Raw genomic sequence first — 54650 nt, forward strand, 5'->3', positions numbered from 1 at the left:
TTACCATCGGCCGGTACCTCGCCTTTCTGAATCGCGACTCCCGGCTGCGTCAGCGTAACGATACCCGTACTCGCATCCGTTACAGCCGTTAATCCGAAGAGCTGCTGGAGCGGCGCGAATGGCAGATAAAGCGTTCCGTCTTCCGTTTTTTTGGCGCCGAAACTCATATTAAAAGGCTTTGCGTTAAGCGTCGCGCTCAGCTTGCCGGTCTTAAAATGAAGTACGCTCGTATCCGAGGTTAATATGACCGACTCGGTCTCCGACTCGTATCGCACGCCGTCTCCGATCAATTCTTTGGCGAGCGGAAGCGGTATCCACAATCCTTCGCCATCGCCCAGTGCATAATCGCCGGTCCAATCTCCTTTGTTCATAATCGGATGCGACTGAGCCATATAATCGGGCTTCTCGTGATTCCGGTTGGGTTGGGATGACCACCATGCGAACGCCGCCGCGGCGGCAGAAAGGCAAAACAATAGCAAGAGGCCTAGGATCGGCGCCATTTTTCTGCGCCGCTTGCCGCGCCCGCCTATCATCGTCGTCTGCAATCTCTCACTCTCCTATTTCTATTCTATAAAAGGACGAAAGAAAGGCGTCGGAGGTTTCGACCAATATTTGCCCGCTATATAACAAACGCGCCGGATGCCCGGCGCGATCTATGCACGTATTCTTCATAAATTATAGAGAAAAATCAGGACACAAGCCCACGGCAAGAGGGACATAGGCCATAAATCTCCATACGGTGTCCTTGCACAAGAAACCCCGTACGCTCTGCCGCCGCGCGTTCGACCTCGACGACCGGGTCGTGATCGAAATCCACCATTGCGCCGCATCCGGTACAAATGGCATGATAATGATCGGACAAGTCCGCGTCGAACCGACTGGAATCGTCGCCGTAGGTCAGCTCACGGATCAGCCCCGCATCGACGAAAAGCTTCAGATTATTATAAACGGTGGCCACGCTCAAGCTGGGATATGCCGGCGACAACGACTTAAAAATATCGTCGGCCGTCGGATGCGAGGTGGACTCCATCAAGTACTTCAAAATAGCGTATCGCTGCGGCGTCATCCGGACGCCTCCGGATTTGAGCTGGTCCACGGCATGATAGATCCGGGTTTCCATGCTCCTCACAGCCTTTCCTTCGGGTTAAACTATATTTTAAGCGGTTTAAAAAGGTGCTGTCAATGGCAAAGGCCGCCACAATCGTGACGGCCCTGCTTAATCTTTAAGATTTGCGGCTCTGTTGACCGCGATTTTCCCATAACCAGAGCGCAGCGCCGGCACCAATCAGTACGATCGCGCCAATCATCGCACCCGCAGAATGGAACAGCCAGCGAATGTTGGAGGAGCCGAGCAGTATTGCGGCGCCTGCAGCCAACAGCACGAGGCTGAGCGCGGGGAAGGCGCGCGACTCGCCTTCGGCCCGGGAAGCGGGACGCCCGTCCCAACCGAACGGCGGCTGGCGGTAGAAGTAACCTCCCGCAGCGATCCGTTCGTTCACGGCTTCGGCGCTCTGAAGCGTATCGAACAAATTGTACAAATAAATGATCGGCAGAAGCAGGCTCACGAGCACAACGGTCAGCACATTGCCCTCCATTTCCTGGACGACGAAGACGACGCCGCAAATGTTGAGGGCGAGAAGAAGCATCATCATAACGCCTTTTCCCATGAGTCCGAGGTACATGTAGCCAGTTCCCGGGAAAATAAAAGCGAATAATCCCGCCAGGAACTTACTCTTCTTTTTGTGCGCGGAAGACGCTGTGCTTTGCTCGTAGCCAGGCGGATACGGCAGCGTGCCCGGGTCGGTCCAGACAGTCTCCCCGGAGGGACCTTGCGAGGCATTGGACGGCTGTCCCTGCTGCTGCTGCCATTCGTTGTTCTCGTTATTCATCATTCATCCCCCGACATCAATTTTGGCGCTACTCCGCGGACACGGTCCGAATGCCCTCCAGCCTGCGCAGCTGCTCTGCCAGCGACACCGCCTGCAGCGGATCTCCGAGCCGGATCGTCAACCTGATCCGTATACCGCCCTCGCCCCTCGTCTCGAGCGCACTCTCGTCGAATTGAACCTTGATCAGCTTGGCTTCTTTCGTTTCAAGCAAGATGCGAATCGGATCCGTAAGCTCCCGATCGGCCTGCGCCGCAATGGTGAATACGAACTCTCTGGGATGCGCGACATATCGCTTTTCGACGACGTTCAGCCCCCACAGCACGGCGAGCGCCAAAAAAACCGTAAACGACGCGCCCAGGTAGAAGCCGGCTCCCACTGCAAGCCCGATCGCCATGACGACCCATAGCGATGCAGCCGTCGTTAAGCCCTTGATCGACTTGCCTGTGAATAAAATCGTGCCCGCTCCAAGGAAGCCGATGCCCGTAATCGCTTGCGCGGCGAGTCTCGCCGGATCCCGATTCACGCCGTACTGCCCGATAAATTCGGAGAAGCCGTAGATCGAGAGCAGCATGATCAAACAGGAACCCAAGCTGACGAGCGTATGCGTCCGTAGACCGGCAGCATGGTTTTTGCGCTCGCGCTCGTAGCCGATCAGAGCCCCGAGCAACACAGAGAGCAGAAGGCGAAGCATCAGGTGCCAATCATCGATAACCCATGGATTGTCCAAGTCAGTATCACGCCTTATAAGTCACATTTTAATTGCGGGTCGCCTATTGCGGCAACGGCTTCCCGTCGGGGAGAGATGCCCGACTTAGGTCTTGGCTCGCCGCTTCATCGTAATCATTGTAATATCTTCGCGGGGATGGAAGGTGTCTACGGCAGCGAACCCGTGACGCTCGTACAGCGCGATTGCGGGGAGGTTGCGCGCCTCGGCCGTGACCTCCCACGCTGCGACTTTATTCCATGCCTGCATCATATGCGAGATCAGCGCGCCTGCGATTCCTTGGCGCAAATGGTCCGGATGGACCATCATACGGCTGATGACGCCGGAACCGTCCTTGGCAAGCTCCGCCGCGATCGCCCCGATCAGTTCGCCATCCTCGTCTCTGCATCCCCAGAACATTTCCTCCGAGGCTTGGAGAGAAGCGGTCGTATCATGCAGGGGAGGCAGATCGGGAACGCCGATCAGCTCGGCTTCGATCCGGTAAGCGGCGTGCTGAAGCCGCCAGAGATCGCCGGCATTATCCTGGCTGGTCAAGTCCAGCCGCTCTATTGTTGGCATCGCTCCCGCTCCTCGCAAAGGCTTTAAAAAGAGGCGGCCTCCCTGCTGTCGGGTATGCCGCCTCCTCTAGCCATTCTTATGAATTCTTCAAACGATCCATGAGCAGTTTGTTGACAAGGCCCGGATTGGCCTTGCCCTTCGTTTCCTTCATGATCTGGCCGACGAGGAACCCGATCGCCTTGTCTTTGCCGCCGCGGAAGTCTTCGACAGACTGCGGGTTGGCCTCGACGATCCGGTCGACGATCGCCAGAATGGCGCCTTCGTCGCTGATCTGCACGAGTCCTTGCTCCTCGACGATCTGCTGCGGCAGCTCGCCGGACTCCAGCATGGCCTTGAACACGGTCTTGGCGATCTTGGAGCTGATCGTGCCCTTGGCGATAAGCTGAATCATCTCGCCAAGCCCCTGGCCCGTAATCGGCACCTGCTGGATCTCCAGATTGTTGGCGTTCAAGTACCCGAGGAGGTCGCCCATGATCCAGTTCGCAGACGCCTTGGCGTCGTCGGTATACTTGAGCGACTCTTCGAAGAAGTCGGCCAGCTTCATCGACGACGTGATAACGCCGGCGTCGTAGGTTGGCAAACCGTACTCCTGCGTATAACGAGACTGGCGCGCGTCCGGCAGCTCGGGAATCGAGGCCCGTACGCGATCCTTCCAGTCCGCGTCGATCTGCACCCGTACGAGGTCGGGATCAGGGAAATAGCGATAGTCGTGCGCTTCTTCCTTGGAGCGCATGCTGAACGTCTTGCCCTGCGATTCGTCCCATCGGCGCGTCTCCTGCACGACCTTGCCGCCGCCGTCCAGCACGTCGGATTGGCGCATGACTTCGTACTCGAGGCCGCGCTGCACGCCCCGGAACGAATTCATGTTCTTCAGCTCTGTACGCGTGCCGAACTTCTCTTGCCCCCAAGGGCGGATGCTAACATTGGCGTCGCAGCGCAGGCTGCCTTCCTCCATCTTGACGTCGGAAACGTCGCAGTATTGCATAATCGCCTTCAGCTTTTCCAGGTATGCCTTCGCCTCTTCGGGCGATCGGATGTCCGGTTCGGAAACAATCTCGACGAGCGGCGTGCCGACGCGGTTGAGGTCGACGAGCGAGCCGAGGCCGCCGTCCATATGCATCAGCTTGCCCGCATCCTCTTCCAAGTGCAAGCGGGTAATGCCGATCCGCTTCGTCTGCCCGCCTACCTCGATGTCGATCCAGCCGTTCGAGCCGATCGGCTCGTCGTATTGGGAAATCTGATAAGCCTTGGGCGAATCGGGATAAAAATAGTTTTTGCGGTCGAACTTGCACCAGTCGGCGATCTCGCAGTTGATGGCCATGGCGGCCTTCATCGCGTATTCGACCGCTTGGCGGTTCAGGACGGGCAGCACGCCCGGATGGCCAAGACACACGGGGCATGTATGGCTGTTCGGCGACGCCCCGAACGAGGTCTCGCAGCCGCAGAAGATCTTCGTCTTCGTGTGCAGCTCGACGTGCACCTCGAGGCCGACGACCGTCTCGTATGGGGATACGGTGGACATGTGTGGTTGTTCCTCCTATTTAGAGCGCCGGGCGCAGCTTGTGAAATTCGGTCATGCCTTCGAAGGCGTGGGCCGCGCGAAGCACGGTCGATTCGTCGAACGGCTTGCCGATGATCTGAAGACCGACGGGCAGACCGTCCGCCAGACCGCAGGGCACGCTGATCGCCGGCACGCCTGCAAGGCTCACCGGGATGGTGCAGATGTCGTTGAGGTACATCGTGAGCGGATCGCCGACCTGCTCGCCGATGCGGAAAGCCGTCGTAGGCGCCGTCGGCCCGACGATGAGGTCGAAGCGCTCGAAGGCCTGGTCGAAGTCGCGCTTGATGAGCGTGCGGACCTGCTGAGCCTTTTTATAGTAAGCATCGTAATAGCCGGAGCTAAGCGCGTAAGTGCCCAGCATGATCCGCCGCTTGACCTCGGGTCCGAAGCCCTCGCTTCGAGACTTCTTGTAAAGGTCCAGCAGGTTGGCGGGATCTTCCGCCCTGACGCCGTAGCGGACGCCGTCGAACCGCGCAAGGTTCGAGGATGCTTCGGACGAAGCCAGCAAATAATAAGTGGCGATCGCGTAATCGGTGTGCGGCAAGGACACTTCTTCCCAAACGGCGCCGAGGGATTCGAACGTCTTGAGCGCCTCCATTACTCGCTCTTTAACTTGCGGATCGATGCCCTCGCCGAGGTATTCCTTGGCGACGCCGATGCGAAGGCCCTTGATGTCGCCGGTCAGCGCGGCCGTGTAGTCGGGAATCTCGACGTTCGCCGAAGTTGTATCGCGCTTGTCGTGACCTGCGATCGCCTGCAGAACATATGCGGAATCCTCTACGTTTTTGGTCAGCGGCCCGATCTGGTCGAGCGACGACGCGAAGGCGACAAGGCCATAGCGGGAGACAAGCCCGTAAGTCGGCTTTAGGCCTACGATGCCACAATAAGCGGCAGGTTGGCGAATCGAGCCGCCGGTATCGGAGCCGAGCGAGAAATAAACCTGGCCGGCAGCTACGGATGCCGCGGAGCCGCCGCTGGAGCCGCCTGGCACGCGATCGGTATCCCAAGGGTTGCGGGTCAGTTGGAACGAGGAATTCTCGTTGGAGCCGCCCATGGCGAATTCGTCCATGTTCAGCTTGCCGATCGTGACGGACTGGGCGGCCTTGAGCTTCTCAACGACCGTCGCGTCGTAAATCGGATCATAGTTGGACAAAAATTGGCTCGCGCAAGTCGTTCGGAGTCCTTCAGTGACGATGTTATCCTTGACGCCGGCGGGCAGGCCGTACAGCAGCCCCCGCTCGGCTGCGCCCGATGCGTCCATATCCTTGGCCTGGGCGAGCGCGCCCTCTTCGTTCAGGGTCAGAAATGCGCCGATCTTCGTGTCCGTCTCGGAAATCCGGGCCACTGAAGCCTCGACGAGCTCCTGAACGGATAAGTCTCTATGATGAAGCCTGTCGTGCACTTCGGACAATCTCAGGTTAAACAGCGACAATGCAGCTTCCTCCTCGGAGTTGTTCTATTCCAGTACGGCCGGAACCTTGAATTGATCGTCTTCGGCTTCCGGGGCGTTTCGCAGCACCTTTTCGATCGGCAAGGAAGCCTTCGGCGCGTCTTCGCGCATTACGTTCGACAGCGGCAGTACGTGGCTCGTCGGTTCGACGCCGGCCGTGTCGAGTTCGTTCAGCTTTTCGGCATATTTAAGGATGGCGTTCAATTGACCGGTGAATTGCTCTTTTTCATCATCGGTAAGCGTCAAGCGCGCCAGGTTGGCGACATGCTCGACGTCCTTCGCTGCGATGCTCATGGGCCGTTTCTCTCCTTTGCTTCAATACCCTTTCAATTCTCATTATTATATCGGACATGCCTTGGGAACTCAATGCGCGTGGGCATGCCGATTTGTTTCATAACCGCGATAAACGGGGAAATACTTAGATCGAATAGTCGGGGTAGTCGGGAGCATATGCCATTTATAAATCAGGGAGGTTGTCTTGATGTTGACTCGTCAAGCCTTCGAACGGCAAGCGCCGCTGCGCGACAGCGGCTACGTCGAATTTAGAGCGGACAGCGACGCAGGTGCTGCCCGGACGTTGACGGAATTACTCGGTCCTCCGGGAGATGCGGGATATTGGAGCGTGCGATACGATCATTACCAGCAGCTCCTTCAAATGCTCAACGCCGCGGACCGCAAGTTGACGGACGCGCAGAAGCAAACGGTTGAATGCAGAATTTTTTACGAAGAACCTTTAGAGACATCGGCGCAGGATGAGAGCGACGGGTGGGTGCAGGCGGCGCGGCTGCTGACCGGATTCGGCTCCCACCGCGTCGTCGATTACATTGCGAACCGGCGCTTTTCGAGCTACATGCAGCCGATCGTTCAGTTAAGCGGCAAACCCATCGGCTATGAAATGCTGCTGCGTCCGCTGCCCGAACAACCGCCTTTCCGGCCGTCGGAGCTGTTCGAGGCGGCGCGCGAAGCCGGCCTGCATTCGTTCCTCGACCGCGAGGCCAGGAACAGCGCCATCCGGGTCGCTTCGCGGCAGCTGCCGGCAGGCGTCAAGAAGTTCATCAACTTTTTGCCGTCCTCGATCTACCGTCCGGACCAATGCCTGCAGCAGACGTTTGAACGCATCATTATGAGCGGCATGGATCCCGCCGACTTCGTGTTCGAGGTCGTGGAGACGGAACGCCTTGACGACGTTAGGCATCTGAACAAAGTATTTGCGGCATACCGCAATATGGGAATCCGCCTCGCGATGGACGATCTGGGCGACGAATTCGCCACTGTCGAAGCGATGGAACAGCTTCAGCCGGACTATATCAAGCTTGACCGCAAGTGGGTTGCGGGCTGCGACGGCGATTCGGACAAGCAGCGCCGGATCGAGGATGTGCTGGAGCGGGCTTCCCGTTTCCATGGCGTCGTATTGGCCGAAGGCGTCGAGCGCGAGGAAGAGTGGCAGTATCTGCGTGAGGCGGGCGTGCCGCTCATGCAGGGCTACTTGTTCGGCCGGCCGTCGCCCGTGCCGATGCCGGTCAGGTTCGAGCGTGCCGCTTCGACCGTGTCTGTCTGAACCAATATGAACCAATCTGAACCTATCTGAACCAATCTGAACCAATCAATCATCGATCATCAAAGGAGCGATTTGAACATGAACAAGATTTACACGGCGCAAGTGACCTCGAGAGGCGGCCGCGAAGGTTTCGTCAAATCGTCCGACGGCAAGCTTAATTTGAAGCTCTCCCAGCCGTCCGCTTCCGCCGACAGCGCGACGAATCCCGAGCAATTGTTCGCGGCGGGCTATGCAGCCTGCTTTCACAGCGCGCTGAAGATGATTGCCAAAAACAAAGGGATCGAAACGGAAGGCTCCGAGGTAGCGGCGGAGGTATCCCTGTTCAAAGGGGAGGGCGCGGACTTTAGACTGTCCGTCACGCTTAACGTGTCCATCCCCGGTATCGATGCCGCCCAGACGCAACAGCTGGCCGACGAAGCGCATCAAGTATGTCCGTATTCCAGGGCGACCCGCGGCGACATCGACGTCGAGATCAAGACGGCCGCGCCGCAGCGATGAATCGCAGACCGTACAGATATAGCAAAAAAGAAGCTTCCGAATTCGCCTGATCGGCGGTTCGGAAGCTTCTTTTTGCGACGATGGATTAAATCCACGCCTTCAGGTTGACGAGCCGAATGAACTCCTCGCGGCTCTGGACCTCGCGTGGCGCCTCTTCCTCGGTCTCTTCCAGCTCGCCGTTCATGATGCGCTTGAACAGTTCAGCATTGTGCGTAGCCAGCGCATAGTCGATGAGCGCCTCGCGGCCGATCCGCTCCGCTTCGAGCTCGAGCAATACCTCCTCCAACTCAACATCGGATGCCGGTACATAATATTGACGGTTCGCGTTCGGAACCCGGATGATATAGTCGAAGGCGCTGTCGTTATTGCGGTCATAGGCGATTACATAGCCGTATTCGCCGACGGGCATATTCTGCTCGAAACGGTCGTTTACGATGATGATCTTCTCTCCCAGCTTCAGCATGCCGTTTCTCCCTCCCCTGATCAAGCGGACATAAATCGTAGCTGCTTATCCTACTATCCTACTAGATAACGCGCCGATTGTCCAAGCTCAATAGAGTTGTCAGGGGTGGAACGGAAGACGGTACAGCCGTTCAGGCGACGTCGTGAGCGTCCGATAGCCGTCGGCGGTAATCGCGTATGTGTTCTCGATGCCCACGACGCCGCGTCCGGGAAACGTAAACTTGGGTTCGATCGCAAGTACGACGCCGGCTTCAAGCGGTTCGGAAAATCCGCGGGCGAGAACGGGCCATTCGTCGATCTCGAGCCCGATCCCGTGACCGAGAAAGCGGACCTGATCCGCGCCGAATCCCATAAAATGCGCGGCCAATCCGGCTTCGTCCGCCAGCCGGAGCGCTTCCGCATAGAGCGATTCGGGGGAAGCGCCGGGGCGAAGCAGGGACTCGACGCGCCTGAGGATGCGCTCGGAGACGTCATAAGCGCGGGAGAGCTCGTCGTCCAGCTCGCCGATGACCGCCGTCCGCGTCTGATCGATCGTGTAGCCGTCGATGCAGCAGCCGATATCCAGCAATATCGGCTCGCCCGCTCCGATCGGCCTTCGGCTCGCGCTTTGCGGCGCCGCCGGGGTCAACCCTCTGCCGCCGGCGGGCCCGTCAAAGTAAGAAGGCTCTGCGGCCGCTTCTCCCGCCGCGACCATTCCCGTCATAATTTCCTGATTGTAGCCGCGCATCCGCATGAGTCCGATATGCCCGTACCGACGCATCTCGCCCTCTAGAATCGTCATCACTTCGAGCTCCGTCATGCCTTCGCGAATGCGTCCGAGCGCCAGATCGAGCGCAGCCGCAGCCGCCTTGGCTGCCGTCTCGATCAGCGCAATCTCGCTAGCCGACTTCACCGAACGGACCTGTCTCATCACGGCAGATCCGTCGCGCAGCTCCACATTCGGAGCCGCTTCTTGCAGCCTCAGATACGTTTGTGCCGGCAGCACGTCCAGGTCTGCGCCAACCCGCGGACGGCGGCCATCCGCGAACAGTTCCGGGTAATCGCGGGCCAGCGTGTCGCCAAATGCGCGGAACGAACCGAGCGGCACGGTCTTTACGCCCGACTCCCCGATCGCCCGGTTTAAACTGCGTCTAACATAGTAGGTCGACTCGCCCTCTGCGGGAATCAACAAATATCCGCTCTGCATCGAGCCGGACCAATAATACAGGCCGACATTCTGTGTAATCAAACAAGCGTGCAGGCCGCTTGCCGTCATCGTCCGTTGAAGACGGCGGCACCTCTCCGTCAGTTCTTCGGCCGTGCAATGTGTTGTCTTGTTCAAGTCGGATTTCCCCAATCGTATGCGCTTTTCTCTAGTTTATCACATACGGTAGCAATAGACGCTCAACCGAAGACAAGCTCGGACGCCCCCTTTAAATCCCATTCGATCGGATCGATAACGCCGAAGATGCGCGGACAAGAGAGGTGAACGATGATAACGACGCCGGGCCGGCGAAGCGTAACCTCGTAATCGTATGCCGCGTTGCGATATGTATAAGGAAAGGCATACTGCTCATTGATTACCGCAAATTCGACAATCTCGGGCGCCGACGTAAACCATCCCCCGCTCTGGGGAGACAAGTCGGGCGCGAGCCGCAGATTGGCAGCAAGATAAGCGCGGGCAGCTGCTTCGGCGCGCACCGAATCGATAGATAACGTGCCGGCCTCCAGCTTTAGCTCGTCCACTTGCTGCGCTGCCGCGTGCGCGGCTCTGTCGATGGCCCTTTTGCCTTCGTGCAAGGTACCGAGCGCCGTTTCCTCTTCAAGCTGCATGGCATGCAGCAACCACCAGACGACGATCATGAGGAAGCTGAAAAATAGCTTATGCACGGGCGAAGCTCTCCCTTCGCTTTAGGGGACGTATTCGCTCATCTTCATGCCCGCAGCAGCCATACGGGCCGTTCCGGAAGGCGGATCCACACCGATTAACCTGTCGATGTCCATCAATCCGTCATACGGGTAATGGATGACCAGCCGCAGACCGTCGCCCCGTTCGAGCGGCGACGCGGGATCCGTGCCCGGTATGCCGCTTGTTGTCGTCACCTCGTACTCGAGGATCTCAGGCTTGAATCCGTATCCGGACAATCGCGAACGGGAGTCGCCGATCATGGCAGCATCGATATACCCGTATCGCCCGCTCGCTCCGATCTCGAGCATATAATCGACTTCCTGCTGCAGCAGCGACTGACGAAGCAAGACCACATGCTTGTATACCGGAGAGAACATTAGCCAGCAAAACAATGTCGCAAACAGTACAAAGACGAGCAACTGCTTCATGGACTGATCCGGGCGATCGCGTCCGCCATACCCGTGCCCGAATCCCGAAGCGTGGCCTTGGTGCCCTCCTGCCCTCCCGCCACGTTAATATAGATGAGCGCGACGGTCAGAATAAGCATCACGGTCATCAGCAGCTGTCTCATGACGACCCCCTCCTTTCCCTGGAGCAGGGCTCCTTAAGGCTCCATCGATCCAAGCGTCGTATTGGCCGTCGTGCCGTGCGTCTCGATACGCGCTCTGGTTCCCGTCGTATCGTTGGCTACGATTCCGTTGAACATCAATGCCACAACGATGAGCATCATTACAGTTATCAGAATATTCCGCATTATAAAGCACCTCCTTTCCCTTCTTCGCCGGAGCGCGTCCTTGACGCGTTATGGCTTCAACACTTCAAACAGCTTCTGAGATTCCTGGACCCATGGATACAAGAAGATTTGAAAGGTATACAGAATCGGCAAGCCTGCCAGCACGAACAGCACGTACGAGGCCGTTTCTTTTCTCCCCGCCTTGGCGAGTTCAATGCCGGCTTTGTATTCGGCGAGCACATCGCGAAGCATCCGATACACCTCGTCGCTCTCATGCAGCCGCATCGACCGCATCGTCTCGGCGAAGCTGTAGCCCTCGGAGGTACCCAGCCTCTCCTTGAAGCGGAGGAGCGCCTTATCCGCATCATAGTACCATTCGTTGAGCATCAGCTGAAAATCTCCTCGTATGATCCGGGTGTAAGGCATGCATCGCATGAGCTTGCCGTGAAGATGCAATCGGGAGCCCATGTAATAGATCAGCTGGTTCATGACGGCGATCAATTCCCGGCGAATCCGGTCGCTCCGATAGCGTTTGAACGAATCCAGCATCGATTTGTCGAATGTCACTACGACTGCCAGCATCGCAATAATGGGCAATGCCTTCCAGAGCGCGGTGCCCGATACCATGCCCATTGTCCCGCAGACAGCCGTTCCTCCAGCCATCAGGGCACAAACGAAAATCAGGCTTCTTCTCGCGGCCAAATAAACGGCCGGCTCAATTCGAATGCCACAGCCAGCTAGCAGCAACCGTCTCGATTGCAGAGCGGCGCTCTCGGCTCGACATCCAGCGGCCCGGAGCCACCAATGCGGAGGGCCGCGCTTGCGCCAGTTGGCGAAAGAGACCCGCCATCGCGGCTTGCGGTAAGTGAATGCGCTCAATACGTATGCGACGCCGACGACGCCGACTATAAATTGGACGAGCCATAACACGGCTTCGTAAATGATCTGACTCATTCCAACCAACCTTGAACACCTCCTATCCCCCTGCGGCATACAGCGCCTTCCCATTCAAAAGTTCGGCGATATGTTCTCACATCTTCCGCCTGGACAAATACAACCCCATGAGAAACGAGCCGAAAATGAGCACCAAGGCATTGAGCAGCATGCTTCGGCCGCCAGGGTCGGACAAGTAATATAGCGTGCTGGCCTCGGCGTTCAGCCGAAAATTGATCGCCAAGAACAATCCAAGGAAAAATACGGGCGTGAAATTGGCCAAGCGAATCTCGAGCAGCCGATGGCGCTCCGCATGATCGTCCATACGCGCTTTTCGCATATCGTCGATGAGCTCCCGTAAATTGTCGGCGATGTTGTTCCCTTCGCTCAACGCGACGCCGAGCAGGCTGGCGAAGTAATCCGCCCAGATATGGCCGATGGACATTGAAAATCGCCTCAAAGTGCGTTCGTCATCGTGATGGATGTTCAACTGACGATAAAGCTCCTCGAAGATTGCCTGCGTATCGCCCGGTAGCTGGCGCTCTTCGACCATCCGCTGCAGCGCGGTGCGAACGTGCCGGGAGCCGTTCACAAGATAGCATTGATAAAAAAGCTCGGCTGCCGGCAAAAAATTAAGCCTGGCGGATAGCTGCCGGTTGATGAGCGACATCCGCAAAAAACTGTACGGCAGCGCAGCGAGCATCGCGCCAAGCAGCGCAGCGGAGCGCAATGATTGAAAAACGATTGCGCCTACAGCGAGACCCGCAAGCGCAAGCCCAAAAGCCAGTTTCCAAAAAGCGCCTGGCTTGATCCGCCATCCGGAAGCCGAAAGTACGTCCGCCAAATGCGTGAACAATGGCCGCAGCCAGACGATGCCGTAATCTACCGCAGTGTCTTCGGCTTCGTCTCTGCCCAGCCGTCTTGTACGGCTATGACGGTCCTCCGCCAAGGCAAGTATTGCCCTCAGCGCGACAAACAGACATAAGAACAGCAAGCAGCCAGCCGTTCCAAGACCCGCTGTCAGCATGAGTCTGCCCCTCGTCCGCCACGAAGCCATGCGCAGCTCTCGGGATCGAGTCTGCCGATTCGTTCCCATGCCCGCTCGGACAGCTCCGCCTTCAGCAGCCAAGCACCCCGCGCTTCGTCGTAACGCGCCCAATCGCGAACCTCGATCGCATCGCCGCGGAAGACGTATTCCCCGATTCTGACCAGCTTCCGGCTGCCGCCCACCATCCGCATTTCGAATCCGATCTGCGTGACATGCTCTGCGATCCTTCGGGTTAGCCGTGCTGCGTTCATTGCTCTGCCATCCAGCATGCACATATCTGTGATGGCATCCGGCACATCCTCCAGGCTGTTCGCATGGACGGAGGTGATGCTGCCTTCATGTCCGCGCGTACAGGCGCGAACATAAATATTGGCGTCCGCGTCCCGTATCTCGGCGTGACAGATACGCTGCGGCGACTGCCGCAGAGCCAACTTGAACGCCTGCTGCGGACCGTGCTGCGGATCGTCCTCGTCCGCCTCGTATTCAATGACGTTTTTGTCGGGAAAATCCCGCTGCAGCCGCAGCTCGAACCTCCCCTCGATCGTCACGATCCGCTCCTCGTCAGGCATTGCGGCGATCAATGCCTTGATCAGATGGGTTTTCCCCGTATTGGTCGGGCCGATCACGACCATGTTAAAACGGGACTTCACGATGCAGCGGAGCAGCCTGTACACGGATTCGTCGATCGAGCGATACTCCGGCCTCAGCAGCGTCTGCAGATCGAAGCGCCTGACCGTATAAAAACGGATCGTGAGCGTGGGCTGCGCTGTAAAGCCGAAACCGGTCATTGTCACACGCGAACCGTCCTGGAGCAGTACCTCCGCCCACCGCTTGCGCGGGCTGATCGAATCGTCATTGAACAGAACGAGATTCTGCTGTATCCGCTCCACCTGCGCAATCGTATTGAAACTGAAGGCGGAACGGGACGCCACGCCGTCCCTCACCTCGAAAATGCGCGTGCCGACGACTTGCACCTCTTCAAGCCCTTCGCGGTCCTTGAGGACGAGCTCCAGCACGTTCAGGCCGATAACCTCCGCGAACAGCGCTTCTGCAAGCGAACCGTATGGCAGTTGCCCGAAGCTGGCATGCTGAAGTCTTTTTTTAATGATCCAGTCGGATAAAATGGCAAGCAACTCCTGACGCTCCTGCGGAAATCCGATGACGGCCCGATTGAGCTTCTCCGCATAACGTCTCCGATCGTCGTCGCTGAAGCCCCGCGGCGATGCCAGCATATGCCGCGCTTCCTCTGTCAATGCGCCTAAGTCCTGACCGCCGGGCCCCGATACGCCCTCCTCCGAGATGCCGTAAGGCGGAGGACCTTGCTTGCCCTCTTGTAGTTGCGCTGCGTAAGCCGCCGCAGAGAAGCGGGATAATGGATCCGGCCTCTCCCCGTCTTGCCCATCGTCCGCCTTGCCATAAACAGCGGTCATCGGCCTCGGCTCCTGTGCTGCAGCAGCCTCCGCAGCCAGGGCCGCTCGGTTCGCTTTAGCCGCTCTTCCCAATTCAACTGCCTTAGCAGCGTGCCCGCGACCGGATCGAAAGCAGAGGCGTGGCGCTCGTCGGCCGCCAGCCATTCGTCCAGACGCCCGCTGTCGAGCTGCAAATGCACACTCTCGGCGAGCTGCAGCTCGGACAGCGAAATAGCTCCCGTTTCCTTGCGAATTTCCTTCATTCCAAATCCCCCCGCATGCCTGTATTTGCTCTGCATCAGCACTAGATGATAATTCGCAAGCGACAGCCCGAACTGCGAGCCGACCTGCCCCGTCCATCGGTTCACATCTTCCTGGAAGTGCGTAAGGCTGCCGGTCGTCACCAGACACCGGTGATCTGCGGCCCGCATGGCGCATACCGTCGCAGCATTATCCCAATAGGCGCTCACGTCCGCCACCGTCACATCGAACGCGTCTCGCGCAGCCGCAATCAGCGTATCCATCTGCTCGGGCTCGTAATACTCGGCCTGATCCCGCGCCAGATTGCCGAACAGCACGTGCAGGCCGTCAAGCCGTGAAGGCGCAAAGGCATACTGTCTGAGCTTCGATCCCGTCAACGTGCCCGACTTCAGCTCCGGCCGCATGCCGCCGAGCGTAATCTCGGGTCTGTCGATGCCGAGATACAGATGCGTCTTGGCGCTCTTCAAGTTCAAGCATAGGTAACCGACTCTCTTGCCCGTTACCGAGGCAATCCGGTAAGCGGTCCCGAATGCCGCAAGCGAGGTGCCGATATTCGGCGTCGAGCCCGCAAAAGCAATCAGCGATCCCTGCTGGCCGCTCATGAGCCCGACGCCTCCCCCGACTCGAACGACGACGCGTCGAAGGCGACGATCAGCTTGGACTTCCCTTCCTTGCACGCGTTGTCCAGTTCGAGCCATTGCGCTTCGGTCAAATTGAGATTGACCGCGTCGATACTGCCATTGGCGTCCCGCCTGGAGGCATACATCCGCTCTTTGTCGCCTTCGGCCATGGACAGCAGATTCGAGCTCTTCGGATTGTCGATCTCCTGATTCGAAGCGGTCTTGACCGCTGCCACGACGACAGGCTCCGCGAACAGCCTACGCGAGGCGCCACCCTCTGCAGACAAATATACGATCGCCCGGTCGCCCGCCCGGATGCCGCTGGAGACGGACTTCACGTAATCCCGCGGCACCTGAAAGGTCGCTTCGCCGAGCCGCGGCAGCAGTCTGAATTTATCCAGCTTCCACCTGAGCAGCGGCTCCCCGCCGCCCAGCGGCACGGAAGACTCCAGCCCGTCCGCATCGTCCATATCGACGATCATCTCATCGGTAACTGCGCCGCTAGGCAAGCGAAGCTTCGTCAGCATCTCCCGGCCGAGCGACGTGCCGGCGGGCACGAACTGCTTCGGCACGACAACCTCTATCGTCTCCGTCAGCCTGATCTGCCTCATCTGCAGCAAATAAACGCCGTAAACAAGCAAACCTGATAATACGGCCGCGGAAACGCTGATCCGTATCTGTCTTCCTCTGTTCAACGACAACCCTCCCTTGACGACGGCAAACAAAAAAACGCAGGCACAAGAGAGACTGAGCTCTCTGTCGCCTGCGTTCTTCGCAGTCGTTGCTTTTACATATAACTTCGTACCGCCAATATAGCAGAGGAAAGCCGGGCTTGTAAACCCCTTTTTTTCCATTGTTCGACAATTTCCCGGGAAATTCAGGAAACCATCTCGCTTAAGACTACGCGGAAACGTACGGATTTTCCTGTTTTTCTTCTCCGATGGTCGTCTCGGGGCCGTGTCCGGGCAATACGAGCGTATCGTCCGGGAGCGTGTACAGCTTGCCGCGAATGGACTTCGCGAGCGTATCCTGATGGCCGCCGGGCAAATCGGTGCGTCCGACGGAGCGGCGAAACAGCGCGTCGCCGGCGAACACCAGATCCCCGCACACAAAGCTGACGCTGCCCGGCGAATGTCCTGGCGTATGGCGCACCTCGAACGTTTCGCCGATCAACTGCAGCTTCTGCCCGTCCGCAAGCGTATGATCGGGAGGACCGCTCTTGACCGGCGCCGTCACGTCGCTCCAGCGGGCGGAGCCGTTCTTGGCCGGATCGGTCAGCCAATCCTTCTCCAGCGGATGAAGATAAACGGGGCAGCCCCACTTCGTACGAAGCTCGTCCACGCCGCCGATATGGTCGAAGTGCGCATGCGTGAGCAAAATCGCTTCGACTTGAAGGCCCGCGACCTTGCGCAGGAGCGCCGGATCGGCGGTACCCGGGTCGATCACGATCGCCCGCGTCCGCGTCGCGTCGACGACAACGTAAGCGTTGGTCTGAAGCGGACCGAGCGGAAAGGCTTGAAAAGTCAGCATCTGCAAAACTCCCTTAGACGCGTTCGAGCACGTCCTGCAGTTCCCAAAGGATGACAGGCGTATACTCGGAGGCATCGCCGTATTGCTTGACGATCTCTTTGCGCGCGACGGACAGATTGTCCTGATAAGTAGGTGCCTGATTGTCCGGATTCGCTTCCTTGAAAGCGATCATGACGTCCTGGACGTGCTGCGGGCGAGGTCCCCACTTGCCGAGAAGCGCGCCGCCGGTGTCCGTGACGAGGACGATCGGAATCGAGCGTCCGCCCAATGTCAGATGTTGGTCGATCAGGTCGAAGTGCTGTTCGATGATCATGACCTCGGTTGGGATGCCTGCGGTCTCGAACGCGCGGAAAACGACGGGTACGCTGCGCAGCGCGTCGCCGCACCAATCCGCGGTGATGATCATGGCGCGAAGGTCGTCGCGGTTGTTAAGCGATTCGAAGAACTCCTGGCTCTTCGCGTCCGGCCATGTGAAGCTGTCGTAATTAGCGTTAAAGTCTTCTTTGTTCTTCTCCATCCCGTCCATAAAAGCGCGCGGCGAGATGCCCTGGTTAAACTTGTGTGCGAGCTGTTGGCTCATGCGATATCCCTCGTTTCGACAACGTAAATGAACTTGATCCTATTGTAGCAATCCCTGCGCCAAAAGGAAAACCATGCGAACGAAAAAAAGCAAATCCGTTAAATGGATTTGCCCCGCTTGCGCAAATAGATATAAACGAAATAAACGATAAGTGCCGCGAGCGCGATCAGGATAATCGGACGAACGTAAGGCGCGGCCTTCTCGTCGATCTGTTCCCAGTTGTCTCCGAGGGACTTGCCGAGCCAGACGAACAAAATCGACCATGGAATGGACGCGAGCAGCGTCAAGCCGCTGAACAACGCCAGATTCATCCTGGCCATGCCGGCCGGGATAGAGATGACCTGTCGCATAACGGGCACGAACCGCGCGGTAAAAACGATAATCGGCCCGTACTTTTGGAACCACTGCTCCGATTTGTCGACATGCTTGGGCTTCAAATGCAGAAATTTGCCGTAACGGTCCACGATCGGTCTGCCGCCGTAACGGCCGATTGCATACAGAATCCACTGCTGGATCAGCGCCCCGATAACGCCGCATGCGACCGCGCCCCAGAAATTGACGTCTCCCTTCCAGACCAGGTAGCCGCCGTAGCCGAGCACGATCTCGCTGGGGATGACCTCGATGGCGAGGCCGATAACAATCCCGAAATAACCGAGACTTTCAATCCAATGCAGCAACTGGTTAAGCCATTCGTGAATCGTATCCATCCTATGTACCTGCTCTCTTCATCGTATTTGCGTCGTGGAACAAACGCGATATAAGTAGGGGCCGGAACCTTTTCCATTCTAGCATATCCGCCTATCCCGATTCTACTTGGCCCGGGTCCAGGTAGAAACGATGTCATGCGGGGACGGGCCTGCGCATACAAATTTAATAGGACAAAGCCGAAGAGGAGCGAACGGATATGAGCAAAGTCATGTTTATCAGCAAAAAAAGGATTCAGTGGTACATCGCAGCCTTGGCCATCGTCGTGCTTGGCGCGGCCTACGCAGGTTGGCATCGGACGCAGGCGGCTTCCGCCCCTCCGCCCACGGACGTGCAGGTCCGTTACATCGTAACGACCGAATTCAATTCGACGACAGACAGCGGGCAGGAAATCGAGGCGTATCGCTGGGATCCGGGCACGATCCCGGTCAAAAAAGGACAGCCAGTCGAACTGCGCATCACCGGCGTCAACGGCCAGTCGCATCCCTTTACGATCGAAGGACTCGGCGTCAAGGCTACCGTAACGAAAGGAAAAACGACAGTTGTCCGCTTTACGCCCAAGGAAGCCGGCACCTATGCCATCGTCTGCGAGACGCATAGCGATCCGAAGGACGGCGTCCCGATGGTCGGCTATCTCGTCGTTCAATAATCGTCGCCGTTGACGCCCGCAAGACCGGCAGTCCTCGTAACCCCGCGCTCCTCCACCGCATAGATTAACGCGGAGAGGAGCGCTTCCGCATGAAAAACGACTTGGGCAAGCACGCCGGCTCACTGCCTACCGCCAGGGTCATCAGGCGCGCGTGCGGCAACGAATTGTACCGGACCGTCAAGCGGCTCAAGGCATACGTGCCCGACGCCAAAGTGAAGGAAGCGGAGGAACTGTACGTCCGCCGCGTCATGTTGAATCTGCTGTGGATTCACGAACACCGCAGCGACCGCAAAAAGCTGGCGGATTGGTGGGAAGCCGAAGTATCCTCCGATATCGCTAGCCTGTGGGAGATCGACCAAGACCGTCTCGTCCGGGCGTTCCGGGACGCGTTCGGCGGTTAAGCCCCGGCCATTCCCGCAGATAAAAGCCCGGCAGCGCCGCTTCGAAAACGATGCGTATGCTGCCGGGCTTGTTTTATTTGTCTTTGTCATCAAGCAACAGCAAGGCCTGCGCCTCTCTCTGCCAGTCCGCGTCCCCGTCCCGCAGCGCCTCCCGAAGCCATGGCTCCGCTTCTGCGCGGCGGCCGGCCGATATCGCGCATCTCGCAGCGTTGACCTTCGCGGAGACGAACAGCTCGGTGCCGGACCACGGGTTGGACTTGCCGGCATATTGCCGCGCGTACAACGCTTCGTACCGTTCAAAAAAGCCGATGCCAGCGAGCCCCGCAAGCCTGGCGCCTTCGTCGTCCCCTTCATCCATGAGCTGCTGCGCCAGATTCGCGAATCTGGCGATGACCGCATTTTGCGAATCGCGGTCGAAGCGCGCAAGGCGAAGCGCCTCCTTTAAATGCGTCTCCGCTTCCCCAATTGCGCCCGCGTCCGCGTATGCCATTCCAAGCGCGTAATGCACGGTCGGCGAATTCGGTTCGTACCGCAGCCCTTCCAGCAGCCATGCGGCCCGCTCGGCCGCCGGCAGCAGCTGCGAAGCTTCGAGACGCGGACGGTTCCACGGCGGATTGTGCCGCTGAGCATCGAGCAGCAGCGCAAGCTTCGCCGCATCGCCTCGGGCGGTTTGCGCCGCTGCGTACGCGCCGGCCGCCGACTTGTAGCGGATGGCCGGCGCCGTGGCGGCGATCGCAACCGCGAGCAGCAGAAGGATCGGACCGGCGAGGCGGAAGATGCGCAATGTCTCCGCGGCAACGGCGCCCGTAGACGCAAGCGGCCGCACGGGCGAGGGCTGTCGCGCCGGAAGCGACAAATGCAGCGCCAGCCAGAAGAGCAGCAGCAGCCAGATATAAGCATAGGACCAATCGAAATCGATGCCTGCGTGCAGCAGCAGCACTGCAGCCGGTCCCCAAACGCGCCCGGCTCCTTCACGCCGCCAAAGGATAACCGCAAAGACGGCCAGCATGGCAAGCAGCGCGGCAAAACCGATCGCCCCCGTGTCGATGAGCACTTCCAGGTAGCCGCTATGAACCTCGTTTCCAATATACGGACCGCTCTGGTACAAGCCCACCTGCATGCGCCAGGCTTCTCCTCCTGCGCCCAGCAGCGGGCGGTCGGCGAACATGCGCAGCGCGTCCGCATAATATAGCGTGCGTGCGCCCGCCGTCTCCAGGTTGCCTTCCGCCCGTCCGCCGGAGCCACCTCCGGAGGCAAGCAGCAGGTAAGCGATCGCTGCGCAAATCGCAAATACAGCCGCGCCGCCCCATACGCCGGTCAGCAGCCGACGCAGCCGCGCCAGAGCCTTCAACGCCCTTGTAGCCTCGGGCGGCCGCAGCAGCCGTGCCGTCAAAGCGAATAGCGCCGTCGTAGCGATCAGCGCCCAGATGCCGTCTCCCGGCGTCCCGTTCTCCATTGCGCCGAACGCGAATCTGGCGGCGATTGCGGCGCAAAGCGAGGCGATGCCTGCGACCGCCAGGCCGTAGCCCCGACGTTCCCGGCGAAAAGCCGCGAGCAGCGACACGAAGCCTGCCGCGGCAAGTGCAAGCATGGCGCCGCGAGACTCGGTCAGCAGCAGCGCGGTCAACGCAGGCACGAGCGACACGGCCGCAAAACCGCTTGCTGCGCGACCCGGCCGGTTGAGCAGCTGCCACAGCGCGAGCGTGTAGAACGCCGCTACGGCGCCGCAGGCGTTGGGATATTGAAGAAAGCCGGCCAACCTCGCGCCGGTCATCGACAATGCGGCATCCGACGACCGGTAGACGATATCCGGATAACGAATCCAGCCAAACCAGCCTGCCAGCCCGCCCCATACGAAGTACAAGCCTGCGGCATGCAAGGCTGCGTGCCCTGCCGCTTTGCCGCCGCGCATTGAGGCAAACATCGCCGCCAGCGTCAGCCACGCGCCGTATGCGCACCATCGCAGCAGGCTGTCCGCCGTCCCCTTAACGGACGCCGGACCTGCGAGCCATGCGCAGCCGTAGGCGGCCGCAAGTCCCAGCGGCGCCAGCGCCCACCAGGGAAGCGCACGTCGGGCTGCAATCGCAGAAGCTGCGACCGCTCCGGCAGCCAAGACGATCAGCGCGGCCTCTGCGCCATACAGATCCGCGTCGTAGAAGAGTCCTTGCCTGTATGCGGCCCAGCCTAAAAAGCAAGCGAAGAGCAAGCCGCCGCCAAGCACGGTCGACAGCCGCAATATACCTTTATGCATCATGGAAAACCCCTGCTCCGCTAAGCGTCATATCTCTAGCGTAGCGGCTTTGCCATCCGGCCGCAAGCATAGTCTCCTCGGACCTTCGCCCATGCGAAATAACCCTCCTCCGGGCAACGGACAATCGCCGTCTTTGGATAGGGCTTGAGCTTTACGGCCGCAATGAACGATAAGCGGGCTTTGCGCTTTAAGCTGTGGCTTTGAGCCGTTGCTGTGGCTTTGAGCCGTTGCTGTGGCTTTGAGCCGTTGCTGTGGCTTTGAGCCGTTGCTATGGCACTGTCCCGGTGTTACGCTTCGAGCCTGTGCGGCTCCGACTGAAGCTTGGCGAGATGTTTGCTGTCATACAGACGCCGGTCCGCCGCAGCCGACAGCTCCGCCAGCGTCGTTCCGTCTTCCGGATAGAAGGCGTACCCACAGGATGCGGACAAGCGGAGCCCGCTGTGCAAAGACAAGCCCTCCATGCGTTCGTCGATCGCGCGCTTCAGGCACTCCGCCTCCTGCCGGTCGGCATAAGGACATAACAGCAAAAACTCGTCGCCGCCCCAACGGCAAACGATCTCGCCGCGGACGGCCGATTCTTCCAGTGCGCCCGCTGCCATCGAAATGGCCCTGTCTCCCTCGGCATGCCCGAGCCCGTCATTAATAAGCTTGAAATCGTTCAGATCGATCAGCATGACTGCCAGGCGCTTGCGGCGCGCCTCCGCTTGCTTCAAGAGGCCCACGATGCAGCGATGCGCAAAGCCACGGTTCCATAGACCGGTCAAGCTGTCGCGGTCCGCACGCTGCTTCAACCTGTCGTATCGTCTGCCGAGCAAGCCGAAGGCGGGAAACAAAACAAGCGCGAAGCCCGCAGCTTCCCACAATGCATAATGCCCTGTCGAAGCCATATACCGGTGTGCCAATCCCGCCGCGCCGACGGCCGCGCTTACCAGCGCGGCGGCGGCCAGCCCGGTCAGGAGTCCGCGATTATCCATTTACCGATCGCTCCTTCTCAATGCCTCATGGGGGTTACGAGACGACGACACGATTGCGTCCTTCGTTTTTAGCCTTGTAGAGCGCCACGTCCGCCTTAGAAAATAACGTTTGCAATACATCGCCGATGTCATCCGGATTCGCGACGGCATCCGTCCCGGCAGCTGCTTCTTCATCGGTCGCTTCCGTGACGATTCCCATGCTAATCGTGACGCATATCGTCTCGCCGGCTGTCCGAACCTTGTTGTGAAGCACGGAAGACATAATGCGGTCCGCCACTTTTTGCGCCTCTTCCCGGCTTGTCTGCGGTAAAAATACAGTGAACTCCTCGCCGCCGTAACGCGCCAGCAGATCGAAGCTTCTGAGCGTCGAGCGCACGGCTTCGGCAGTCGCCCTCAGTACCTCGTCGCCGGCGAGATGACCGTACCGGTCGTTGATCTGTTTAAAGTGGTCGATATCGAACAGAAGGATGGAAAACGGAACGTTTCGCTGCTTGCAGAGAAAGGCTTCGTGCTCGACGTAATGCTGGAAAAAGGTGCGGTTGTAACAGCCGGTCAAACCGTCCGTAATCGCAGCCTGTTCAAGCTTTTTGTTGACGCGGTACAGCTCGTCCTGCATCGCGATCAGCTCCAGGTTCCGCTCGTGAAGCGCCTCGTTCTTCTGGTTCATCTCGTCGATCAGCTTGCGTTGTTCGGTGACGTCGAAGAAGGCGACGATACGCCCTTGCAGACTCTTGAATTGATCCAGCAGCGGCGAGATCTGCAGCGAGACCGATTTGTAATGCCCGTTCGTCAGCAAAATCTCCGTGCGGATTTTTTCTCCGGGATGATGCCTGTATTTGAACAAAAAATCGCTAACGTCGTTGGCTGGCTGACCGGACATCAGGAAGCGCTCCAGATCGAAGGTTTCCCCCTTTACGGGCTGCGCAAAGCCGACGGCGCTGCGGTTAAAGTCCAACACCTTGCAGCCTTCGTCGATGACGATAATTCCCGTTTCCACCTGCTCGTAAATTTTGTGTTTGGCTGTATCGACTAGATCGAATACGCCATACCGGTAGATGGCGATGACGAAGCAGATGTCCGACAAGACGATGCCGGCCGAGGTGAGGCCTTGAACCACACCAAGCCAAGGCGACAGCACGACGTTGAACAGCAGATCGAGCACCGCGAACACCGTGAGCACGAACATGCCGAGCAAGGATGTCGCCAGTTGCTTGCGCTCGTTGAGCGAACGCACCGTCCGATGAGCGTTGAACATATGAAGCAGCGCGATAAAGAAATAGGCGAATTGAACGAAGGTCATAATCCAAAAAAGCGGACCGTATTCACGATCGCCGTATTGTCCGTTCTCCGGCTTCAGGAATTGGCTGAACGGATTGACGATCGCTGACGCCGCGCAGAGAAACGCAGGCATGAGAAAAGCAAGCATACGGGGCGGCCTTCGCAAATAATGCGTGCGCCTCGTGAGGAACAGTACGAACGCGAGCCAGCCGGGCCCCAGCAAACTCAGCGCGACAAAAGATACGGTCAAATAGAAATGCTGGTAGGAGGGGATGTCCGTGGAGCGCACGCCGACCTGTCCTAGCGGCCAGAGCATCATGATAAAATGAAAGGCCAGATAAACCTTGTGCGTTCTGGAAATCGGATTCAAGGCAATGAAAAGGCCGAGCAGCACAAACAGACAAACGAATAACAGAAAGTCTGGCCGTAGAAATTCCAATCGGCTCACCTTTTCATGGAAAGACTAACCCTTTAACCCGGGGCAATTGATTTATTCTAACATAGCCGGGATTTTGCCGACAAGACGAATGGCAAACTTTGTAAATATAACATTTTTAATTTATTTCGTTTCCGCTTTTAATTCCATATTATTTTCCATATAAGGCGAAATGGATAAAAAATCCCGAAACTTTTCGTAATCCCGCAAAGTCTGAGGGGACACAGGCGAACCGCTGCGCACGGCCCGGATCAGCAGATTTTTGGGCGTATGCTCCAAATCGATAAATTCCAGCATTTGCACCTTGTAGCCAGATACCTCAAGCAGCTGTGCCCGCACCGCATCGGTGACGAGCGCGGAGAACCGTTCCTTCAAAATGCCGTGCCGCAGCAGCGGCTTAAGCAGCGGTTGCTCGATCTGGCGCATCAGCTCGTGCTGGCAGCAAGGCACCGACAAGATAACCGAAGCCTGCCAGCCCACTGCCTTGAGCAGCGCCGCGTCTGTCGCCGTATCGCAGGCATGCAGCGTCACGACCATGTCTACCCGGTCGGTGTCGGCATAATCGGCGATATCGCCTACCGCGAACCGCAGGCGGTCCCAGCCCAGCCGGTCGGCCAGCTTCGAGCAGTCCGCGATGACGTCGGCCTTCAGATCGAGTCCGATAATCCGTACGGGCAGACGTTCCTTGATCGCAAGCAAATGGTACAGCGCGAACGTCAAATAAGATTTGCCGCAGCCGAAGTCGACGATAGTTAGCTCCCTGTCCGTCGGCAAATGGGAAATGACATCGGATACCATCTCGAGAAACCGGTTGATCTGCCTATACTTATCGTATTTCGCCTTGATCACCCGTCCCTCGGGCGTCATGACGCCGAGCGCTTCTAGGAAAGGCACCGGCTCGCCCTCGGGAAGCACATACGTTTTGGTCCGGTTGTGCGAAGGCGTTGACTCAAGGACGCCCCCGGTTTCAGCCGCTTTGGCTGTCGGCGCGCTGCGGAGAATAACGGCTTTGCCCTTTTTGTTGACGAGAATTTGTATGTCGTTGTCGGGCGTCTTCAGCAGCGCCTGCCGGTAATCGCGTTCGACGAGACGCAGCAGCTCGGCGGCCGCTTCGCCGGGCGCCAGGTTCTGATGCAGCGCCTTCGCGCCGGCGAACCGTTCGAACTGATAGCGCAGCTCGCCCTTCAGTAGGACGGGGCGGACGGCGATCTTGCGCGTCTCCTCCGACTTGCTGCGGGGCTGGCTGACGGTCGCCTGAATCAGCTTGCCCTCTTCGATCGCTCCCCGGACGAGGTCATTCAATTCTTCCGTTATCGTTTCCGCGCTCATGAAGCCGACTCCTTCGTCAGATTGTTCCATTGACGGACGCCTTCGCGCAGCTCGTCGCGCGAAAGACCGCCGCGCCCAAGCTCCTCGTCGCCCAACGCCTGAAGCCGCTCATAGAAAAGCAATCCTTCATCCGTGCCGGCATCGCCGACGTCGAAAAGATCGTACAAGCTGTTTTCCGCATCCGCATAACGGCCGTCATGCTCCTGCCATTCCCAGGCGGCTCGCAGCGTCTGCGCGGAGCCGTCCAGGCGCGCCGGTCCGTCGACAAGCCGCTCCATTCGCCGCTCCAGGTCGAGTCCTTCGACCGGACCGTGCGTGCGCAGCACGTAGCCGATCAGGCGCAGTGCCTTTTCCAGTCGCTGCAAGCTCTCCGCTTCGCGCCCCATGTCGGCCAGGATGTCGCCCTCCTCCTGCAAAAAGGCGCCGATCGCGCCGATCGCCTCGGCATCCGAGCGCCCCCCGCCGCCGAACATCGCGATCAGATCCGCATCCGACAGTCCGAGCGCGAGCCTCGCCCGCATCCGCAATTCTTTGCTCATGAATTCGTCGATCAACAGCAGCGCTTCCTCGTGCTTGCCTTGCTGCTTGAGTCCCATCAGCGCACCGAAGGCGACGGACATCTGATTGATCATGCGCATGAAATAATCGCGGTCAAACATCGGCTTCGCCCCGCTTCGCTTCGGCAACGAATGCCAGAATCGCTTCTGCGAAGGCTGTCGGCTGCTCCATCATGCCCATATGCCCCGCGCCCTCGAGCAAACGAAGCGTCACCCCAGGTCCGTCGACCGGGAATCGCTTGTCCGGCCCGATCACGTTGTCGGACTCGCCAGCGAGAAGCAGAATCGGCGACTCGAGCGCTTCGAGCACTCCGCGCCTGTCGGGACGCTCCTTCATGCCGAGAGCCGCTCCGATGCCGCCTTCCGCGGAAGTGCCAAAGCCGATCGTCAGCGCACGTTCGACCTGCGCTTGTAGCGGCGCCAGGTTATCCGCGGCAAACAGCTTCGGAACGAGATCGCGAATATGTCCCTGCATGCCCTCCCGGGAGATGCGCGCCGCCACCTTTTCCCGGTTCGCCTTGCCGTTGTCGTCATCCGGAAAAGTCGTGGAATGCAGCAAGCCCAGACCCAGCAGCCTGTCACCCGCGCGCTCGGCCAGCGCCAGCGCCGTATAGCCTCCCATGGAATGGCCCAGCACGAACGCTTGTCCGATATCCAAGGCGTCCAGCAGCTGCGCGGCATCGTCCGCAAGCTGTTCCATCGTGTACGTCCCTTCGGTCGCCGCGGACTCACCGTGGCCGCGCGCATCGGGAGCTATGACCCGCGCATGCGCCGACAGCAGGGGCAGCACGTCGTCCCAGTAACCTGCGCTGCCGCAGTAGCCGTGGAGCAGCAGCAAGGGGACGCCTTGTCCCTCGTCCAAATACGAGACTTCCAGACCGTTTTTTAATGTCAATCGGTTGCGAGCCATATCGTGCACATCCTTCCGCGGTTTTTTATTTATTTTAACGAACCGTCGTTCTCAAACTCAAATGCCGCATCTGCCGGCACGGCTTCGCGCGCGCCGAACGCTTGCGGGCGAACGGCCGCAAGCGCGGCGGCTGCGGCATCGGCGATCCGCTTCGCCATCTCCATCACGGCGTAAAGAGAAGTCGTCTGCAGCGTAATATACGGCTTGGGACCGAATTCGCCCACGACGGCCGCTACGCTATAGTCTCCGACTGGCGGCAGCGCTCCGCCCACCGACCTTGCCGGCTGGAGCGATCCTTCTGCAAGCAGGAATCTGCCGACGTTCTCCGGCCGGCCCAGGCATGCGTCGATTGCGATCACCACGGCATCCGCAGGCAGCGCGGAAGCTTCGCGTCCCAGCCTGTCCGCGTCGCACGGCTCTCTCAGCGTCCCGATCACGCCGCTAACGCCGCGCTCCTCCAGCATCGTGCCGACCAGCGGACCGAGGCTGTCGCCGGTGGAACGGTCCGTGCCGATGCAGAGGAATAGGATCGGCATGCCGGGATTCCGTTCGAGGGCGCTTCTAAAAAAACGCTCGAGCTCTTGCTCGCCGGATGCGGCAAAAAACAAGGGCGAAGGCCCTGGGACGCGGTTCGCGGTCATCTTCCCGCTCCTTTCGAGGATGGCTTGTTCAGGTTACAGCGTATCATGCGCCGACCGGTTATGCCAGCGCGAAGCGGGCTGCGCTGTGATACAATGGGTTGAGCTTATATCGAGAGAGGATGCTGCGCGAATGGATCTTAACAAGCCGACACAGGAGAACGTAGAATATATGATCGAAGCGATCAAGACGAAGCTCCGGATGGCCTCGGGGGCTGCGATGCAGGCGTCGCACTTCAACGCCGATCGCTACGAGGACCTTAAGGATATTTACGATATGGTCGCTTCCAAGGACCGGTTCAGCATCAGCGAGGTCGAAGCGCTCGTGTCGGAGCTGGGCAAGCTGCGGGGTTAATAGGAGCCGGTTCGTGCGCTGCGGTGTGGGCCGATTAGCGGCAATCCGTGCCACTATCGCTCCAATTCGCCGCTGCTTCGGCCGCTTAGCGGCAATCCGTGCCGCTATCGCTTCATTACGCCGCTACTTGGGTCGCTTAGCGGCAATTCATGCCGCTATCGCTCCAATTCGCCGCTGCTCCGGTTCTTAGCGGCAATCCGTGCCGCTATCGCTTCATTACGCCGCTGCTTGGGTCGCTTAGCGGCAATCCGTGCCGCTATCGCTTCATTACGCCGCTGCTTGGGTCGCTTAGCGGCAATTCATGCCGCTATCGCTTCAACTCGCCGCTGCTTCGGCCCCTTAGCGGCAATCCGTGCCACTATCGCTCCAATTCGCCGCTGCTTCGGCCCCTTAGCGGCAATCCGTGCCACTATCGCTCCAATTCGCCGCTGCTTCGGCCCCTTAGCGGCAATCCGTGCCGCTATCGCTGCGATGCATGGGCCAATCAGCACTAGCCGAACACCCGCCGCTCCACAACAAAAACGCCTTTGTTGCCGCCAGGCAACAAAGGCGTTTTTGCTATGCTCGCAGCCGCATACAGCCTACTCGGCGCCGCCGGTCTCGAAGCCCGCGGCCGCCAGAAACCGGCCGAACGCAGCCCGGCCCGCGGCGTCCTGCTTGAACACGCCGGCGTCGCGCAGCACGGCGTGGAACTTGTCGCCCACGGCCGCCTGCAGCGCGGCCCGCGCGGCGTTCTGCGCCATCGCCGTGCCGTGCGCGACGACAAGCTCCGCGATCCAGTCCGCGTGCTTCGCGAGCGGATGCGGTGCCTCGCTCTGCCCGCTGCCAATCGCCGCCGGATCGTAAGCAGTCTCGCCCGTCAGCAGCGACGCGATCTGCGACAGCTCCGCGTCGAGACGTCCCGGCAGCACCGCTAGGCCCATCACTTCGATCAGGCCGATGTTTTCCTTCTTGATATGATGCAGCTCCCGGTGCGGGTGAAAAATGCCGTCCGGGTGCTCGTCGCTCGTGCGATTGTTGCGTAGCACGAGATCGAGCTCGTATTCGCCGCCCTCCGCGAGCCTTGCGATCGGCGTAATCGTGTTGTGCGGAACGTCGCCGCTCGCCGCTCGCACTTCGGCGGACGGATCGCTATAAGCCCGCCAATCGGCCAGCACCCGGTTGGCCGTGCGCAGCAGCGCCGCCCTGTCCTTGCTGCGAAGCCTCAATGCGGACATCGGCCACTGTACGATACCTCCGCGTACCGATCGCTCTGCGCCGTGCGTCGCCCACGCCGCTACGCCCGCCTTTTCCATCGGGAACACATGCCTGCCGCCCTGGAAGTGATCGTGGTTCAGGATCGAGCCGCCCACGATCGGCAGGTCCGCATTCGAGCCGACGAAATAATGTGGGTACGCGTCCACGAAGTCGAGCAGCCGCTCGAACGTCTCGGGCACGATCCGCATCGGCACGTGCTCGCCCCGCAGGATAATGCTGTGCTCGTTGTAGTACACGTAAGGCGAGTATTGGAAAAACCACCGTTCGCCCCGCAGCGTCAGCGGAAGTATACGCAGGTTTTGCCGCGCCGGATGATCGAGCCTGCCTGCATAGCCTACATTTTCGCGGCAGAGCAGGCACTTCGGGTATTCGGCTTTGGTCTGCGGCAGGCTGCGCAGCAGCGCAATTTCCCGCGGATCCTTTTCCGGCTTGGACAGGTTAATTGTAATCTCCAGCTCACCGTCGTCCGTCGGGTGCAGCCAATAGCCGTTCTTCGAGATCCTGTCCATCCGGATATAGTTGGAGTCGATGTTCAACCTGTAAAACCAATCCGTAGCCGCGCGCACGCCGTCCACAGCCGACAGCCGGTCGAACGTCGCCGAAGTCTCGGAAGGACGGGGCATCAGCAGCCCCATGATCCGGGCGTCGAACAGATCCCGCTGCGTCGTCGTGTCGTCGGGGATCAGGCCGAGCGCGGCAGCGGCGTCCAGGAGCGGCTCCAGCACGGGCACCGGGCTGTCCAGCGTCTCTTCCGTCAGCGGTCCGCCCGCCGGTCCAGCCAACCCGAACAAATCAAGCAGCGTGTTGTGCGCGTAGTCCTCGTCGAGCTCGCCGATAATGCCGCTCTGAAGCGCGAAGCGCACCAATCTGCGGATCGACGTGCCGACCTCGTCCCTCCGCGCCTCCGTCATGCCGCTCGCTTCCGCGGCGTCGCCCTTGTTGCTCATTTCTCGTCATCCCTTCGTCTGCAATAGCTTCCCATGCTGCCAGGCGCTTTGAGGCTAAGCGAGATTCGATCTGCATTCGATCTGCATTCGATCTGCATTCGATCTGCATTCGATCTGCATTCGATCTGCATTCGATCTGCATTCAATCTCCTCCCGCCACGCGCCGCCGGCCGATTTATTTGCCGTACCCGTTCGGATGCGCCGAATGCCAGGCCCAGGCGCTCTCGACGATCGGGCGCAAATCGGCGAACTTCGGCGTCCATCCGAGCTCCGTGCGTGCCCGCTCCGAGGAGGCGATCAGCACCGCGGGATCTCCCGAGCGACGCGGCACGATTCTAGCGGGAATCTCATGGCCGGTCACCTCGCGGGAAACGTCGATCACCTGCTTGACGGAGAAGCCCGTTCCGTTGCCCAAGTTATAGATCGCGCTCTCGCCGCCGCCGCGCAGCCGTTCCAGGGCGCGGATGTGCGCGTCCGCCAGATCGCTGACATGGATATAGTCGCGAATGCAAGTGCCGTCCTCTGTCGGATAATCGTCGCCGAACACCGAGATGAACTCGCGCTGTCCAAGCGCGACCTGGAGCACAAGCGGGAGCAGGTGAGACTCGGGGGTATGGTCCTCGCCGATCTTGCCGCTCTCGTGCGCGCCCGCCGCGTTGAAGTAGCGGAGCGAGACGTTTTTGATGCCGTGCGCGACGTCGAACCAGGAGATCATCTTCTCCATGGCCAGCTTCGTCTCGCCATAAGCGTTGGTCGGCTTGGTGCGGTCGTACTCGTCGATCGGCACCTTCTCCGGCTCGCCGTACGTCGCCGCCGTCGAGGAGAATACAATGCGGGAGACGCCGGCCTTCTTCATCGCCTCCAGTAGCACGAGCGTTCCGTATACGTTGTTATGGTAGTATTTTCCCGGATTCGTCATGCTCTCGCCGACCAGCGAGTTGGCCGCGAAGTGGATGACGCCGTCGATATCATTTTCGGAGAAAATCCGGTCCAGCACCGCTTCGTCTCGCAGGTCGCCCTCGTAAAGTTTTCCGCCAAGCAGCGCTTCTTTGTGTCCTTGGTACAAATTGTCCAGCACCACGACCTCTTCGCCCTTGTCCAGCAGCGCCGCTACCGTATGGGAGCCGATGTACCCCGCTCCGCCCGTCACCAATACCGCCATGTCAGTTCGCCTCCTTGATCTCGTGCACGCCGTCGCCGATGTCGCATACGTAAAAATCCGCCGTCAATCCCGTCTCCGCCTTGTACTTTTCGCCGACCTCGGCGATAAAACGCTCAGTTGCATCCTTATGCACGAGCGAGATCGTGCAGCCGCCGAAGCCGGCGCCCGTCATGCGGGAGCCGAGCACGCCCGGCACCTCGCGGGCCGCAGCCACCATCGCGTCCAGCTCCGCGCCCGTCACCTCGTAAAGATCGCGCAGCGAGTCGTGCGAAGCGTTCATCAGCTGCCCAAAAGCGGCCAGATCGCCCTGGCGCAGCACTTCAACCGAGCGGCCGACGCGGTCGATCTCCTCCACGACGTGGCGCGCGCGCTTTCTGACGATATCGTCAGCGATCAGATGCGCTTGCTCGTTGAACTGGGCGAGCGTGAGCTGTCCCAGCAGCGTCAGCTCGGGGAATGCCGCCCGCAGCTCGCCGACCGCCGTCTCGCATTGCGCGCGCCGTTCATTGTACGCGGAGTCCACAAGTCCGCGGCGTTTATTCGTATTGCCGATGACGAGCTTGTAGTCGCCGGACTCGAAAGGAACGAGCTCATATTTCAAAGTGTCGCAGTCGAGTAGAATGGCATGGTCTTTGCGCCCGTTGGCGACCGCGAATTGATCCATGATGCCGCACTTTACGCCGACGAACTCATTTTCCGCATGCTGCGACCACAGCGCGATTTGGACCGTGTCCGTCTCGCGGCCTTCCAGCGTCAGCAGCGCGAACGCCGTGACCACCTCGATCGAAGCCGACGAAGACAACCCCGCGCCGTTCGGAATCTCGCCATGATAGAGGATATCATAGCCCCGCGACAGCGAGATGCCTCGCTGAGCGAGCTCCCAGACGACGCCCTTCGGATAGTTGGTCCAGTCGTCCTCTTCGTTAAAGACGAGATCGTCTGCAGGGACAAGCCGCGACTGCGGGAAGTTCGTGGACGCCAGGTGCAGCTGACGGTCCTCGCGAGGCCGGATCAGCAGCGTCGTGCCGAACGTCAGCGCAGCCGGGAAGACAGCGCCGCCGTTGTAGTCGGTATGCTCGCCGATCAGGTTCACGCGGCCCGGCGCAGCGAAGATGTGGATGTCGGACTCGCCCTCGCCGAGGCGGGTGATGAATTGTTCGCGAAGCGTCGGATAATGAGGCATGATGGGATTCCTCCTGAATTAGGGCTGCGATTTACTAACAGTATAACGCCGGAAGGCGCGATCGGGAAATGGCTTGAAATGCGGTCTCTATGGAGAAATGTGACTTCGTGCGGTACAATCGCGGAGTGAAGCATAACAAGGCACGACAAGGAGACCGGATCCCCATGACCCATACGCCCGATTACCGCGTAGCCTCCAACCCCGCGCCGACGCTGCCGCAAGGACTTGCCGCGCTGTTCGCCGGCGAGAGCCAGACCCGGCCCCTGCATCGCGTCGGACCGAAGGTCGTCGACTATTATTTGCTGCATCATGTGATTTCCGGACACGGCACATTCGAGACCGAAGGCCGCACTCACGAGCTCGGCCCCGGCCACACTTTCCTGATTCGGCCCAAGCGCCTGTTCAGCTACGAATCGGATGCGGACGATCCATGGCGCTACCGCTGGGTCGCCTTCGCCGGAGACCGGGCGGAGCAACTGCTGGCCGAGGCCGGCCTGGGTTCGGAGCGCCTCGTCGTCGACACCGGCGACTCGCCGGTGCCCGCAGAGCGATGCCGCGAGATCTACGATTCTTTTCGCGCGCGAAGCGCGTCGGCGTCGCTGGAAGCCGCGGGTCTGCTTCATCTCTTGCTCGCCTCCTTAATGATGGCCGGTGCGGAACGCGCCGAGCAACTGCCGATGGCCGACACGCACGGCGAAGAGCTCGTCCGCCAGGTGATCGGCTATCTGGCCACCCAGTTCGCCGAGCCGGTGTCGATCGAGGCGATGGCGGAGACGCTCGGCTACAATCGAGCTTATCTGTCCCGCTTGTTCAAGCGTCATACCGGCGTCACGCCGATCGCTTTTCTGACGCGCATCCGAATCGACCGCGGCAAGCGTCTCCTGCGGGAGCGGCCCGAGCTGACGGTCGAGCAGGTGGCCTCTTCCGTCGGCTTTCAAGACGCCTTATATTTCTCCAAGCAGTTCAGACGCGCTTTCGGCGCGACGCCGACGGGCTATCGGACCGATACGTTGCGATCCTGACTAGATTTGCCTGTCTTGTCTGTCTTGCCTGTCTTGCCTGTCTTGCCTGTCTTGCCTGTCTTGCCTGTCTTGCCTGTCTTGCTCTGATTTGCCCCGTTGTTCCCTTTTACTAGCTGCCTAGACCTGCCCAGACCTGCTGCCCTGCCCTGCTGCTCTGCCCTGCCCTGCTGCTCTGCCCTGCTCTGCTCTGCCCTGCCCTGCCCTGCCCTGCCCTGCCCTGCCCTGCCCTGCCCTGCTGCTCTGCCCTGCTCTGCTCTGCTCTGCCCTGCCCTGCCCTGCCCTGCCCTGCCCTGCTTCCCTGTCCCCGACTCCAGCCGTCCCGTGCACGTCGCCACCATTCCAATGATGGCGTTTCCATCGATAATATCGATACTCGGCATGCAAATCGCTCGATAACCCCCGGTCTTGAGAGGATGATAAGATATTCCTCAACAAACGGCCGAGGGGGCGATTTAGTTGTTGATCCAGGACCGCACTGCTTATAAAATATGGGATAACGAGATCAAAGAATTCGAGCGGCGATGGGCATTCGAACGACATCCGCACGAGATTAAGCGCCCCCGCCCGAAGGCTTCGGCCCACTGGCTGGCGCTGATGCTGCTCGGCTTGCTCCGCAGGCAATGATCCGCCCTCAGACAGGTGGTGGCAAATGTGGACTTTATTTATATCCGGTCGTTCATCGAGGTTGCGCGCTGCCACAGCTTCACCAAGGCGGCGGAGAACCTGGGCTATGTACAATCCAGCGTCACGACTCACATTCAGAAGTTAGAGCAGGAATACGGCGTAATCCTGTTCGAGCGATTCGGCAGATCGATGCGTCTGACCTCGGCCGGCGAGCAACTGCGCGATACGTTCGAGCAAATCCTGGCGTTGTACGAGAGCTCCAAGCACTTGATCTCCAGACCCGCCAAGGGACACCTGGACATCGGTACGATCGAATCGCTTTTCTCCTACTTCCTGCCTCCGGTCTTCCATCAATACCGCCGCGTCTACCCCGAGATCAATCTTCAGGTGCATCCGATCACGGAGACCCAGATTCTGCAATTGATCAAGGCCGGCGATATCGACCTCGGCATCGTGCTCGACCAGCCGATCCAGGAAGAGGACATCGAGGCAATCAAGCTGCGCGAGGAGGAGCTGGTGCTCGTCGCAAGTCCGGGACACCGGTTGCAGCAAGCCGTCCAGATTTGCGCCGATGATTTGAACGGCCAATCCTATATCGCGACCGAGCATACGTGCACATATCGCAACGCCTTCGAGAAGCTTCTGGGCAAGCACGGCGTCGCTTACGACGTGCACCATGAATTCGGCAGCCTCGAAGCGATCAAACAGTGCGTGTCCTACGGCCTGGGCATCGGGCTGCTGCCGCGGATCGCGGTCGTGCGGGAGCTCGAGGAGGGCAGGCTGATCCGGCTTCCCTTTTCGCATCCGGACATCACCTTCTATACCCAGATCGTCATTCACCGCAAAAAATGGCGCGATCCCGCGATACGCCATATGATCGAGCTGCTGCGCGAGGCGGCGGGGCGCGATGGCGAAGACGCGATTCAAAAAGCCCAATAAGTCGGCAAAAAAGGGACACCGCAGCGTATGGCGCGCGGTGTCCCTTTTTTATGTAAATCGGCGCATTTACCTTCGCATCTCGTAAGGCGAAAGCGCTTGAGGCGCGCGCGATACGTCCTCCGCTCCCTCGAAGTTCAGCTTGTCCGCCACCAGATAGAGCGGGCGGCGCTTGGACTCCTCGTAGATGCGGCCAATATACTCGCCCAGCACGCCGAGCAGCGATAGCGTGATCCCGTGGAAAAACAGGCTGATGACGATAAGCGAAGTCCAACCCGCAGTCGTCGTGTCGGTGAAGATGCGTTGGCAGATGACGACGATCAGGTAAATGAAACCCGCAGCCGACAGCAGAAATCCAAGGATGCCTGCCAGCTTGAGCGGTTTGGTCGAAAAGGAGGTAATCGCGTCCAGCGACAGCCGGACCATCTTGCGCAGCGGGTACTTGGTCTCGCCGGCAAAACGCTCCTCGCGCGCATACTCGAGACCGATCTGGCGGAAGCCCGCCCATGCCACCATCCCGCGGATGAAGCGGCTCCGTTCGCGCATTCCGCTCAGCGCGTCGCAAACCTTGCGATCCATGAGCCTGAAGTCGCCGGTATCGACCGGTATATTGACCGAGGTCAACGCCGCCAGCGTGCGATAAAACCACTTGGCGGTCGTCTTTTTGAACCAGGTCTCTCCCTGCCGCGAGATTCGCTTGCCGTAGACGACGTCATAGCCTTCGCGCCATAGCGCAAGCATCTGCGGGATCAGTGCCGGGGGGTCCTGCAGATCCGCGTCGATCAATACGACGGCTCGGCCCGAAGCATGATCCATGCCCGCCGTCACGGCGATCTGGTGGCCGAAATTGCGGGCGAAGTCCAGCAGCTTCACTCTGGCATCCCGGGCGCAGATCCCGCGCACGATGGCAGCCGTCCTATCCCTGCTGCCGTCATTGACGAACACGAGCTCGTAGCTCTCGCCCGTTGCCTCCAGCACCTCGGTCAATTTCCCATAAGTGGTCTCAATGACCTCTTCCTCATTGTACATCGGGACGACGACGGACAGCGTCACCACAGCAGCCATGCAGCCTTCCTCCTCAACTTGCCTGAACTTCAGGACGAATATCGATCAGAATCCCCAGCTCGGCAGCCAGCGTATGCCGAAGTTCATCCACTCGCGGCTGATGGTCATGCCGGTCAGAACGGGATAGAACCAGACGAACAGTACGGCGGCTCCGGCGACGACGAGCACGGTGAAGGTCCTGCCGTAGTACCACCGCTGCTCCAGCCAGCGGAGCATCCACACGATGGACAGGATGAGCAGCGGCACCATCGGGAAGTAGTGGTACAGGAAAGTGATGCTGCGCGGCGATACCATCCAGGGCACGTAGAAAGACAGATACATGACAGCAATCGTCAGCACGGCCTTGTCCCTGTTGCGCACGCCCAGCCACCAGGACAGCAGCATGGCCGCCAGGCCGCCCCACCAGATCAACGGATTGCCGATGGCCGCAATGCTCTGCGCATCCCCCTTCGCCAGATCCTTGCCGCCGTAGTACCAGACTGGACGCAGCATCTCCGGCCACGTATACCATTTGGACGAGTACGGATGTTTTTCCTTGACGCCCTTATGATAATTGTAAATATCCTTTTGGTACCGCGGAAGATCCTTCAGCCCGTCGTCCGCCTTGGTCGCTTTTTCATACGGGATGTACGAAGCCGCATAAATCCCGGCAGGCACGACTACGAACAAAATCACGCAGGAAAGCAGCGTCAGAATCAGCTTTTTAAAATAAGCGTTGCCGTATTCCCAGCGGGACTCTCGCCAGCGTCTGAAAAGCGCCAGGAACAGCAGGACGGCAAGGCCGGCACCTCCGTACATGTAGTTCCACTTCACCGCCGCCGCGCACCCGAAAAAGATGCCGGATAGCGCCAGATAGCCGAAGCTTCGGCCGAAGCCGCCGCTTTCCCATTTTTTCTCGCCGTACTTGTACATAAACGTGTACATCAGAATCGTGAAGGTCACGCCGAATATATCGACGTTGGCCATCCGCGAATGGACGAGATGGAAGCCCTCCAGCACGAGCAGCAGCGCCGCGATGAACGCGTACCTCGTGCTGCGGAACATCGCCCTGGCGGCGGCGTAGAACACCGGCACCATCAGCGTGCCGAATACGGCCGCCATGAATCTCCATCCGTACGGCGTCATGTCGAACAGGCGGATGCCGAAAGTGAGCAGCCACTTGCCGAGCGGCGGATGCGTCCATTCGTAAGGCTGAATTTCATGGATAAATTCATAAGCGGTGCGGCCGTGATAAATCTCGTCGAAATACATGCTGTTGCGATAGTCCGGGCGGTAAGGCGCCTCATCCTGCTCATCGAATACTTGCTCGCCGCCGCCCGCCGAGGTCTCTCCCTTGGCGCCGGCAGGCTCGATGCTCGAGATCGCGATCCGCGCCTTCGTATCCGCCTCGAAAAAGCCGGCCTCGTAAAGACTGTACCCTGTCCGCTTGGCCGTAAATTTCATATATCTCGCGCTGACGGGTTTGTCCTCCGCCATCCAGGTGAACACCCGTCCTGTCTTGTGCTCGACCGTTAGATAAGGCGACCAGTTGACGCCGTCGGAGGACGATTCGATCTGCGTCTCCCCCGCTGCTCCCGGTCCCTCGTACAGACTGACGCGGCCGACCTGTCGCGTCTCCCCGAAGTCTGCCACGAAGCCTTCGCCAGATACGTCGGGTCGCCAGAAGGTCTGGGGCGCGTGCCGATTGCCCAGGTCGTGAAGCGACAGCCACGCCGAGACGAGCATCAGAATCCCGATCAGAATCAAATCGATCCGGCCCCAGGGCCTTCTGTCCCGCTCGGATTCGCTGCGGCCCCAGCTGTACGAAGACAGGCTGCCGCCGTATTCTTGTGATTCCATGAACGTCCTCGCCCTCTTTAATCGTCTGCTACCTATTGTAGTCTAAAGCACGCCTTGCGGAAAGTCCGCTTTGATTCAGCGTCTACTCACTAGGGTAAAAATGCTCATGCAGGACGATAACACATATAACAAAATGGCGAAGCCATTACAAGGAGGAATTCACATGGCAGGAATGGTTAAAGGTGTTGTTATCGGCGGCGTAGTTGGCGCAGCGGCAGCGTTGCTTCTGGCTCCTAAACCGGGCAAAGAGACGCGTCAGGATCTGATGAACGCATACAGCAAATCCATGGATAAATCCAAGGAATGGGCTTCAACGGCCGGAACCAAGACCCAGGAGCTGGCCTCCAAGGTCGGCCAATCCGCTTCGGATATGATCAGCCAGACCAAATCGGCGCTGTCGAACGCGAAGGACGGCATGAATACCGCCAAGGACGACATCACCGGTTCCCTTCAGGAATCGACGAAGCCGAACTGAATAACTTCCAAAAGCCAACCCCGAGCCCCGCTCGGGATTGGCTTTTGTCTGTGCAAATAGTCGTAAAGGGGCGATTGAGATGAACGATTCCAAACAACCTGACGCAAGGGAGTTTGTCGCTGAGGGCGCCGCTCTCCAGCCCGACAAGACGGAACGTGCGAATGCGGTTTATCGGCCTGACGAAGACAGCCGGCCCTCAGGCCCGATCGAGACCCGCCCGGTTGAAGAAGCGATGAACGGCTCGATGGTGCAGGACTTCGACGATCTGAAGCGGCTCGGGCGCGATATGGAGCGCGTCAAAACCGGCAGCGAGCTAAGCGAGGAAGGCCTCGTCAGCGACCCGATTCAAGAGAAGGCTTGAGTTCGTTCCTTAGCGACTGCTTTAGTGGCTGTTATAGCGATCGTTGCTCCCCACGCTAGCTCCCCTTGCTGACTGACGAATCCGTGACGGCTGGGATAACAGCCTAACTAAAAAAACGTCTGAGGAAGCTCGCTCTGTCGGGATCCTTTAGGTTGGGTGGATAGTAAAACTGGAATCGCGCGGAACGCCTACCGATGGCACGTCAGACACCCGTTCGTCTGGTTTGCGCCGATCGTCTGGTTTGGTCGATCGTTTGGTTTGGTCGACCGTCTGGTTTGACTGACCGTCTGGTTTGGCCGATCGTGGCCCGCGTCGTTCTTGCGCCGTAATTCCTGCGAATATACATCTTTTTCGGCCTATGTAGTCCCTGTTGGACCGGATAGATGCAAAAGCGGTTACTACTTAGCACTCCACCAGCGAGGTGCGGTAGCGCAACGCGTAGGTCAACGAATCGAGGATCGGCTTGCCCTGTTTCATCAGGGTCGAAATGACGGAGCGCAGCCGAGCAAATTGTTTCGCTCCTTGCTCGGTACGAAAGCAACCCGAAATTTTGTGCTTTACTTTGGTCATTCGAATGTCCCGTTCTGCCTGGTTGTTGTCAAACGGAACCCTTGCATCGGAAAGAAACCGGAGGATGGCCGGTTTTTGCGTGTTCATTCGCTTACCAAGATTGCTCGCTTTGCTACCCATTTTTCGTCCGCGAGGTCCGGTTTTTTCACGAAGCGCGTCCTGGGCCCACTCCGCTTCGCCGCTTTTTAGTATGGCGTCATAGCGGTCTTTCCACTGGTCAAGCCCATCCGCTGTCAGGGGCTGCTGCGCGTTGCGACTCGCTTTGGCTGCTTTCCAGGCTTCGTGCAAAAACGTATGCATCTGCTTGGCCCACTCGTGCTTGTCGTGTTCCACAATGCCTTGGCATTCGCGAAGCAAGTGCGCTCCGCACAGCGCATGTTCAAAGTCGTAGTGGGTCTTGAAATACGATGCGTAGCTGTCATGCACCAGCACGCCAGTAAAGTGAGGTAGCACGCCCGCTTCGTCCATACCTCGGCTCCCTCGGCTCTCATGGATCTGCAAAAAGGTCCACTGCGAATCGGAGGCCACATGCATCCACTTAATCTGTTTGCCGACGCGCAGCCCGGTTTCGTCCGCATGGAGGACCGGGAGCTTTCGTACCTGCTCTCGGATTTGAATTTCGGTCGCTTCCAGCGCGCTTGCAGCCTTACCAAGCTGGGCGAGCAGCGTCGCTTCGCTGGGACGACAACCGCACAGATCCTCGTAGCATTGGGCGATTCGCTCCAACGGCAACAGTTGGTACACGCTCAGATACGTCGTCCAGGCAGAGAAGCTGGCTCCGTATTGGGTCCGGGCGTGGACGCCTTCGGGAAAAGGTGCTCGGGCTTTGACACCGCAGCTTGGACAGATTTTATGCTCAGACCGGTGTTCGGTCACGACGACGCGGGGAGCCGGCAGGTCAAACACCTGCCGTGCTTCATGAGCCAAAGCCGGAACGCTCTGAAGGGCAGTCTGGCAACAGGAACAAACTTCGAGCGTGTAGACGATGATTTCATCCGGGCATTCCGCAAAGCGAAGCGTATGACCGTCGTGACCTTTAGGCGCGCCTTTTTTACCACCTGCGACCCGGGAATTTTTCGGTTTGCGAAAGCCGTCGCTGGAAGGCGGCTTGCTGCTGTTTTGACTGTTTTGTCCGAGCTGTCGTTCAAGCTCGTGTACGCGCCTTTCTAACTTTTGATTCTGTTCAAGCAGGGTCCGATTTTGCTCCAAAAGAAGGGTAAAGACGTCTGCGATTTCGGTGTCACCTTTGCAAATATACAATACTTGATCCGGCTTCAGCTCCACAAACGTCTCTCCTTTCTAACGGAAGATGATGGAATAACTAATTCAAGACCGATCTCTAAAAATCCTTTTTTGTAGAGTCACGACACGAGAGGACCTAAGTAGTAACCAAAAGCGCAGTTATTATCCTCCATCAGCCGGGGATTTCCAGCTTGTACTTTGAGTTTACCTGCATATTCTCCTAGGCCCCCTAATCGAATTGGAGTCCCCCCCTACAATGATTTAAACTAGGGATAAGGGAGATGAGCGGGATGGGAAAAAGGTTAAAGGAAGAAACACGGCTTAGAATTGTTAAGGAAGCATTGGCTGGGGTTAAGGTGGGGGTGCTTGCTCGCATGTACGACATTCACCCCGAAACCATTCGTTTGTGGATACGCGAGCATCGTGACTTTATTCCACCGGAGGACATTCCCTCGGCAGACGAGCATTTGCAAGAAATCCAGCGGTTGCAGGAAGTCGAGCAGCGGTATGACAGAGCGGTTAAAGCGCTTGGTGAAAAAGAACTCGAAATTGAAATTCTGCGTGAACTGCTAAAAAAAACAACCCCCGTTTATCCGAAAAATTCGAAGTAGCAGAACCATTTATTAAACGGGGGGAGCCTGTAGCACGGGTTCTGCGCATTCTCGAGTTGAATGAGTCCACCTATTATGAGCGGCGTAAGCGTGCCGCTCAGCCTGACGCAGAACGCGTCGAGCCGGTCCGCAGGGGACGCCCTGTGCCCGGATACGCCTACAACGAATCGGGCGAGAAAGTCTGCGACGAGCAAATCCAGGAATGGCTGTTGCTACTGCTGGAGGGCGAAGAGCACGTCTATGGCTATAAGCTGTTAGCGCGCTGTATTCGCAAGCAGTACGGGGTGAAGCTGAACAAGAAAAAGGCTTATCGCATGTGCAAGGCACTCGGCATTCTTCAAAAAAAGCGGCAACGCCTACAGACGCATCCTCGGCGATTGCCGAGAAATCACACCATCACCGCATCGAATCAACTTTGGCAAATGGATATCAAATATGGCTATGCCTTGGGTCAGGAGCGTTTCTTTTTCGTACTCAGCATCATCGACGTGTTCGACCGCGTCGTCGTAGGGCAATACCGCGGCCCTGTTTGCGAGGCCAAGCACGCGGTGCAGACCCTGGGGATCGCGCTGCAGCAGCGCCTTCAGCCGGGTGAAGCACTGCCTATCATCCGCACGGACAACGGCCCCCAGTTCGTCAGCAAGCTGTTTCAAGACATGTGCGAGTGCTGGGAGATGGTCCATGAACGGATTCCGCCGCGGACACCGAATATGAATGCCTACATCGAGTCTTTCCACAGCATCCTTGAGCGTTGTTTGTTTAGCAATCGTACATTCATGACGCTGGAGGAAGCTTATGAAGCGCTCGACCAATTCATGGATTTTTATAACAACCGTAAGATGCACGGCAGCCTAAAAAACATGGCTCCAACAGCGTTCGCAGCGTGGGTTAAGACATTGGACGATGCTTCAGCCTTTTACAGATCGGTGTAATCGCTTGAAATAACGAGCTGCGCTATGAAATTGGAATCATTGTAGGGTATGACTCCAGTTTTAGGGGGCCTAGCCGTATTCGCATGTATTTCATCCCATGTCGCTGAGCGGTTGAAAGTACATGCATAAATGCAGGTTTTTGATCCGCGATTCGCAACACAATGCAAAAATCCGAACGCGTTTTATCTTTCAACGATCCGCATCCGCCCAGCAAAATAGGCCAGCAAAAAAAGGAAAACCAGGCCTCATGTCTCCGATTCGACGAATAAAAAAAGGGCCTCCGCAGAGGCCCTCATTTATGTTGCAACCGGTTTCAGCCTGTCTCCTGAATGCCGTGCTTGATGGCTTCCCTATTGAGAAGCGACTTCAGATCGGATGCGTCGAGCTCCTGACTGAGCAGCGATACGACTTCGATGGAAGGAACGCCGTCTCTGACGAATTCTCCTCCGGAGAGATGGTAGCCGAACTCCCTCGCAATGGTGTACGACTGGCAGAGCTGATCCGCCGCGTGCACTGCTTCTTGCTCGGATGCATATTCGGCTAACCGGTTGCCGTTACCAAGTGGCGTTTTGCGGGATTGGATGCTAAGTGTATGGGCCTCGTCTTTTTGCCTGACCACGATGTCGCACTCGAAGCATTCGATTCGATATTTGACTGTCATCATGTCCACCGCCTTCGGCGAAGTGAATGGTGTAGCTTACCGATTATTACCCGGCAGGCGGACGGTAGAAACAGTCTGTGGAGTTGGAAATTAATCGGAGTCTTCGTCTTCGCCAGGTTCGGTAAGCCAGCCCTTCAGCTTCTCGATGGCGCGACGCTGAATCCGGGAGATGCTCATCTGCGATACTTGCAGCCGATCGGCTGCGCTCCGCTGGGACAGCCCTTCTTCGTACAGGAGCAGGAGCACCTGCCGCTCTTCGGGCTTCAGCTTCAACATCGCTTCCTGTAAATCGATGCGGCGGTCGACGCCGGCAAAATCGTCGGCGGTAGAGCCGATCAATTCGCCGAGCGTAGCCGTATTTTCTTCCTGGGATACAGGCGTATCGAGCGAAACGTAATGGTGCAGCTCGCGTCCTGCCAACACCTCGAGCGTATCTTCGACGCTCATCTCGAGAAACTCGGCGATTTCCTCGACGCTCGGCGAGCGCTCGAGGCGCACGGTCATTTCGTCGATCGCCTGCTGCACGACGAGTCCCTTCTCCTTGATTCGTCTTGGCACCTGAATGTACCAGGATTTGTCTCGGAGATAATTTTTCATCTGACCGACGATACTCTTCATCGCGTAGGGCTCGAACGGCATGCCCAGATCGGGGTCAAACTGCTTCAGCAGCCTGAAAAGCGTCATCCGGCCGACCTGGAACAAATCTTCTTGCAGGCTTAGATGGCTGCGCGACATCTTATGGGCAGCCATGCGAACGAGCGGCTCGTAGTGCCGGATCAGCTCTTCGGCCAGTTCGTTGCGCAGCGTCTTCTGGTATTCCAGCAACTTCAAGATCGCGTCGTCGGGCAGACGTGCGCTCGATTGAAGACTCATACTGTTTCTTGCGCCAGCCGCCGTTTTGTTAGGATGACGCTTGTGCCTTGATTGCTTCGAATCTCCACTTCGTCCATCAACGCTTGCATGAGATAAAGTCCCAATCCGCCCGACTGGATTTCATCGATGGACTTTCCATGCAAGGTCGACGTGGTTCGATCGGTCACCTGTTCGAAGCTGACGCCGGAATCGCTCACCGCGATCTGAAGGCGGTCTTCGTTCATGATGGTGAAGGATACCTCGATGTGGCCCGGCTGAGAATGATCGTAAGCATGCAATACGGCGTTGTTGCAAGCCTCCGAGACAGCAACCTTCATATCTTCGATTTCTTCGAATGAAAATTTCATCTTGGCGGCTATGCCGTACAAGGTCAATCGGATAATGTCAACGAACTCGGCTTTGGCGGGTACCGTCAGCGTCACTGTCCCATCGTTTCTCATCGTTGTTTCGTCCTCGTTCCCTTCGGAATGTAATTGCTCGCTCGCGTTAAGCATTTGGAGAAGCGGCCAAGAACGGGGTAATCCCCGTCATGTCGAATAGTTTTTGAATCGTCGAAGGCACTTCTTCTACGCCGAACGGAGCGTTGCGGGAATGGCGAGCCTTCACGATGCTGATCAAAATGCCGATGCCGGTACTATCGATGTATTTGAGATCCCGAAGATTAAGTACGAGCTTGCGGTCGGACAATTCCATCAGGGGCTCCATCACGGATCTCATCTGCGAAGCGACCTCGAGATCGAGTTCGCCCGCAATCCGCACGACGGTCAGACCGTCCAGGTTTTCTGTTTGAAAAGTCAATTTATCGTTTTGCATACGAAACCCCTCTCCGTTATTCATAAATTTTATTACCCCTCTCCATTGCCCATTGAAACAGCTTTTTTGGAGCGAACTCCTGTTGTTTTGGCCTGTCCGGCGCCGGGTAAAGAAGCATAACCCAACGCTGGATAAAATTATCACGAGGGAGCTGAACATCATGAACAAGGACGTCGACATCGAAAGGCACGAGGTGCAGGAAAAGTCGGATTCCAGCATGGTCTGGTCGACCTTTATCAAGTATGCCGCATATTTGATTATTTTCTTCGGCGTGCTGTACTTGATTATTTACTACCTGCTGCCCCTCGTCTAACCCGCTGCCGTTTCGGACATACTTGGACGAATCCCTAATGACGGAGGCGTTCCATTGCAGCCGCTACACTTTGGTTCCTTGCTCTGGCCTTCCGCCGGAGGCGAGCCCGTTCGGTATCCGCCCCTCTCCGGCACAACCGAACGGTGCGACGTTCTGATCGTCGGCGGCGGCTTGACCGGCACATTGGCCAGCAGCGTTTTGAACGCAGCCGGCATGTCGGTTGTTCTCATCGACGAAGGACAAATCGGCGCAGGCAGCTCTGCCGCAAGCACCGGTTTGCTTCAATATTCCAATGATATCATGTTGACGGATCTCTTGTCCCAACTCGGCGACGATCGAGGCGCACAATATTATCAAGCCTGCAAAAACGCCGTGGAACGGCTGTGTCAGCTTGCGGAACGCCTCCCTGAGGATGTTGCTTTCAAAAGACGAAGCAGCCTTTTTTTTGCTAGCACAGCCGCCGACGTCTCCAAGCTCGGGACCGAATACGAAACGCTCCGCGCGCACGGCTTCAGCGTCGATTGGCTGAATGAAGCGGACATTCGCGCCTTGTTCCCGTTCGACAAACCTGCCGCCATCGTGACAAGGGGCGACGGCGAATTGAATCCTTACCGACTCGCCATCAGACTGGCAGAGCAAGCAGCCGGTAAAGGCGCCCGCATTTACGAGCATACAGCCCTGAAGTCCGTCGAAGGACCAAAGGGCGATTTGCTGTGCCGTACGTCTGGCGGGGGCATAATCAGAGCTTCCTCCGTCGTTTACGCGGTCGGCTATCGCCCCGAGATCGCAGGCATCGGTGGGCTCGGCGTCAAATTCGCCCGCACCAATGCCATCGCAACGCGGCGCGTGCCGTCATTGGCGGATTGGCATCAAAGGTGGCTCCTATGGGAGACCGCAAGGCCGTATTTGTATGCGCGCACGACGCCGGACGGCCGCGTCGTGATCGGCGGCTTCGACGAGAACATTCGCCAGCCCGTCGCTTCCCGGCGCGAACTGGACCCGTATGCGAATCGTCTGCTTGAGGAAGCCCGCAAATTGTTTCCCGATTTATCGCTCGAAATCGAATTCGCCTGGAACGCGACATTTTGCGAGTCGAAGGACAACCTGCCCTGGATCGGAGAAAACCCGGACCGCCCCGGCCATTATGTAGCGCTAGGCTACGGAGGCAACGGCGCGGTATACAGCATGATGGCGAGCGAAGTACTGCTGGACGCCTTGCAAGGAAGAGCGAATTCGCTGGACGAGCTCGTCGGACTGCGCAATAGAAGAACCGGTCTGCCGAAGTAGCGCAGACCGGTTCTTTTGTGCGGCGCTTGCCATCAATGGAGCACGTCGACGGCTCCCGCCCGGCTCAGCAGACTGCTCGCCTGATCGTCGGGACGCTCACCCACGACGACAAGGTAGCGGCCGTCGTTCACCTCGCCCGCCAGGCGGCTCGCGTCACGGTCCGGCAAGCCGAGATCCGATAATACGTCGCCGGTGTCCGGACCGTCGCCGTCCCAATCCAGCAATCGGCTGGAAGAGTTGGCCAAGCCTGCCGCCGCGACGCCCGCAGGCACGACGCCGCCTACGTATCCGCCTGTTCCGCTTACCTGCGGCGTTGCCAGGAGGCCGGCTGCCGGAAGCGGAATCACGCCTTCATCGCCCCACGAACCCCCTCCGTCGCCATCGCGGTCGCCATAGGACCGGTCCCTCGCTTCTTTGATTCCGGTGATGCTCTCTACTTGGATCGCATCGCTGGCAGACAGCAGCGGGACGTTCTCCTCGCTCTTGACGATGACGCGGACATCGCCCTGATGCGCGCCGTTCGCGCGAAGCAGCTCCACGGCGTCCAGGACATGCTGTTCGCTTTCAAAAATACCGATCGTGATTCCCATGGCCATTCCCTCCTTATAGGCGGCAAACGAATCCATCGCCTTTTTGTAATTTTACCCGAGGGAAGGCGCTTTGAACCGTTCGCCCGTCGCAGCCGGAGCTTTGTTCAATGCGGCTTGCGGTAGATCCTGTACTCGTCGTTCCACGTCTCGTAACGTCCGGCGAAGCTCGTAAAGGCAACGGATTCTTTATTGCCAAGCACGAGAAACCCGCCGGGAGACAAGCTGTCGTACAACAATGAATGTACGCGCTCGCGAAGTCCGGCATCGAAGTAAATCATGACGTTGCGGCAAAAAATGATCTGGAACTCATTAAACGAGCGATCCGTCACAAGGTTGTGTTCGGCAAAAACGATTCGTTCGAGGTACTTGGCATGCAGCATCGCTTGTCCGTAATTCGTTTCATAGAAGGATTCAAACCGCTCCTTTCCGCCGGACAGCTCGTAATTATGCGCGTAGAGGCTCATTCGTTCCTTCGAAATCAGGCCCTGCCGGGCACGCTGAAGACTGGCCTCGCTGATGTCCGTCGCGTAGATCCGGGCATGATTCAGCATCTGGATCTCGTCGAGCAGGATGGCCATCGAATAGGCTTCCTCGCCGGTTGCGCAGCCCGCATGCCAGGCGCGAATAAACGAGGCTTGCTTCAGGATCGGCAATACGCGTGCGCGGAGAACCTTGAACAGCCCCGGGTCCCTGAACATTTCCGTTACAGGAATGACCAGATCCGCCAGCAGCCGCTCGAACGCGTCGCGATCGTGAAGCACCAGATTCTGCAACAGCGATATCGTATCGAGCTGTTCGATCGATGCGCGATGCCAGATTCGACGCCGCAGCGACGGATAGGCATAATTGCGAAAATCATATCCGTACCGCTTGAACAGCGCCTCGAGAAGGCCTTCGATCTCGATTTTCTCCAGGCGCTCGTCATACGGACTTATGTCTAGAAAATCGGTCAATGTAATAACACACACCTTTAGCCGCTGAGAATAGCCGGTTGCATTGGCAGCATCTTTTCAATGAAACGGACGAGCGTAACCGCGTAATGTCATCGGAACGATCTCACTACGTATAGATCGCAATTCGCCGTTTGCATGCGATGCCGGGTCCGCAAGCTATGTAAAAAATGCCACTGACATATGTCCTTATCGCAGCGCCTTCTTGACTTCGACTCTGACCAGGCAGCGGTCGTCCGGCCGCCGGTCCAGGGATTCCCTGACCAACAGTTCCTCAAGTGCGTCGTGATCGCCCGCGGCTTCGAGAATGGTTCCCATGAGCTGCTCGAGCCGCTGCTCCATATCGCCCGGGAACAGATCGAGCAGACCGTCCGTGAACAAATGAAGGACGTCCCCCGTCCGGATGCTCGCCGTCTCCATTTGTACGTTCATTTGCTCGAACATGCCGATCGGAGGCGCCGTCGCGCCGAGCTGCTGCGTACCGCCGTCCGCTCTCGTGATAAGCCCCGGCGGATGACCGGCATTGACGTATTCGATGATGCCGTTCTCCAGATCGATCCAGGCGCATATGCCGGTGCAATAATACTGAACCATCTCGTTCTCGTATTGAAGCTGCAGCAATCGGCGGTTCAGCTCTTGAACGATTCGCTTCGGCGTCACGGTCGTCCGCATCGCTTCGTGCAGCACCGACGCGGTGAACATGCTGATCAGAGAAGACGAGATTCCGTGTCCCATCGCATCCATGATGGCGATCAGATAATGCTTGGAATCGAGCGCATGCCAGGCATACAAATCGCCCGCCAATCCTTCGGATGCACGGAAGTAGGCCTGTACGTTCAAATTCTCGCCGTCGACGTCGTTTGGCATGACGGCTTCCTGAACTTGCCTGGCCAGGCTCAGCTCCTCATGCAGCCTTCGATCGCGCTCTTTATGCCAATCGAGCTCGGACTTGAGGCGTAAGGCCGACCTGATCCTCGCTAGCAGCTCGATCTTGTTGATCGGCTTCGTCACGTAGTCCGTCGCCCCCGCGTCCAGCGCCTCCGCCAGCTTGCGCGAGTCGCCGATCGCGGTCACCATAATTACCGGAATATCTCGAAGACGCTCATCCTTTTGAAGCAAGCCGCAGGCCTCTATGCCGTCCATGCCGGGCATCATCAGGTCGAGCAGGATCAAGTTGACCGAAGTAGGCGCTTGGGCGCCGCGATTGTCCGACCTAAGTATATCGAACATCTCATCGGCTGAATAGGAGATCTGCACATCCTCGTATCCCGAACGATTCAGCATCTCCCGGACAACCATCACATTCATCGGATTGTCGTCTACGACCAAAATGCTCATTTGTCCAATTCTCCTCGCCTGTATCATACGTTAAAGTTATCGCAGCCATGGGCCCCTGTAAAGCAAAGCCGGCAAACGGGAATAAGGAATGAGCAGGCAGAAGCCTCTCATTCCTTATTCCCGTCAACCAGCCTCCCTAACCTGGAAAGCGGCCGTGCAATCCATTGCTCAGTGCTTCGCGAGAACGAGCACCTTGCCTCGATCGAGCTCCGCTTCGTACTGCTCCGCCTCGTCGGCGTCGAATCCGAGCGCCTTGATCTTCGACCTAAGCTCGTCGCCCCGATCCCTGAACAGGTTGGCCACGGATTGAATCACGCCTTCCTCGGAGGCACCGATGGTATTGGCGTTCGATACGTCTGCAATCCGGTCCGTGCGGCTCTCGCCGTGCGCCAGTACGTAGATTTCCTCTTCCCGATAGCCTTGGCGGTGCAGATCCTTTACCGTGTCGAACGCTTCAAGTCCGTTGTTTACCAGCTTGGCGTAGGCTCTTTCCATTTCAGATTCCTCCTTAGCGTTCTTCTTGTATAGGCTGTGATTTTATATTAGATGGGAACTTCAGCTGTGACTGTGCCCGTTATATACCCGGTGCGAACCGGGTTGAAACGGTTCTGGGACATACGCGGCGCTATCGTACAAACGGTGTTCCTCTTCATGCGCTTCGGCGGCGAGAACCGCTTTTTCTTCCTTGTTTTGCTGTTTGGCGCTGCGAATGGCGGATACGACGTTCATGCCGATCTTGAACCATTCTGTCCACGTCTTTTTATGCTCAGGGCCGGGTTCAAGCGCAGCCACCTGCTGCCTTACCGCACGGGACAACGTCGACGAGATATCCCTTACCGCGCCCGTCGTCTCTTTTAGCGTCGTACCTGCATGTCGGGCAGCCTGGAAAAAGTCGTCCGTCGAACGGATCTTGTTCTTCACGTCCTCGGAGATGACTTTGACATTGTTGGTCAAGTCCTCCACTTTCGTATGCAGCATCCCAACCGTCTGGTTCGCTTCCTTGATCGTGCCTTGGACGGAGACCAGCGTCTCCCGGGCCGCCTTCAAAGTGACGATCAAGTATACGCAGAGGGCGGCGAAGCTGATCGCGACGACGACGACGCTCCAAGCCATCAATGCCTGGTTGCTCATGCGTATCACCTTCCTTTCTCGGGAATATCATTCTCTCTTGCATATCGTCAATTACCCTTGCCGCCAGGCCGCGAAACCATGTTGAGGGGCTCTCCGCGCCGAAGCTTTTACCGCTCCCGCACGTAAAATCATGAAGTTAATGTAGGATTAATTTGCCTAGCTCCGAGGGTGATTCAGCCGGATGAGGCAGTGGTAAGGATGCAGCAAGATCATACCGACGCTCGAAACTAGCGGGGCCGATAAGGGCGATTTGAAAACGGCGCGGACATGCGCCGCACCCGTTCGGCAAGGCGATAGAGCCGTTCGAACCGACAAGCTCGGCCTTCCCGACCCGCCACGATCCCGCTTAGGTATGACCATCATCCAAATTAGGAGGCGTTCTTATGTTATACTGGGCATTTATTTTCCTGCTCGTCGCCATCGTCGCAGCCATCTTCGGATTCGGCGGCATCGTAGGCGCAGCCGTCGGCGTAGCCAAGTTCCTCTTCTTCCTGTTCCTGGTGCTGTTCGTCGTTTCCCTCATCTTCGGCCGTCGCCGGAATCTATAACGATCGCCGATAGGATCTAACGCTTCAAATTATAATGCATTACAAAATAATCCATTATAGATGAAGCGCTTGACCCGAACGTCGACTTCAATGCTTGGTTTATCCAACGGCAACCGCAGCGGGACCTCCCGAACGGTTGCCGTTTTGGTGTGCCTGTCCACACTTATCGTTCGGAAAGACGATGCGAAATGATTGTTTTTCTGACAATTCCTGTTTCATGACAGCCGAAATGCGTTAATTAAATACATGCCGCTTGCGCAGTGTTCGCGATGGCAATCCCCGTTCGGAGGTGGATACGTCCATGCAAGCATTGTTACTCGGCTCAGATCCGGCGGCTGGCTTGCCGGGAGGGTGGACGCTTCCAATCGCCAATCGCCCCTGGATCGAGCATTGGATCGCGCAGGGCCGCGAGCAGGGCATCGTAGACCTGGTCGTTGCCGTCGGGATGCAGGACGAGATGGACATCAGAAGTCTGCTGGGAGACGGAACCCGTTACGGCATGCGTATCGCTTACCTGACAGGGTCCGAGCCGCTTGGAACGGCAGGCACGATCAAGCTGGCCGAACCGCTGCTGCAGGAGCGGTTTATCGTTTTGCATGCGGACGCCGTACATGCGTTTCGGCTCGACGATCTGATGGCGTACCACGCCGAGCGAGCGGCCGCGGCCACGATCTGTCTCACGCCCGGCGGACGATATTCGCCGCACGGCGTCGTCACGGTCGATTCAGAATCAGAGGTCCTCTCGCTCGTCCCTGGGCCAAGCCCGCATAATGCGCCGTCTAACCTTAATAACTCGGGCGTATATATGATGAGTAAATCCGCGCTGTCGCTAATTCCGGAGGGACGATACGTCTCTTTGGAAAACGAAACATTTCCTCTCCTGATCGGCAATGGAAGCAAGATTTCCGGCTACATACCGGATACCTATTGCATGTTGACAACCACGCCCGAGAGCTATGTCCAGCTTCATTGGGACCTGCTCGACCGCAGGCTTCCGCTTTCGATCAGCGGTACGGAAATGAACGAACGAGGCATTTGGATCGGCAAAGGCGCAATCATCGGAAAAGGCGTGCTGCTCGTCCCCCCTGTCGTGATCGGAGACTATGCCCGGATCGGCGACAAAGCGATCGTCGGTCCTTATACGGTCATCGGTCCCTATTGTACGGTCGGTCAAGGCGCGAGAATTTCGAGAACGATCGTCCCTGCCCGATCCGCCGTCAACGATTCGTCGCGACTCAGCGAGCGTGTATTCGGCTCCGGCGCCACTGTCGCCGAAGCTTCTCTATGAAGTTATGAGTTTAGCTACAATAAGCTGGAGGTGCGACATTAATGAGTCCAAAAACATTTCAAATCGCCTATGTGAGCACCTACGTACCGAAGAAATGCGGCTTGGCCACGTATACGCATCATCTTCGGGATGCGGTTCGCACAGCGCACAACGGCATTTTTCCCGATCCGATTGTCGCCATGTGCAACGAAGACGAGTTGGAGCTCTATAATGAAAGCTGGCACTATCCCCTCCTTAAAAACGATAAAGAAGAATATCGCAAAATGGCCGATTATTTGAACAGAAGTGCAATCGATATCGTTTCCCTTCAGCATGAATTCGGAATCTTCGGCGGAGAAGCCGGCTCCTACGCGCTTGAATTGCTGAGCCGGCTGAACAAACCTGTCGTTACGACCTTTCATACGGTATTCGAAAATCCGGAGGAGCCGTACGCAAGCGTTCAGGCCGAAATCGCGAAGCGCAGCGATCGCATTCACGTGATGAACCGCAAAGCGATCGGTTATCTGAACGACAACTTCGGCATCCCGCTGGAGAAAATCTCCTACATTCCGCACGGAACGCCGGTACCGAGCAAGGCCGATCGGATCCGTACGCGCAGCGAATACGGATGGGAGCAGCGCAAGGTCGTCTTTCAATTCGGTCTGCTCAGCCGCAGCAAGGGCGTAGAGCTGATTCTCCGCTCGATGGCCGCAGCCGTCAAGGCGGTGCCCGATCTGCTATACGTGCTGGCCGGACAGACCCATCCCGAGGTGCGCAAACACGAGGGCGAAGCCTATCGCGAGGAGCTCAACGCCCTTATCGAAGACCTCGGTCTGCAGCACCATGTGCGCATGATCGACCGTTATATTCCCGAAGAAGAGCTGACTTCCCTGCTGCAAGCCTGCGATCTTTATGTGACGCCGTATCCCGGCATGCAACAGATTACGAGCGGCACGCTGGCTTATGCGGTCGGGCTTGGCCGCCCTGTGCTCAGCAGCCCTTATATTTATGCCAAGGATCTGCTCCAGGGCAGCGAAGAGTTCCTGCTCCCTTACGGCGATGTCGAAGCTTGGGGCGTGAAGCTGATCGAGCTTTTCTCTTACCCCGAGAAGCTCAAGCTGTGCGAAAAAAAGGCTGCCGAAATCGGCAAGAGCATGCAATGGCCGGTCGTGGGTCAAGAATACCTGCAGCTGCTCGAACGGACCGCTGCGGAGAAGCGTTGGAGGATGGCCGATGTTATCTAACCCGAAAGGGCGGAGCCATCCGCCCTCTTTTACCCATTTGCGCCGAATGACGGACGATACGGGGCTGCTCGAGCACGCGCTCGGGCGGACGCCCCGCAGACGCGAAGGTTATACGACGGACGATAATGCGCGTTCGTTATGGGCTGTCACCGAATGGCTGCGGGACGTGCCCGGCTCGGCAATAAGCGAGGCCGATCGCAATCAACTGCTCGATCTGGCATCCATTTATTTATCGTTCATGCTGTGGCAGCAAAAGGAAGACGGCTGGTGGCACAACAACGTTGCCTACGATCGTTCCCCCGAACCCGAATCGGTCTCGTACGACTGCCAAGGACGCTCGATATGGGCGTGCGTCAGTGCTTGGGTCGGGCTGCCCGATTCGCACAAGGACACCGCAAAAGCGATGTTCGAGTGCGCGATGCCGACGCTCGGGCAACTCGGTTCGCTGCGCGGTAAAGCCTACGCGCTGTCTGCCTGCGCGCACGCGCTCGAGAGCGAGCGCCTTGGCGCGATCTCTTTCAAGCCGGGCTGGCGGGAGCAGCTCAAGACGCACGTCGTGCGCTTTCAAGACGAGCTGATCGAGACGTTCCTTCGCCACTCCGACGAGGAATGGCGCTGGTTCGAGACGCAGATGAGCTACGGAAACGGCGTGCTGCCTTGGGCGCTGCTGCGCTCCTACCGCGTGACGCATGCGCCAGAAGCGCTCGAGATCGGGCTCGACAGCCTCTCCTCCCTTCAGGCTGCGATGACCGCGGAGGAAGGCTGGTTCCGCCCCATCGGCAATGCGGGTTGGCGCACGCGTGCGCGCAGCAGCAAGTGGGACCAGCAGCCGCTCGAGATCTTCAAGCTGGCGCTGGCGCTGGAGGAAGGCGCCGTCGCCCTGGAGGAAGCGGGCAAGCAAGGCGTCGCGCTGCTGCTCGCCTACGATCAAGGTCGCTCTGCGAAAGGCGGCTCGTCCGACGCCCGGTCGCCAGGCGGGGACCGCGGAACGGGCGGCTTCCGCGGCGCCGGCGCCATCCGGGCGCCGGAGGTCGGGATCGCGCTCGCCGTCCGCGCCGAGACGGAGGACGGGCCGATCGAGGAACGCGGCGACGCCAAAACGGCAAGCGAGTCCGACGCGCACGCAATCGAGGTCGCCGACTATGCGGCGCAGCTGCGTACCGCGCGCGATCGCTGCCTGCAGTGGTTTTTCGGCGATAACGATCTGGGCGCCATCATGGCGGA

Annotated in this window: 64 protein-coding genes (2 of these 64 running past the window's edge); 19 read left to right on the top strand and 45 right to left on the bottom strand. The window is 58.4% G+C overall.

The window, feature by feature from the left end:
* The 8 genes from KB449_RS21460 to gatC form a co-directional block, all read right to left on the bottom strand.
* Positions 1 to 545 carry the 5' portion of a glycosyl hydrolase family 18 protein gene (locus tag KB449_RS21460; RefSeq protein WP_282910294.1) on the bottom strand. It extends 1201 nt beyond the left edge of the window, so only the first 545 of its 1746 coding nucleotides appear in the window; its start codon is at positions 543 to 545; its stop codon lies off the left edge, out of view.
* Between the two features lie 143 nt (positions 546 to 688).
* On the bottom strand, positions 689 to 1120 hold the full coding sequence (locus KB449_RS21465) for a Fur family transcriptional regulator (protein WP_282910295.1): 432 nt from the start codon (positions 1118 to 1120) through the stop codon (positions 689 to 691).
* 103 nt (positions 1121 to 1223) lie between these two features.
* Positions 1224 to 1889 carry a hypothetical protein gene (locus tag KB449_RS21470; RefSeq protein ID WP_282910296.1) on the bottom strand — a complete coding sequence of 222 codons (666 nt, stop codon included), beginning with the start codon at positions 1887 to 1889 and terminating at the stop codon, positions 1224 to 1226.
* Between the two features lie 28 nt (positions 1890 to 1917).
* Complete coding sequence (locus KB449_RS21475; protein ID WP_282910297.1) at positions 1918 to 2616, bottom strand: MgtC/SapB family protein; 699 nt, start codon at positions 2614 to 2616, stop codon at positions 1918 to 1920.
* Between the two features lie 84 nt (positions 2617 to 2700).
* Positions 2701 to 3171, bottom strand: a complete 471-nt coding sequence (locus KB449_RS21480) for a GNAT family N-acetyltransferase (protein WP_282910298.1) — start codon at positions 3169 to 3171, stop codon at positions 2701 to 2703.
* A gap of 76 nt (positions 3172 to 3247) precedes the next feature.
* The gene (gene gatB, locus KB449_RS21485) at positions 3248 to 4693 is read right to left on the bottom strand and encodes an Asp-tRNA(Asn)/Glu-tRNA(Gln) amidotransferase subunit GatB (protein ID WP_282910299.1); all 1446 of its coding nucleotides are present in this window, start codon (positions 4691 to 4693) and stop codon (positions 3248 to 3250) included.
* Between the two features lie 19 nt (positions 4694 to 4712).
* Entirely contained in the window at positions 4713 to 6164 is a 1452-nt protein-coding gene (gene gatA, locus KB449_RS21490; RefSeq protein WP_282910300.1) for an Asp-tRNA(Asn)/Glu-tRNA(Gln) amidotransferase subunit GatA, read from the bottom strand.
* 24 nt (positions 6165 to 6188) lie between these two features.
* Positions 6189 to 6476, bottom strand: a complete 288-nt coding sequence (gatC, locus tag KB449_RS21495) for an Asp-tRNA(Asn)/Glu-tRNA(Gln) amidotransferase subunit GatC (protein WP_282910301.1) — start codon at positions 6474 to 6476, stop codon at positions 6189 to 6191.
* A gap of 187 nt (positions 6477 to 6663) precedes the next feature.
* Between gatC and KB449_RS21500 the strand changes: the two genes are divergently transcribed.
* A complete protein-coding gene (locus KB449_RS21500) occupies positions 6664 to 7740 on the top strand; it encodes an EAL domain-containing protein (protein ID WP_282910302.1) in 1077 nt (358 codons plus the stop codon).
* Between the two features lie 78 nt (positions 7741 to 7818).
* Positions 7819 to 8238: an organic hydroperoxide resistance protein gene (locus KB449_RS21505; protein ID WP_282910303.1), complete on the top strand. Its 420-nt coding sequence runs from the start codon at positions 7819 to 7821 to the stop codon at positions 8236 to 8238.
* Between the two features lie 85 nt (positions 8239 to 8323).
* Here the strand turns inward: KB449_RS21505 and KB449_RS21510 are convergent, their stop codons facing one another.
* The 14 genes from KB449_RS21510 to uptA form a co-directional block, all read right to left on the bottom strand.
* Complete coding sequence (locus tag KB449_RS21510; protein WP_282910304.1) at positions 8324 to 8701, bottom strand: ATPase; 378 nt, start codon at positions 8699 to 8701, stop codon at positions 8324 to 8326.
* A 99-nt stretch (positions 8702 to 8800) separates the two neighbouring features.
* Positions 8801 to 10021: a M24 family metallopeptidase gene (locus KB449_RS21515; RefSeq protein WP_434082517.1), complete on the bottom strand. Its 1221-nt coding sequence runs from the start codon at positions 10019 to 10021 to the stop codon at positions 8801 to 8803.
* Positions 10022 to 10083: 62 nt separating this feature from the next.
* On the bottom strand, positions 10084 to 10569 hold the full coding sequence (locus KB449_RS21520) for a hypothetical protein (RefSeq protein ID WP_282910305.1): 486 nt from the start codon (positions 10567 to 10569) through the stop codon (positions 10084 to 10086).
* A gap of 21 nt (positions 10570 to 10590) precedes the next feature.
* A complete protein-coding gene (locus tag KB449_RS21525) occupies positions 10591 to 11016 on the bottom strand; it encodes a hypothetical protein (RefSeq protein ID WP_282910306.1) in 426 nt (141 codons plus the stop codon).
* Entirely contained in the window at positions 11013 to 11159 is a 147-nt protein-coding gene (locus KB449_RS21530) for a hypothetical protein (RefSeq protein ID WP_282910307.1), read from the bottom strand. The genes KB449_RS21525 and KB449_RS21530 overlap by 4 nt, the downstream gene beginning before the upstream one ends.
* A gap of 33 nt (positions 11160 to 11192) precedes the next feature.
* Positions 11193 to 11342: a hypothetical protein gene (locus KB449_RS21535; protein ID WP_177244168.1), complete on the bottom strand. Its 150-nt coding sequence runs from the start codon at positions 11340 to 11342 to the stop codon at positions 11193 to 11195.
* 48 nt (positions 11343 to 11390) lie between these two features.
* The gene (locus tag KB449_RS21540; protein WP_434082561.1) at positions 11391 to 12275 is read right to left on the bottom strand and encodes a hypothetical protein; all 885 of its coding nucleotides are present in this window, start codon (positions 12273 to 12275) and stop codon (positions 11391 to 11393) included.
* Between the two features lie 76 nt (positions 12276 to 12351).
* The gene (locus KB449_RS21545) at positions 12352 to 13281 is read right to left on the bottom strand and encodes a hypothetical protein (RefSeq protein WP_282910309.1); all 930 of its coding nucleotides are present in this window, start codon (positions 13279 to 13281) and stop codon (positions 12352 to 12354) included.
* The gene (locus tag KB449_RS21550; protein WP_282910310.1) at positions 13275 to 14732 is read right to left on the bottom strand and encodes a CpaF/VirB11 family protein; all 1458 of its coding nucleotides are present in this window, start codon (positions 14730 to 14732) and stop codon (positions 13275 to 13277) included. The genes KB449_RS21545 and KB449_RS21550 overlap by 7 nt, the downstream gene beginning before the upstream one ends.
* Positions 14729 to 15574, bottom strand: coding sequence for a CpaE/TadZ family protein (locus KB449_RS21555; protein ID WP_282910311.1), 846 nt, complete (start codon positions 15572 to 15574; stop codon positions 14729 to 14731). Before KB449_RS21555 ends, KB449_RS21550 begins: the two co-directional genes overlap by 4 nt.
* Positions 15571 to 16287 (bottom strand): SAF domain-containing protein, encoded by a 717-nt coding sequence (locus tag KB449_RS21560; RefSeq protein ID WP_282910312.1) that lies wholly within the window; start codon positions 16285 to 16287, stop codon positions 15571 to 15573. The genes KB449_RS21555 and KB449_RS21560 overlap by 4 nt, the downstream gene beginning before the upstream one ends.
* A gap of 205 nt (positions 16288 to 16492) precedes the next feature.
* Positions 16493 to 17122, bottom strand: coding sequence for an MBL fold metallo-hydrolase (locus KB449_RS21565; protein WP_282910313.1), 630 nt, complete (start codon positions 17120 to 17122; stop codon positions 16493 to 16495).
* Between the two features lie 13 nt (positions 17123 to 17135).
* Positions 17136 to 17702: a thioredoxin family protein gene (locus tag KB449_RS21570; protein ID WP_282910314.1), complete on the bottom strand. Its 567-nt coding sequence runs from the start codon at positions 17700 to 17702 to the stop codon at positions 17136 to 17138.
* Positions 17703 to 17800: 98 nt separating this feature from the next.
* Positions 17801 to 18409, bottom strand: a complete 609-nt coding sequence (gene uptA, locus KB449_RS21575; RefSeq protein ID WP_282910315.1) for an undecaprenyl phosphate transporter UptA — start codon at positions 18407 to 18409, stop codon at positions 17801 to 17803.
* Positions 18410 to 18606: 197 nt separating this feature from the next.
* On the opposite strand from uptA, the gene KB449_RS21580 reads away from it, so the two are divergent.
* Positions 18607 to 19056 (top strand): cupredoxin domain-containing protein, encoded by a 450-nt coding sequence (locus tag KB449_RS21580; protein ID WP_282910316.1) that lies wholly within the window; start codon positions 18607 to 18609, stop codon positions 19054 to 19056.
* Between the two features lie 89 nt (positions 19057 to 19145).
* The gene (locus tag KB449_RS21585) at positions 19146 to 19457 is read left to right on the top strand and encodes a dehydrogenase (RefSeq protein ID WP_282910317.1); all 312 of its coding nucleotides are present in this window, start codon (positions 19146 to 19148) and stop codon (positions 19455 to 19457) included.
* Positions 19458 to 19530: 73 nt separating this feature from the next.
* Here KB449_RS21585 and KB449_RS21590 read toward each other — a convergent pair whose 3' ends face one another.
* The 7 genes from KB449_RS21590 to yyaC all read right to left on the bottom strand — a co-directional run bounded on the left by KB449_RS21590 (position 19531) and on the right by yyaC (position 27833).
* Complete coding sequence (locus tag KB449_RS21590) at positions 19531 to 21711, bottom strand: O-antigen ligase family protein (protein WP_282910318.1); 2181 nt, start codon at positions 21709 to 21711, stop codon at positions 19531 to 19533.
* 284 nt (positions 21712 to 21995) lie between these two features.
* On the bottom strand, positions 21996 to 22682 hold the full coding sequence (locus tag KB449_RS21595; RefSeq protein WP_282910319.1) for a GGDEF domain-containing protein: 687 nt from the start codon (positions 22680 to 22682) through the stop codon (positions 21996 to 21998).
* Positions 22683 to 22716: 34 nt separating this feature from the next.
* On the bottom strand, positions 22717 to 24399 hold the full coding sequence (locus KB449_RS21600; protein ID WP_282910320.1) for a histidine kinase N-terminal 7TM domain-containing diguanylate cyclase: 1683 nt from the start codon (positions 24397 to 24399) through the stop codon (positions 22717 to 22719).
* A 120-nt stretch (positions 24400 to 24519) separates the two neighbouring features.
* Entirely contained in the window at positions 24520 to 25725 is a 1206-nt protein-coding gene (locus KB449_RS21605; protein WP_282910321.1) for a class I SAM-dependent methyltransferase, read from the bottom strand.
* Positions 25722 to 26384, bottom strand: a complete 663-nt coding sequence (locus KB449_RS21610) for a DUF6483 family protein (RefSeq protein ID WP_282910322.1) — start codon at positions 26382 to 26384, stop codon at positions 25722 to 25724. The genes KB449_RS21605 and KB449_RS21610 overlap by 4 nt, the downstream gene beginning before the upstream one ends.
* Complete coding sequence (locus tag KB449_RS21615) at positions 26377 to 27192, bottom strand: alpha/beta fold hydrolase (RefSeq protein ID WP_282910323.1); 816 nt, start codon at positions 27190 to 27192, stop codon at positions 26377 to 26379. Before KB449_RS21615 ends, KB449_RS21610 begins: the two co-directional genes overlap by 8 nt.
* A 29-nt stretch (positions 27193 to 27221) precedes the next feature.
* The gene (yyaC, locus tag KB449_RS21620) at positions 27222 to 27833 is read right to left on the bottom strand and encodes a spore protease YyaC (protein WP_282910324.1); all 612 of its coding nucleotides are present in this window, start codon (positions 27831 to 27833) and stop codon (positions 27222 to 27224) included.
* 130 nt (positions 27834 to 27963) lie between these two features.
* On the opposite strand from yyaC, the gene KB449_RS21625 reads away from it, so the two are divergent.
* Both KB449_RS21625 and KB449_RS21630 read left to right on the top strand, forming a co-directional pair.
* Positions 27964 to 28185 carry a DUF1128 domain-containing protein gene (locus KB449_RS21625; RefSeq protein WP_282910325.1) on the top strand — a complete coding sequence of 74 codons (222 nt, stop codon included), beginning with the start codon at positions 27964 to 27966 and terminating at the stop codon, positions 28183 to 28185.
* Positions 28186 to 28334: 149 nt separating this feature from the next.
* A complete protein-coding gene (locus tag KB449_RS21630) occupies positions 28335 to 28679 on the top strand; it encodes a hypothetical protein (protein ID WP_282910326.1) in 345 nt (114 codons plus the stop codon).
* Positions 28680 to 28766: 87 nt separating this feature from the next.
* Here KB449_RS21630 and KB449_RS21635 read toward each other — a convergent pair whose 3' ends face one another.
* From KB449_RS21635 to KB449_RS21645, 3 genes are all read right to left on the bottom strand, one after another.
* A complete protein-coding gene (locus tag KB449_RS21635; RefSeq protein ID WP_282912883.1) occupies positions 28767 to 30353 on the bottom strand; it encodes a UDP-glucose--hexose-1-phosphate uridylyltransferase in 1587 nt (528 codons plus the stop codon).
* 211 nt (positions 30354 to 30564) lie between these two features.
* Positions 30565 to 31551: a UDP-glucose 4-epimerase GalE gene (gene galE, locus KB449_RS21640; protein ID WP_282910327.1), complete on the bottom strand. Its 987-nt coding sequence runs from the start codon at positions 31549 to 31551 to the stop codon at positions 30565 to 30567.
* Between the two features lies 1 nt (position 31552).
* Positions 31553 to 32734 (bottom strand): galactokinase, encoded by a 1182-nt coding sequence (locus tag KB449_RS21645; RefSeq protein ID WP_282910328.1) that lies wholly within the window; start codon positions 32732 to 32734, stop codon positions 31553 to 31555.
* A 164-nt stretch (positions 32735 to 32898) separates the two neighbouring features.
* Here KB449_RS21645 and KB449_RS21650 point away from each other — a divergent pair, with 164 nt between their 5' ends.
* Positions 32899 to 33756, top strand: a complete 858-nt coding sequence (locus KB449_RS21650) for an AraC family transcriptional regulator (protein WP_282910329.1) — start codon at positions 32899 to 32901, stop codon at positions 33754 to 33756.
* Here KB449_RS21650 and KB449_RS21655 read toward each other — a convergent pair.
* Positions 33729 to 34136, bottom strand: coding sequence for a hypothetical protein (locus KB449_RS21655; RefSeq protein ID WP_282910330.1), 408 nt, complete (start codon positions 34134 to 34136; stop codon positions 33729 to 33731). The two genes, KB449_RS21650 and KB449_RS21655, sit on opposite strands and share 28 nt — an antisense overlap.
* A 76-nt stretch (positions 34137 to 34212) precedes the next feature.
* Here KB449_RS21655 and KB449_RS21660 point away from each other — a divergent pair, with 76 nt between their 5' ends.
* Both KB449_RS21660 and KB449_RS21665 read left to right on the top strand, forming a co-directional pair.
* Entirely contained in the window at positions 34213 to 34380 is a 168-nt protein-coding gene (locus tag KB449_RS21660; protein ID WP_282910331.1) for a hypothetical protein, read from the top strand.
* A 27-nt stretch (positions 34381 to 34407) separates the two neighbouring features.
* Entirely contained in the window at positions 34408 to 35319 is a 912-nt protein-coding gene (locus tag KB449_RS21665; protein WP_282910332.1) for a LysR family transcriptional regulator, read from the top strand.
* 66 nt (positions 35320 to 35385) lie between these two features.
* On the opposite strand, the gene KB449_RS21670 is transcribed toward KB449_RS21665, so the two are convergent.
* Positions 35386 to 36381: a glycosyltransferase family 2 protein gene (locus tag KB449_RS21670; protein WP_282910333.1), complete on the bottom strand. Its 996-nt coding sequence runs from the start codon at positions 36379 to 36381 to the stop codon at positions 35386 to 35388.
* A gap of 45 nt (positions 36382 to 36426) precedes the next feature.
* On the bottom strand, positions 36427 to 38220 hold the full coding sequence (locus KB449_RS21675) for a glycosyltransferase family 39 protein (RefSeq protein ID WP_282910334.1): 1794 nt from the start codon (positions 38218 to 38220) through the stop codon (positions 36427 to 36429).
* 163 nt (positions 38221 to 38383) lie between these two features.
* On the opposite strand from KB449_RS21675, the gene KB449_RS21680 reads away from it, so the two are divergent.
* Both KB449_RS21680 and KB449_RS21685 read left to right on the top strand, forming a co-directional pair.
* Positions 38384 to 38695: a YtxH domain-containing protein gene (locus tag KB449_RS21680; RefSeq protein ID WP_282910335.1), complete on the top strand. Its 312-nt coding sequence runs from the start codon at positions 38384 to 38386 to the stop codon at positions 38693 to 38695.
* A gap of 79 nt (positions 38696 to 38774) precedes the next feature.
* Entirely contained in the window at positions 38775 to 39056 is a 282-nt protein-coding gene (locus KB449_RS21685; protein WP_282910336.1) for a hypothetical protein, read from the top strand.
* Between the two features lie 402 nt (positions 39057 to 39458).
* Here the strand turns inward: KB449_RS21685 and tnpC are convergent, their stop codons facing one another.
* Positions 39459 to 40910: an IS66 family transposase gene (gene tnpC / locus KB449_RS21690; protein ID WP_282908812.1), complete on the bottom strand. Its 1452-nt coding sequence runs from the start codon at positions 40908 to 40910 to the stop codon at positions 39459 to 39461.
* A 248-nt stretch (positions 40911 to 41158) separates the two neighbouring features.
* On the opposite strand from tnpC, the gene KB449_RS21695 reads away from it, so the two are divergent.
* Positions 41159 to 41479 (top strand): transposase, encoded by a 321-nt coding sequence (locus KB449_RS21695; RefSeq protein WP_282906615.1) that lies wholly within the window; start codon positions 41159 to 41161, stop codon positions 41477 to 41479.
* Between the two features lie 11 nt (positions 41480 to 41490).
* Positions 41491 to 42411 (top strand): IS3 family transposase, encoded by a 921-nt coding sequence (locus tag KB449_RS21700; RefSeq protein WP_282912734.1) that lies wholly within the window; start codon positions 41491 to 41493, stop codon positions 42409 to 42411.
* Positions 42412 to 42724: 313 nt separating this feature from the next.
* Here KB449_RS21700 and KB449_RS21705 read toward each other — a convergent pair whose 3' ends face one another.
* From KB449_RS21705 to KB449_RS21720, 4 genes are all read right to left on the bottom strand, one after another.
* Positions 42725 to 43072 (bottom strand): hypothetical protein, encoded by a 348-nt coding sequence (locus KB449_RS21705; RefSeq protein ID WP_282910337.1) that lies wholly within the window; start codon positions 43070 to 43072, stop codon positions 42725 to 42727.
* 90 nt (positions 43073 to 43162) lie between these two features.
* Complete coding sequence (locus KB449_RS21710; protein ID WP_282910338.1) at positions 43163 to 43945, bottom strand: sigma-70 family RNA polymerase sigma factor; 783 nt, start codon at positions 43943 to 43945, stop codon at positions 43163 to 43165.
* Entirely contained in the window at positions 43942 to 44385 is a 444-nt protein-coding gene (gene rsbW, locus KB449_RS21715) for an anti-sigma B factor RsbW (protein WP_282910339.1), read from the bottom strand. Before rsbW ends, KB449_RS21710 begins: the two co-directional genes overlap by 4 nt.
* A 46-nt stretch (positions 44386 to 44431) precedes the next feature.
* Positions 44432 to 44758 (bottom strand): STAS domain-containing protein, encoded by a 327-nt coding sequence (locus KB449_RS21720; protein ID WP_282910340.1) that lies wholly within the window; start codon positions 44756 to 44758, stop codon positions 44432 to 44434.
* 160 nt (positions 44759 to 44918) lie between these two features.
* On the opposite strand from KB449_RS21720, the gene KB449_RS21725 reads away from it, so the two are divergent.
* Positions 44919 to 45071: a hypothetical protein gene (locus KB449_RS21725; protein ID WP_277532908.1), complete on the top strand. Its 153-nt coding sequence runs from the start codon at positions 44919 to 44921 to the stop codon at positions 45069 to 45071.
* 54 nt (positions 45072 to 45125) lie between these two features.
* Positions 45126 to 46358 carry an NAD(P)/FAD-dependent oxidoreductase gene (locus KB449_RS21730; protein ID WP_282910341.1) on the top strand — a complete coding sequence of 411 codons (1233 nt, stop codon included), beginning with the start codon at positions 45126 to 45128 and terminating at the stop codon, positions 46356 to 46358.
* A gap of 32 nt (positions 46359 to 46390) precedes the next feature.
* Here KB449_RS21730 and KB449_RS21735 read toward each other — a convergent pair whose 3' ends face one another.
* The 5 genes from KB449_RS21735 to KB449_RS21755 form a co-directional block, all read right to left on the bottom strand.
* The gene (locus tag KB449_RS21735; protein ID WP_282910342.1) at positions 46391 to 46948 is read right to left on the bottom strand and encodes a hypothetical protein; all 558 of its coding nucleotides are present in this window, start codon (positions 46946 to 46948) and stop codon (positions 46391 to 46393) included.
* A 104-nt stretch (positions 46949 to 47052) separates the two neighbouring features.
* Positions 47053 to 47901 (bottom strand): CheR family methyltransferase, encoded by an 849-nt coding sequence (locus tag KB449_RS21740; protein WP_282910343.1) that lies wholly within the window; start codon positions 47899 to 47901, stop codon positions 47053 to 47055.
* Positions 47902 to 48087: 186 nt separating this feature from the next.
* Complete coding sequence (locus KB449_RS21745; protein ID WP_282910344.1) at positions 48088 to 49236, bottom strand: SpoIIE family protein phosphatase; 1149 nt, start codon at positions 49234 to 49236, stop codon at positions 48088 to 48090.
* Positions 49237 to 49404: 168 nt separating this feature from the next.
* A complete protein-coding gene (locus KB449_RS21750) occupies positions 49405 to 49731 on the bottom strand; it encodes a YflT domain-containing protein (protein WP_282910345.1) in 327 nt (108 codons plus the stop codon).
* A 60-nt stretch (positions 49732 to 49791) separates the two neighbouring features.
* Positions 49792 to 50367: a DUF948 domain-containing protein gene (locus KB449_RS21755; protein WP_282910346.1), complete on the bottom strand. Its 576-nt coding sequence runs from the start codon at positions 50365 to 50367 to the stop codon at positions 49792 to 49794.
* A 383-nt stretch (positions 50368 to 50750) separates the two neighbouring features.
* On the opposite strand from KB449_RS21755, the gene KB449_RS21760 reads away from it, so the two are divergent.
* From KB449_RS21760 to KB449_RS21775, 4 genes are all read left to right on the top strand, one after another.
* Positions 50751 to 50915, top strand: coding sequence for a DUF1328 domain-containing protein (locus KB449_RS21760; protein WP_282910347.1), 165 nt, complete (start codon positions 50751 to 50753; stop codon positions 50913 to 50915).
* Positions 50916 to 51216: 301 nt separating this feature from the next.
* Positions 51217 to 52203 (top strand): nucleotidyltransferase family protein, encoded by a 987-nt coding sequence (locus KB449_RS21765; protein WP_282910348.1) that lies wholly within the window; start codon positions 51217 to 51219, stop codon positions 52201 to 52203.
* A 41-nt stretch (positions 52204 to 52244) separates the two neighbouring features.
* On the top strand, positions 52245 to 53426 hold the full coding sequence (locus tag KB449_RS21770) for a glycosyltransferase family 4 protein (RefSeq protein ID WP_282910349.1): 1182 nt from the start codon (positions 52245 to 52247) through the stop codon (positions 53424 to 53426).
* On the top strand, positions 53416 to 54650 hold the 5' portion of the coding sequence (locus KB449_RS21775) for a hypothetical protein (protein WP_282910350.1). 109 nt of this gene lie beyond the right edge of the window; 1235 of the gene's 1344 nt are visible here — the first part of the coding sequence; the start codon lies at positions 53416 to 53418; its stop codon lies beyond the right edge, outside the window. The genes KB449_RS21770 and KB449_RS21775 overlap by 11 nt, the downstream gene beginning before the upstream one ends.

Source organism: Cohnella hashimotonis, assembly GCF_030014955.1.
GTDB lineage: Bacteria > Bacillota > Bacilli > Paenibacillales > Paenibacillaceae > Cohnella > Cohnella hashimotonis.

Excerpts from the sequence above, each read along its gene's own strand:
- KB449_RS21725 (WP_277532908.1), top strand. The coding sequence starts at position 44,919 with ATGAACAAGGACGTCGACATCGAAAGGCACGAGGTGCAGGAAAAGTCG.
- KB449_RS21630 (WP_282910326.1), top strand. The coding sequence starts at position 28,335 with ATGCCGCTATCGCTCCAATTCGCCGCTGCTCCGGTTCTTAGCGGCAAT.
- KB449_RS21565 (WP_282910313.1), bottom strand. The coding sequence starts at position 17,122 with ATGCTGACTTTTCAAGCCTTTCCGCTCGGTCCGCTTCAGACCAACGCT.
- KB449_RS21530 (WP_282910307.1), bottom strand. The coding sequence starts at position 11,159 with ATGAGACAGCTGCTGATGACCGTGATGCTTATTCTGACCGTCGCGCTC.
- KB449_RS21480 (WP_282910298.1), bottom strand. The coding sequence starts at position 3,171 with ATGCCAACAATAGAGCGGCTGGACTTGACCAGCCAGGATAATGCCGGC.
- KB449_RS21510 (WP_282910304.1), bottom strand. The coding sequence starts at position 8,701 with ATGCTGAAGCTGGGAGAGAAGATCATCATCGTAAACGACCGTTTCGAG.
- KB449_RS21500 (WP_282910302.1), top strand. The coding sequence starts at position 6,664 with ATGTTGACTCGTCAAGCCTTCGAACGGCAAGCGCCGCTGCGCGACAGC.
- KB449_RS21595 (WP_282910319.1), bottom strand. The coding sequence starts at position 22,682 with ATGGATAATCGCGGACTCCTGACCGGGCTGGCCGCCGCCGCGCTGGTA.
- KB449_RS21745 (WP_282910344.1), bottom strand. The coding sequence starts at position 49,236 with ATGAGCATTTTGGTCGTAGACGACAATCCGATGAATGTGATGGTTGTC.
- KB449_RS21545 (WP_282910309.1), bottom strand. The coding sequence starts at position 13,281 with ATGCTGACAGCGGGTCTTGGAACGGCTGGCTGCTTGCTGTTCTTATGT.
- KB449_RS21685 (WP_282910336.1), top strand. The coding sequence starts at position 38,775 with ATGAACGATTCCAAACAACCTGACGCAAGGGAGTTTGTCGCTGAGGGC.
- KB449_RS21760 (WP_282910347.1), top strand. The coding sequence starts at position 50,751 with ATGTTATACTGGGCATTTATTTTCCTGCTCGTCGCCATCGTCGCAGCC.
- KB449_RS21645 (WP_282910328.1), bottom strand. The coding sequence starts at position 32,734 with ATGCCTCATTATCCGACGCTTCGCGAACAATTCATCACCCGCCTCGGC.
- KB449_RS21650 (WP_282910329.1), top strand. The coding sequence starts at position 32,899 with ATGACCCATACGCCCGATTACCGCGTAGCCTCCAACCCCGCGCCGACG.
- KB449_RS21525 (WP_282910306.1), bottom strand. The coding sequence starts at position 11,016 with ATGAAGCAGTTGCTCGTCTTTGTACTGTTTGCGACATTGTTTTGCTGG.
- KB449_RS21580 (WP_282910316.1), top strand. The coding sequence starts at position 18,607 with ATGAGCAAAGTCATGTTTATCAGCAAAAAAAGGATTCAGTGGTACATC.
- KB449_RS21720 (WP_282910340.1), bottom strand. The coding sequence starts at position 44,758 with ATGCAAAACGATAAATTGACTTTTCAAACAGAAAACCTGGACGGTCTG.
- KB449_RS21555 (WP_282910311.1), bottom strand. The coding sequence starts at position 15,574 with ATGAGCGGCCAGCAGGGATCGCTGATTGCTTTTGCGGGCTCGACGCCG.
- KB449_RS21550 (WP_282910310.1), bottom strand. The coding sequence starts at position 14,732 with ATGACCGCTGTTTATGGCAAGGCGGACGATGGGCAAGACGGGGAGAGG.
- KB449_RS21675 (WP_282910334.1), bottom strand. The coding sequence starts at position 38,220 with ATGGAATCACAAGAATACGGCGGCAGCCTGTCTTCGTACAGCTGGGGC.
- KB449_RS21535 (WP_177244168.1), bottom strand. The coding sequence starts at position 11,342 with ATGCGGAATATTCTGATAACTGTAATGATGCTCATCGTTGTGGCATTG.
- KB449_RS21635 (WP_282912883.1), bottom strand. The coding sequence starts at position 30,353 with ATGACGGAGGCGCGGAGGGACGAGGTCGGCACGTCGATCCGCAGATTG.
- KB449_RS21750 (WP_282910345.1), bottom strand. The coding sequence starts at position 49,731 with ATGGAAAGAGCCTACGCCAAGCTGGTAAACAACGGACTTGAAGCGTTC.
- KB449_RS21540 (WP_434082561.1), bottom strand. The coding sequence starts at position 12,275 with ATGAGTCAGATCATTTACGAAGCCGTGTTATGGCTCGTCCAATTTATA.
- yyaC (WP_282910324.1), bottom strand. The coding sequence starts at position 27,833 with ATGACCGCGAACCGCGTCCCAGGGCCTTCGCCCTTGTTTTTTGCCGCA.
- KB449_RS21755 (WP_282910346.1), bottom strand. The coding sequence starts at position 50,367 with ATGAGCAACCAGGCATTGATGGCTTGGAGCGTCGTCGTCGTCGCGATC.
- KB449_RS21470 (WP_282910296.1), bottom strand. The coding sequence starts at position 1,889 with ATGAATAACGAGAACAACGAATGGCAGCAGCAGCAGGGACAGCCGTCC.
- KB449_RS21735 (WP_282910342.1), bottom strand. The coding sequence starts at position 46,948 with ATGGGAATCACGATCGGTATTTTTGAAAGCGAACAGCATGTCCTGGAC.
- KB449_RS21615 (WP_282910323.1), bottom strand. The coding sequence starts at position 27,192 with ATGGCTCGCAACCGATTGACATTAAAAAACGGTCTGGAAGTCTCGTAT.
- KB449_RS21710 (WP_282910338.1), bottom strand. The coding sequence starts at position 43,945 with ATGAGTCTTCAATCGAGCGCACGTCTGCCCGACGACGCGATCTTGAAG.
- KB449_RS21465 (WP_282910295.1), bottom strand. The coding sequence starts at position 1,120 with ATGGAAACCCGGATCTATCATGCCGTGGACCAGCTCAAATCCGGAGGC.
- KB449_RS21505 (WP_282910303.1), top strand. The coding sequence starts at position 7,819 with ATGAACAAGATTTACACGGCGCAAGTGACCTCGAGAGGCGGCCGCGAA.
- KB449_RS21770 (WP_282910349.1), top strand. The coding sequence starts at position 52,245 with ATGAGTCCAAAAACATTTCAAATCGCCTATGTGAGCACCTACGTACCG.
- KB449_RS21570 (WP_282910314.1), bottom strand. The coding sequence starts at position 17,702 with ATGAGCCAACAGCTCGCACACAAGTTTAACCAGGGCATCTCGCCGCGC.
- galE (WP_282910327.1), bottom strand. The coding sequence starts at position 31,551 with ATGGCGGTATTGGTGACGGGCGGAGCGGGGTACATCGGCTCCCATACG.
- KB449_RS21680 (WP_282910335.1), top strand. The coding sequence starts at position 38,384 with ATGGCAGGAATGGTTAAAGGTGTTGTTATCGGCGGCGTAGTTGGCGCA.
- uptA (WP_282910315.1), bottom strand. The coding sequence starts at position 18,409 with ATGGATACGATTCACGAATGGCTTAACCAGTTGCTGCATTGGATTGAA.
- KB449_RS21655 (WP_282910330.1), bottom strand. The coding sequence starts at position 34,136 with ATGCCGAGTATCGATATTATCGATGGAAACGCCATCATTGGAATGGTG.
- KB449_RS21670 (WP_282910333.1), bottom strand. The coding sequence starts at position 36,381 with ATGGCTGCTGTGGTGACGCTGTCCGTCGTCGTCCCGATGTACAATGAG.
- KB449_RS21605 (WP_282910321.1), bottom strand. The coding sequence starts at position 25,725 with ATGAGCGCGGAAACGATAACGGAAGAATTGAATGACCTCGTCCGGGGA.
- gatB (WP_282910299.1), bottom strand. The coding sequence starts at position 4,693 with ATGTCCACCGTATCCCCATACGAGACGGTCGTCGGCCTCGAGGTGCAC.
- KB449_RS21695 (WP_282906615.1), top strand. The coding sequence starts at position 41,159 with ATGGGAAAAAGGTTAAAGGAAGAAACACGGCTTAGAATTGTTAAGGAA.
- KB449_RS21765 (WP_282910348.1), top strand. The coding sequence starts at position 51,217 with ATGCAAGCATTGTTACTCGGCTCAGATCCGGCGGCTGGCTTGCCGGGA.
- gatC (WP_282910301.1), bottom strand. The coding sequence starts at position 6,476 with ATGAGCATCGCAGCGAAGGACGTCGAGCATGTCGCCAACCTGGCGCGC.
- KB449_RS21625 (WP_282910325.1), top strand. The coding sequence starts at position 27,964 with ATGGATCTTAACAAGCCGACACAGGAGAACGTAGAATATATGATCGAA.
- KB449_RS21610 (WP_282910322.1), bottom strand. The coding sequence starts at position 26,384 with ATGTTTGACCGCGATTATTTCATGCGCATGATCAATCAGATGTCCGTC.
- KB449_RS21585 (WP_282910317.1), top strand. The coding sequence starts at position 19,146 with ATGAAAAACGACTTGGGCAAGCACGCCGGCTCACTGCCTACCGCCAGG.
- KB449_RS21590 (WP_282910318.1), bottom strand. The coding sequence starts at position 21,711 with ATGATGCATAAAGGTATATTGCGGCTGTCGACCGTGCTTGGCGGCGGC.
- rsbW (WP_282910339.1), bottom strand. The coding sequence starts at position 44,385 with ATGAGAAACGATGGGACAGTGACGCTGACGGTACCCGCCAAAGCCGAG.
- KB449_RS21705 (WP_282910337.1), bottom strand. The coding sequence starts at position 43,072 with ATGACAGTCAAATATCGAATCGAATGCTTCGAGTGCGACATCGTGGTC.